Source organism: Deinococcus indicus (assembly GCF_002198095.1).
In the GTDB taxonomy this organism is placed as follows: domain Bacteria; phylum Deinococcota; class Deinococci; order Deinococcales; family Deinococcaceae; genus Deinococcus; species Deinococcus caeni.
In genome coordinates this window covers 167,621-221,300 of the sequence record NZ_NHMK01000011.1, presented here as the reverse complement: position 1 = coordinate 221,300, position 53,680 = coordinate 167,621, and the positions used below count along the sequence as shown (strand labels likewise).

The following is a 53,680-nucleotide window of genomic DNA, read 5'->3' as shown; positions in this document are numbered from 1 at the left end:
ATCAGCAAGGAAGGCGGCTACACCAACGCTGAGGACCGCGCCGCCGCCCTGGTCATCGCCTGCGAAGACGACGCCAAGTACACGGCCACGGTCGAGCGACTGGAAGCGATCGACGGCATGATCCGCGCCAACCGCGCCCAGTACGACCTGCTGCGCCGCACCCGTGAGGGCCTGCGCGTCCAGGGCGGCCTGCACATCGTCGCCCGCCTCGAAGACCTGATCAAAGACAAGGATCTCGCCGCCGCCATCGGCTCCGGATTGCTGGCCTGATGCGCACGGCGCTGCTGGTCTACGGAGTGCTGGCCATCCCCGCCCTGCTGTTCCTGTGGTCCTGCTGCGCCGTCAGCGGCCACCACACCCGACTCGAAGAGGCGGCGCAGGCCGCCAAGGAAAAGGAGAACGAATCATGCTGATCCTCCAGATCGCCGCCGCTGCCCTGCTGTTCTCGCTGATCGCCGCCGCCGCCGTCAGCCGCGCCCAGGCCCCCACTCCCGTGCCCATGCGTGACTGCAACATCCTGACCCGCCGCCTGAGCCGCGTCAGCGCCGTCCACGACAGCGACTACACCGCACAGGAACTCCGCGACCGCGCCGACGTGCACCGCCGCATCGTCCGCGAAGGCAGCGGCATCACGTTCGAGGCGCTGCGCGCGGCCCGCCTGCACCTGGAACAGGCGGAACTGCTGAGCGACCTCGCCGCGACCCAGGACCTCGCCGCCCGCATCCGCAACGGCCACACCGACGCCCTGCGCGAGCGCCGCCAGGTGCGCGTCAACATCCGGCTGGTGGGCGCATGACGCTGCTGGAAACCATGACCGGCGTGACCGCCACCAGCGCGGAGCGTGCCCTGGGCGAGCGCTACCTGCTGGGTCACCCCGCGCAGTACGTCAGCGTCAAGACGGCCACCGTGCACCTGCGCAAGCCGGGCGCCCGCCGGACCCTGTGCGGACAGACGATCAACGTGGACGGCCGCGTCGCGCCGCGCTACCACACCGACCCCGGCACCATCCTCACCTGCAACCGCTGCGGCCAGGTCGTAGAGAAAGCCGGCGACCGCTGGGCGAAAACCAAGAGGGCGAAGTGACCGGCAAGCAGTTCACTGCATACCTCAACGACGAACGCTGTGTTGAGGACGAGACTTTCGCCGCCATCCAGTTCAGCGTAGCGTCTGAACTGGGGGAGTACCTGCACGGGTGCTACAAGATCAGCCGGACCCTGGCCAACGCCTACGCTCAGGTCGCTCTGGCCGGCGTGCACCTGCTGATTCGCGTGTCGGACGAGCAACTTGTCACCCTGAGCGTCAAGGACCAGACGACCGTCAAGCTGCCCCTGCGCCACGATGTTCTGCACCCCAGCGGTCTGACCTTCAAGCAGCGTCTTGAAGCGGACGCCGCTGAGCGTGACATTGCGGAGTTCGCCGCCATGCGCCGCGCCTCGGTCGGCGCCAGGAAGCGCGCATGATCGCCGTCGAAGTCGAAGTGCGCCACAGCACCAGCGGCATCGTGCTGCTGGTCACCCGCCCGGACGGCCGCCTGCCCACGTTCCGCCAGTGCGAGGAGGCGGGCGAGGATCACGGCCTGTTCGACCCGCTGATCACCACCGCCGTGATGCAGGCCGGCACGCGCGTGGTCCGGGAGGGCTACACCGGCGAGCTGTGCAGCCACCAGTGGGGGTTCTCCGCGCACTTCGGCCGCAACCCCTACGGGACCAGCAGTACGTGCGTGAAGTGCGGCGTGAAGGTGCGTCACGAGACTCCCCAGCGTGGCACCCGGACCACCTTCACCTACGACGGCGTGTGGGAGCTGAGGGAGCACATCTGGCAGCGCTGGGTGAAGTACGGTCCGGTCCCTGGTGCCCTGCAACCGCAGGCCCATCACCAAAAGGGGGCGGCAGCCCGTGAGTGAGGACCTGCGCTACAGCCCGCACTTCATCAAGGCCGTGGCCGGAGCGGCGGACCTGATGGCGGACATCGATGCGTTCGAGGAGATCGGCTGCCGCTTCGGCCGCGTCACTGCCGCCCTGATCCGCCTGAAGCTCAAGGACCCCTACGCCGACGAACTGGAGGTCGAGGGCGCAATCTTCCGCGCCGTGGGCCTGCGGGAACGGCTGATCGTGCTGAGTCACGTCGCCAAGCCCAGCGAGACCGACCCCGCCACGCCCACCCTCCGGCCCTTCGCCGCGTTGTTGGCAGAGCACGGCCTGACGCACGCCCGGCTGGTCAGCCCCAACACCTGGACCGCGTGGGTCGAGGTCAGCCGCGACGGCCGCACGTGGCGGAAGTTGCGGTCGACCACCCCGCCCCCGCCGCCCGCGCCACCCACCACCGTGATCGACGCCGAGATGCCCCCATTGGAGGAATCCCATGAATGACCCGGCCCCCCTCGACCGCAGCGTGACCGCCCCAGACTTCAGCGCGCACCCGCTGGCCTACTACACCTGGCACCTGCTGAAGCACCCGGAGATGTACGCCGCGTTCCGCCGCTACACCGATCAGTACCGCGCGGTCGACGAATCCCGCCGCGTGAGCGCGGACATGATCTGCCACGTCCTGCGCTTCCACACCGGCCTGCGGGCCACGGATGACACCTTCGCTGTGAACAACGTCCTGACGCCCCTGTACGCCCGTCTGTACCGCCACCAGCGCCCCGGCGCGAATGTGCCCATCCGTGCCAGCCAGCTGGACGCCCTGAGCCCCGAGGAATGGGCAGCCCTGACCGCCCTGCTGCCCCAGGAGGAACCGAGATGACCGACTCCCGCACGCACACCGAGAACACCATGGTCGAGCACCTGGCGCCCGCCATGAAAGCCAAGCTGGCCCGCGCCCGCGAGAAGGGGCGCGGCGGCTGGGAGCACCCGGAGGAGTGCAGCATCGAGCACCTGTACGACTGCCTGCTGGAACACGTCGCCAAACCCAACCTGGACATGGTGGACGTGGCGAACATCGCCGGGATGATCGGCTGGCGCCTGGAACACCACCCCCAGGAGCGCCTGCGCCTGCAAACTTACCAGGCCCACCTGTGGTGCCCGGTGACCACGCCGCAGGACGCACCCGGGTACATCAACTACTCGGCCTACCGCAGCAGGCTGGGCGGGCTGACCTGGGACGGGCGTCCCATGCCGGAATGGACCGACCTCCCTCAGAACGTACGGGACGGCTGGGAGGCCGGTGGACGCATGGTCCGGCGCCACGCGTTGGTGCAGGTGCAGCAGTTCCTGGAACGTGAGCACGCCGCGATGAATCGGGGGCGCTGGTGAATTCCGCTGAAGGCTGGAGCCGCCTGTGGGCCTTCGGCGCCCCCCACTACGTGCGCGGCCGCATGACCCTGTGCGGCCTGATGACTGACAGCGGCAAGCTGACCCTGACGGACGAGCCCGATCAGAACGAGCGACCGAACGACCGGAAGTGCTGCACCCACTGCGACCGCAAGCGGACGCAGGAACTGAAGGCGGGCCGCTGATGACCTGCACAACCTGCCGCCAGCGCAAAGCCCGCCGCGCCTGCGCCTGCTGCCACCGGCCCACCTGCGCCGCCTGCGCGGAAGAGATCGGGGGCCTGACGCACTGCCCGGCCTGCGCCTCGGACGCCCGCGAGTTCATCAACGCACCTCTGGCTCTGGAGGTGGATGACCGTGCTGCCCAAGTGCCCCGCAACGAACAAGTCGTCCTACCGAGGCCAGCGTGAAGCGCTGCGCTGGGCGCGGGGCAACCAGCGCTACCGGAGTACCTTTCGCGCCTACCGCTGCCCCGCCTGTGGCCACTGGCACTTGACCACCCAACCCCGTGACCGTCTGATCCGCCTGTACCGCCTCTTCCTGCGCACGCAGCGCCACACCTGGAGCCCACGATGACCACCGCACCGCTGAACCTGCCCGCCCTGCAACTCGACTACGACGCCGGAACGTTCACGAACACCCTGACCGGCGAATTCGGCCCGGAGATCACGGCCGTCGTGCTGGCCTACCGCGAGGGCCGCATCCTGTGGCCCAGCGCCGGGGAACTGCCGCGCCTGCCGCTGTGCGTGGACGGCAGCACCTACGGCCCCTGCCCCTGCGCTTTCGCCGACTGGGGTACGGACGGCGCGGCGCCGGACTGCGCTGAGGACATCACGCTGCTGCTGTGGCAGGACGACAACGCCCAGGTCGTGACGCTGGCCGCGCGGCGCAGCATGGCCCGCGTGCTGGAACAGTTCCTGAACATGAAGGCGCTGCTGGGCGGCGTGCTCCACGACCAGGTCGTGACGCTGCGCATGACCCCCGGTGACGGTCTGCACCGCCTGACGCTGCTGCCCGGCGTGATGCTGGCCAGCGACGTGCAGGACCGGCTGGGTGCCGTGGCACAGCGCGTGATCGGGGATGAACGCGGCGCGTGGGGTGGACTGTGAGCGGCCCGCTGCTGCGCCTCGTGGACCTGAGGCGGTCCCCTGAATTCCGCCTGGCTGAGCTGCTGGCCCTTCTGCCTCACGTGAAGGACGGATACACCTCGCAACGCATCGACGTGCCGGGGAACGTCTGGAATCTGGAGGGCGCCGGGGGATACAGCGTCGAGGTGCTGCCGGAGTACCAGTGCGGATTCAGCGGGGAAGCGGACGCACCCATCCTGATCACAGTCGTGGAGCGCGTCCAGGAAACGGAGGGCGCCAGCATGAAGATGCAGACCAGGAAGAGTGTCCGCAGTTCCGTTTTCCAGCACGGGGAGAAGCAGTCGTACGCCGTGCTGGAATGGCGGGTGCAGGTCGCGCTGCCCAGCGGGAAGGGCGAGGGCGTGAACGACCACCTGGGCGTGGCCGCGCTGGTCGCGTACCTGCGGGCGTGGGGGGTGCTGGAATGAGCGGCCGCACGGGGATGCGCCGCGCCCGCGTGCTGGCGGCGATGACGCATGACGGGCAGACCGCTTACCGGATCGCCAGGACGGCGGGCTTGAAGGATGCGGCGGTCGCCGGGGTGCTTGACCAGTTGAGCCGCATCAACGTGGCGGTGCAGGACATCCACGGGCGCTGGCTGCTGTGCCGGGGCAGCCACGTGGAGAACGCCCTACACGAGGCGCGGGAACTGCTGGCGACGGCTGAGGTGGGCGCGTGACGAGGGTGGGGGGGGTGGCGACGATCGCCGCGCGGCGTGCTACCGTTCAGGCACCCGCACAACTCGGCTCCTCGCTGACTGGCACGGCCCGCAGTACTGCGAGCAGGTACCCCCTGCCGCCCGGTAGCCTGCGAGCATCCACACGTCTCCGGAAGGAACGGTAACGTGGCCGCGCTGCCGTGCGACATCTGCCAGGAGGAAACGGTGGTCATCCCATCGGGGCTGATCCTGGTGGACGCGGAGGGAGCCGTGGCGTACAGGAGGTATCGCGTATGCACGAACCCCCGCTGCGAGAGGTACAGGGTGCGCCGGGAATCGATCGAACAGTTCCTGCCAATGCCGGCCACGCCCGAGCTGGTGGACACCCTGCAACTCCGGGCGTACCTACCACCGGACGCAAGCAGCTGTCCGTCACTTTTCGAAGACTTCTGAACCAGGAACCCGAGGGGGAGGCCGCCGCGCCTCCCCCTCCTGCTATCGATTACTCAGCGCCCCCACCCATCCCGGTCCGGAAGCCCTGGCCAGTACTACTGGCGCAGGCCATGCGGACCGGCCGGTACCTCAACGCCCAGGTGGCACTGGTTGGAGCAGTCGAGTGCCGCAGTCCCGACCCCGTGACGGTGTTAACGATCGGCGGTCGCTGGCAGGTCACGCACCGGCAGTTGCGTACGGCTCGTGCGGGCCTGCCAGACGCGCAGCAGACACAACTGGTCAGTTACCTGCTGCGTGACGATGTGCTGGTGCGTGGGCTGGATCAGGACGGACGGGAGCACTACCAAGCGCACGCCCCAACGATGGATCAGGACGAAGAGGCGGCGTTCAGCGCGTTGTGGAGGGCGCTTAGAGGTGGTGGGGTTCTGGAGCGGCTGCCTAACACGCGCGAGAGCTCAGAAACAACCCCTCCCCCCCCGATGGGGGCAACTTGAAAACGTTGAAATCGGGCAACACGGGAACTCAATTTGCAACGACTCTGGAGGGAGCGCCACGCGCGCGTGGGAGGATTGACCACCATCCTGCCCATCGGAGAACAGATGCTGGAACAGACCGTCGCCCACCGCACCAAAGAACAAATCCGGTCTCAGCTGCACAGAGACGTCATGGAACTGTTCGAACGAAGCTGCATCGTGCCGCCCTACGACACGGAACTACAGGGAACACTATGGGAATACCTCACGGATGCCCTGGGCATCGTTGATCCCCTGTACGAACTCGAATAATCCATCCGTCCCGCGCCCCCGGCCCTCCCGCCGGGGGCGCATCTCTGGAGGAACCCTATGTCACCACACGAACAGCAGTACGCCCGCCGCACCGCCCGAGGCACGCTCCTGGCCCACCTGTACCGCCTTCAGGACAACGGCCTGTGCGACCCGGCCACGCCGCGCACCGCCACCCGCCTGATGCTGGAGGGCCTGGGCGCCAGCGGCATGATGCCCCCGCCCGACCTCGCCCTGAACAGCCTGCGCTGGCTGGAAGGCGCCGGGTACGTCACGGTCGAATGGGGTCTGGACGATCACACCATCTACGAGTCCGTCACGCTCACCCAGAAAGGCATCGACCTGTACGAGTCGCGGGACGCCCGCACTCGGGAGCCGGGCCTGCTGCTCCAGCCGAGGCGATAACCGTGGACTGGAACGAAGGACAGGAGTTGAGACGCCTGGAAGAGAAGATGAATGGGGTCTGCATCGCCATGGAAAGCGGCTTCAGCGGCCTGCGCAAGGACATCGGGTATCTGGGGCGGCTGTACATCCCCCTGACCGCCCTGACGGTACTGGCCGTGATCCTGGCCGTGCTGGCCCTGGCCATCGCGCTGGAGAACCGCGCCCTGCTGCTCTCGCGCATGCCAGCGGCCATCTCCGCACCTGCGCCCGCGCAGGCGGACGTACCGGCTCACGGGCCGTGAGGGGACACCATGGCTGACTACGACATCGCCGCGCTGCTGCGGCCCAGGTGCAAGGTCTGCAATTCCAGCGTGCGGGAAGGCATCGACCTGCGCCTGATGGGCAAGGAAACCGACGAAGACGGCGAGCGCTACACCTTCGACCAGATCATCGACTGGGCGGCCGCGCACGGCACGATCATCAGCAAGGCGGGCCTCAGCCGCCACCGCACCGACCACCTGATGCCGGACGTGCTGGGAGCGATCGAGGCGCAGCGCCAGGTTGAGGCGATCGCGGCCGCGACCGGGCAGACCCTGGGCATGGAACAGGCGTTCCTGAACATGCTCGTGAACAAGGCCATCCGCGCCCTGGACGGGGCAGAGCTGGACCTGACACAGAAAGGGGCCATCAACGGCGTGATCCGTGCCATTGAGGCCCTGCTTAAAGTCAAGAAAGCCGAGGTGGTGTTTAGCCGCGAGAAACTGGAAGCAGCCGACAAGGCCATTACGGCGACTGCCCAGGCGAAGGGGCTGGACCCAGAGACTCTGGCGTCTATCCGCCGGGATCTCTACGGGCTGAGCGAAGCCACGCCACTCCCGGAGATCCCATGAGTCCCATCCTGCTGCCCTACCAGCGACAGTGGGTTCAGGACCGCAGCCGCTTCAAGATCGGGCTGATGTCCCGGCAGTCAGGCAAGAGTTTCAGCACGACGTTGGAGGCGGTCGACGACAGCCTGGAACGTCAGACCACCTGGATCTACCTATCCAGGGGTGAGCGCCAGGCTCTGGAACTGGCGAACACCGCCAAGAAGCACCTGGAGGCATACCGCACAGCTGCAGAGTCGGTCGAAGGCTGGTTCAAGACGGACGATGGCGAACGCATAACGGAATACCAGTTGCGCCTCCCGAACGGCTCTCGACACATCTTCCTGCCAGCCAACCCCGACACGGCCCGTGGGTATAGCGGCAACGTGCTGCTAGATGAATTCGCGTTCCACAAGGACAGTCGGGCGATCTGGGGCGCTCTGTACCCGATCATCACACGCCGTCCCGACTACAAGATCCGGGTGATCAGCACCCCAAACGGACGGAACAACAAGTTCTACGAACTGTGGGAAGGCAAGGGGGAGCGGGCAGGAGTCAAGGCCGTGTGGAGCAGGCACAAGGTCACGATCCACGACGCGGTGGCGCAGGGGCTACCAGTTGATGCTGAGGAACTCAAAGCGGGTCTGGACGATGACGAGATGTGGACCCAGGAATATCTCTGTGAGTTCCTGGACGAGGCCACCTCCTTCCTGTCATACGCCCTGATCGCCAGCGTCGAGGATCCTCGCGCAACCCTGGACTACGACCTGAAGCAGCTGCTTCAGATGTCCGAACGGTATCTGGGAGTGGATATCGGGCGCCGCAGGGATTTGACGGTGCTGTGGCTGTTGGAGCGTGTTGGAGATGTGTACTGGACGCGGTTGATGGAGCGCATCCAAGGGGCCAGTTTCAGCCAGCAGGCTGCCCGCCTTGACGCTGTGTTGCCCCTGGTCACCAGGGCGTGCATCGACGCCACGGGCCTGGGGATGCAGTTGGCTGAACAGGCACAGGAGCGGCACGGTGGGAAGGTGGAACCAGTGACGTTCACAGGTGCCGTGAAGAATGATCTCGCCACCTCGTTCCGTCGCATGTTCGAAGACCGGACCATCCGAATTCCCGAAGAGGAGCGCCTTCGACGGTCTCTGCACAAGGTTCGGAAGGTGACCACCAGCGCGGGCAATGTCCGCTACGACGCGGAAAGTGAATCTGACGGTCACGCAGATGAATTCTGGGCGGGCGGCCTAGCTGCGCATGCGGCGGCCAGTAGAACCACCGGCATGATCATCACCCTGTAAGGAGGGCTGAATGGACACAGCACAACTGAACGCCCTGATTGCAGGGCAGATGACCGACATGGCCGCCGCGTGGACGATGGAGACGGCTGCGCGGTCGGCGATCAGCGGCAAGGGCGTGGACCGCATCGTGAACGACCTGTTCCCCGGCGTGGACTCCAAGCTGCTGGCCAGCAACCGCGACATCCCCAACTTCCTCCAGCAGGGCACCAGCCGGTACGTGCGGGCCATGACCCGTGGCGAACTGAACTGGGAGTACGAGGGTGAGGGCGACGCGCCGGACAAGGGCCACCCCGGCACGGACCTGACGGCGCGTGGTCGCAACCTGGTGCAGGACGCCACGGTGGACGCCCTGGTGTCAGGCAAGTTCGCCTTCTGGCCGCACGTGCGTGCGGACGGGAAGCGCCGCCTGACCGCGCTGTCGGGGTTCCTGTGGCCGGTGTACGAGTCCGGGGACGTGAACGAGATCGCGGCGCTGGTGCAGGTCACCAGCTACCGCCTGGGCGACAAGACGGTGTACGACGTGCGGCGCTACTCGCCGGGCCTGCTGGAGGTCTTCAGCGCCCTGGATGACTGGCAGAAGTTCATGGGGGCGCCCGCGCAGACGTTCGAGCAGCGGCACGCGCTGGACCGGCTGCCCGTGGCGTTCCGCATCGTGGGTCGTGACGCGGACCGTGAGCCGGAGGGCATCGCGCAGACCGCCCTGCCCGCGTACCGGCGGTACGTGAAGTTCGCCGTGCTGCTGGCCTTCATCGCCACGCGCGGCGGTTTCGAGGAGCGGGTCGTCAAGAGTGACTACCTCTCGAAGTTGGCGACGGATAACCCCCGGCATCCGCTCGTCCTGGACCTGAAGCGCGTGGGCGTGAACATGATCCGCCTGATGGATGCTGGCGCCACGTACGAGCGGCTGGACCCAGTCGTGCTGGGCGAGTACAGGGAGCAGGAGACGGCCGCCCGGTCGGACGTGCGGGACGCCATGAACATGCCGGACACGGGCGGCGACCTGAGCGGCGAGGCCCTGGCCGAAAAGCGCGAGGCGTACACCGAGAGCGTGGAGAGCATCGCTGGCAGCGTGGCGGACGCCCTGACCGAGGCGCATGAGCTGGGCGCGGCCCTGCCGGGCAGTGATCTGCGCCCCGGCTGGCGCGTCACGCTGGAACCACGGTTCACCCGCGACGTGGCGGTCGAGCGCAAGCAGCTGCTGGAGGAGTACAAGGCCGGACTGCCCCGCAGCGTGTGGTTCAGCGGCCTCCAGTCGCTGGGCATGTCGCAGATCACCCAGGCCCACATCGACGCTGCGCTGGAAGCAGAGGAGGCGGACACCATCCCCACTCCGCCTAGCCGGCCGTGAGCCTTGACAGCATCGTCCGGAAGTTGCGCAGCGAGGGTGACGAGCGGGAGGCCCGCGCCGTCGAACTCGTGCAGGCCCTGTACGGAGACCTGGACCTGAGTGACCTGATCGCCCTGCTGCGCGCAGCGACCGAGACAGACAGCCCCCTGGCCCGCGTGCGGTACATGGACAAGCTCATGGCCGCCTGGGATGACGCCACCGCCTACCTGGTCGAGGCGCCGCAGGGGCTGGCGACCGCTGTGCGTACGTCCCTGGAAACCGGCGTGACGGCCACCGCTGAGATGTTCGCTGCCAGTCAGGTGGTCACGGACGCCTTCAACGTGCCGGCCACGCTCCAGTTGCGGTGGATGGACGCCGCAGAAGTGCGGATGCGCGAATTCTGGGGGAACGAACCGCCCCGCTTCCGCTCGGAGATCCAGAGCGCCCTGCGCCTCGGTCTGGAACGCGGCCAGGGCATCGATCAGATCGCGGCGAACATGAAGGACCGCGTGAACGTCAGCCGGGCGCGTGCCGTGCGGATCGCGCGGCAGGAGATCGGGAACGCGGCCAGCTTCGCCATGCGCGAGAGTCAGGCGGAGGCGGGCGTCACCCGGTACATCTGGAGGTCCGCGAGTGACAGTCGCGTCCGGCCGGAGCACAAGGCGCGGGACGGCACGGAATTCGCCTGGGATTCCCCACCAGCGGATGGGCACCCAGGCGAACCGTTCCTGTGTCGCTGTATCGCTATCCCGGTGCTTACGGCTTGATGGCCTGCCAGAAGGCCGTGAGGCTGGCCTGGGCGTAATCGGGGCGCTGGCCGGTGCTGCTGGCCGTCACGGTGGCGGTCCCGTCCGCCTCGCTGCACATCCAGGTGATGGTGGTGGCCGTTCCTGTCCCTAGGGTGGTGGACCGCGCCTGGGTGACCAGCGTGGACGGCGTGCGGCCGCTCGCCTGGAACGCCTGCCAACCACCAGCGCCGCCCAGGGACGCCGGGCGGATGCTGGGCGCGGCGATCGCCACGGCGTCAAGCACCTGCGCGCATGTCGCGGCGTACACCCGCCTGTCCGTGGTGGGAGTCTCAACGGTCGCCGTGGGGGCGCAGCTGGCAAGAGCGATTACACTGGGCAGCATCCAGATCAGTTGTTTCACCCCTTCAGCCTAGCCCGGCGCAGATGTGCGTGCGGGCGGAAAATCGCACCCGTAGGATGTGATCATCCCAATCTGGGACGCCCCCCGCCAGACACCCCCGCCCCGTGCGGGGGTGTCGCGTTTGCTGCGCACCCGTTTCTCGCCTTGGATTTCCCTTAAATCCAGGCAGCAGGGGGCTGAGCGGTATCCCACTCCACAACCGCACTTCGAGGGGCCTTCACGGGCCTCTGAGTGACATCCCCCCACGGAGGTAGCAGATGACGGCACCCAACTCCGACCCCAAGCCCGGCGACAAAGCGCCGGAGACGCCCGCCCCCTCCCCCAACGCCCCCGCGTTCGTGCCCAGCCACGACGCGGAGGTGCTGCGGGAGATCGCCCGCCTCAGCAAAGAGCGTGATGACGCTGTTGCCGAGGCCGACCGTGCCAAGGCACGCGCCGCTGAACTGGAGAGCACGATGACCGAAGCCGAAAAGACCGCACTGGAAAAACGCGCCGCCGACGCTGAAGCCGAGGTGCAGCGCCTCAAGACCGAACAGGAGACCAGCACCCGCAAGGCCGCCCTGACCGACAAGGTGGCCGACGCGGACCTAGCCCTGAAGGTCCTCGACCCGGCCAAGCACCTGAACCCGGACGGCAGCGTGAAGATCGACGCGCTGCTGGCCGATCACCCCATCCTCACGCCCACTGTCACGCCCACCGTGACCAGCCCGGACGGCGGGGGCGGCACGCAGGGCGGCGGCGTCCCCGCCCTGGACACCGCGCTGGCCAGCGGCAGCATCGGGGACATCAACGCCGCGTTCGACGCGGCCCTGAAAGGAGGTAACTGATGCTCACTGTCAGCATTCCCAAGATGTGGTCCGCCCGTATCCTGATGTACCTGGAACGCAGCTTCGTCTTCGGCAGCGCCTTCACCAACCGCAACTGGGAAGGCGAAATCCGCGACGCGGGCAACAGCGTCCGCATCCTCCAGATCGGCGCGGTCACCGTCAGCGACTACACCGGCACCCTGGCCGCCGCCGAGGGGCTGTCCGACGAAGCCCTCGACCTGGTCGTGGACCAGCGCAAGGCATTCAACTTCGTGGTGGATGACGTGGACGCTCGCCAGAGCATCCTGCGCATCGTGGACGAGGGCAGCAAGAACGCCGCCCGCGCCATCAGCGACGTGCGTGACCGCTACGCGGCCAGCTTCCACAGCGCCATCGACGTGGCCAACACCGTGGGCAGCGACGCCACGCCCATCATCATCGGCTTCGGCGCGGGCGAAACGAAACCCTACGACGCCTTCCTGGACCTCACCCAGAAGCTGGACGAGTCGGACGTGCCTACCACCGACCGCCGCATCGTGCTGCCCCCGTGGTTCATCCGCGCCCTGAAGACGCAGTTCGGTGACCGCGCCAGCAGCCTGGGCGACAAGATCACTGAAGCGGGCATGGCCGGGGACATCGACGGCGTGACCGTCTACCAGAGCAACAACGTCGCCAACGTCGCCGGGGCGAAGTACAAGATCATGGCGGGCCTGCCCGTGATCACCTGGGCAGACCAGATCGTCAAGACCGAAACATACCGCCCGGAAGCGAAATTCGGCACCGGCGTCAAGGGCCTGCACGTGTACGGCGCGAAGCTCACGCACCCCAAGGCCATGGCCGTCGGCACCTTCAGCAAGGGCCAGCTCAGCAAGTAAACGCGGCCAGGGGCCGGCAGACCCACCAGGGTTCGCCGGCCGCTCCCACGTAGGAGGGCAGGATGCCTGACGACACGAAAACGAAGAGCGGGTGGTTCCGGCACCGCCGGACCGGGCAGGTGTTCGAAGCGGAGGGCTACCAGTACCAGGAAGCCCTGAAGAACAAGGACCTGGAAGAGGTGGACGCCCCCGGCGAAACCTCCGACCAGTCCCCCAGCAGCAAACTGGTTGCCCTGCGGGAGCGCCTGGCGGGCCTGGGGCTGGACTGGACGGCTGACGACTCGGAAGACGACCTGAACAAGCGCCTGGAAGCGCACACGGTGGTCCTGCGGGAACAGGCCGCCCAGCTGGGCATCAAGCCGCTGATGCCCAACTGGAAGCCCGAGACGCTGACGGACAAGATCCGCGCGGCGACCGCTGAACGCACCCTGGCCACGCCGGAGCCCTGACCGTGAGCCCGACCGCACCCACGGACGCCCTGGGCTGCCTGGCGCTGGCGCAGCGGCAGATCGGGGACGCGAGCGGCTGGACGGACCAGCAGTGGGCTGACCAGCTGGCAGACGACTCCGTGCAGCGCGGCGACCCGGCCACTTCGTACTTCCGGCCGTACCGCACAGCCCTGGCCTACCTGCTGCGCCCTGACCGCGTCCAGGCGCGGACGGAAGGCGACACCAGTGAGCAGTACGTGCAGACCACGGCCACCGCCACCCGCCTCCAGGACCTGGACGCGGAGTGGGCCTCCCGCATCCCCCCGGAGGCCACGCCGGACGCCGGCGAGTGGAGCGGGGACATCGAATGGGGCGGCTGGTAGCGTGAGCGCCCACGCCACCCTGCGGCGCCCGGAGCCGGAGGTCGTGACCCTGCTGGTCCGCACGACCACGGCAGGCCGCCTGGGCGAGGGAACCGCCACCTATGCCCCCGGCGAGACCGTCAGGGCGCGGGTGTCGCCCATCACGGCTGAGCAGGCCAACCGCGCGGGCCTGAGCAGCACCGTCACCCGTCTGCGCATCCGGTTCGTGCCCACCCGCCCCGTGGCCGTGGGGGACCGCTACCAGCTGCGCGGCCGCACGTGGGAGGCCATCAGCGTCGAAGGCCGCACGTCCTACGCCGCCGCCCTGGTCGAGGCCCGGCCGTGAGTGCGGACCTCAGTGGCGTCCGCGCCGCCGCCCTGGACGCCCTCGGGCGCGCCGTGGCCGTGAAGGCGCAGGAACTGCGAACCGAGATCGTGGAACAGCTCAGCCAGCCCGGCCGGGGCCAGACGTATGGGCGGCACACGGCCTCCGCGCCTGGCGACCCGCCCGCCGTGGACACCGGACGCCTCCGGCAGAGCATCGTCGCCCTGAAGGTCGAACGGTACCGCTGGCGCGTCGGCACCAACGTCGATTACGCCCTCGCCCTCGAATTCGGAACGCGGCACATCGCGGCCCGCCCGTTCGTGCGCCCCGCCGCTGAGAAGGTGAGGTCCCGTGGCTGACATGCTGGACACCCTCGCCCTCGCCCGAGACACCCTGCTGGCCCTGCCGGACGTGCCGCCCGTGCTGATGCGCGGGCAACCGGACCCCGGCGGCGAAGAGGTCATCGTCCTCGACCGCGTGGCGGACACCGGCGCACCTGGGTATCGCCGCGCCGCGACCGCCAAGCTCCTCCAGATCACGTGCTACGCGCCCAGCGTGCAGCGCGCACTGGAACTCACAGCCCTGGCCCGCAGCGCACTCGCTGAGGTGGGCTTCGGCTTCATTGGTTCACGCCCCGCGCCAGACGGCACCGGGGAACTCAGCGAGTACCGGAGATAACGATGACTGCACCCACCCCTGATGTCATTTACGGCGACCAGAGCCTCTTCCGCTTCATGGTGCTGACCGAGCCGACCGCCGTCCGCCCCGCCAACTTCGACGCCACTGCGCTGGAGCTGCCGGAGCTGAGCACGTCGGACATGCCGGTCACGATCGCCACCGTCGCCCGCGACACGCCCGCCATGTACGGCACGCCCGCCGCCGGCGGTGGCCCCACCAGCTGGGCGAAACCCAAGGCGGGCCAGGGCAGCTGGACGATCACCCTGACCGGCAACGTCCAGCCCACCGCACCCCAGCGGGCCGCCATGACTGCCCTGCGGGCCGCACGTGGTAAGTACGTCTGGGTGGAACGCCGCACCGACGCAGAGACGGTGAACGAGGGCGGCTGCGCCCTGGTTACCAGCACCGGCAAGCCCATCCCGGTCGAGGGAATCGTCACGTTCACGGTCGGTCTGACTGGATGGGGCCAGCACTTCGAAGACACCAGCACGGCCGTCTGAATGGAACTCATCGCCACCAGTCGCCGTGAGCGGCAGCCGGTGGCCTGCGCGTACGGCGCGTCCCTCAGTGATGACGGGACGCGCCTGCACTGCGAACTGCTGTTCGTGATGCGCGGCCAGACCACCCGAAACATCCTTTTGCGGTGCCCACAAACCAAGACCCGCCTGCGCGTGCGCCTGCCCAAGAGCTTCCTCCGGGCGAAGGGACACGCGCGGGTTTTGAACATCCCACTGGAGGTCCTGAAATGACCCGTAAGCCCCTCGTACTGGACCTGACGCAGGCCGCTGGCGTCAACACCGTGCCACTGGACATCCGCCTGACCGCTGACCGCGTGCTGCACTTCGAGATCCCGGAACGGACCGACGTCGAACGCGCCCGCATGGTGCAGCGACTCGAAACGCTGACCAGTGACGATCAGACCCGCGACGTGACTGTGGACTGGCTGATGGAGTGCGCGGCGAGCGACGTGACCCGCGAGGAGGCCCGGCAGGCTGTGCAGCGGAACACCGCGCTGTCGCAGGTGCTGGCTGTGCTGCTGAGTGGGAGGCTGCCAGACCCAAAAGTGATGGACCGCCTCATGTCCAAGATGCTGGACAGGATGGCGGGCAAGCTGGTGGAAGCGATCTAAGCGAGGAATACGCGCTGATTGCCGCGTTCTTCCCCGGCGCCGGTCCGCCGCAGCACCTGACTCCCACCCAGCGGGCTGGGTACATGAAGCAGCTGGGGCTGGTGCTGTACCTGCGGGACCGCGCCATCCTCGCCTACCACTGGAGCAAGTACCGGGACGAGGACGTGGACGCCCTGCTGAACCCGCCGGAGGAAGACGAACGCGCCAAGCGGCGCGGGCGGGGCTACCGGCGCTTCATCCGGGCCTACGGGCTGCCGGACCCGACCCGCGTGCCCGTCACGGCCGCGCAGGAGTTCCTGGTCGCACTAAAGGCCAACCGCGTGCCCGCATGGGCGCTGAACATCGCTCCGCTCGCGGAGATCAAGCAGGAGGCAGGTGAATCATGACGAGCGGAGGCGGAGCGGGTGGTCCGGCCAGCACGGTCTACATCGACGTGCAGGGCCGATTCGAGGAATTCGAACGGCGGTTACAGGAGATCGAGGCGAACGCCGGGTCTGCTGGCGAACGCACGGGCAGCCGCTTTGGCGGTGCCGTGAGCGTGGGTCTGGGCGTGGCCACTGGCGCGGCCCTGGCGCTGGGTGCGGCACTGATCGGCGCAGCGAAGAGCAGCCTCGACCTGGCGTCGGAAGCCGCTCAGAACGTGGACGAATTCCAGAGCAAGCTGGGCACGTCGCGTGAGGAAGCGGAGCGGTTGGGCGCTGTCGCTGAGCAGGTGTTTGGCGACAACTGGACCGGCTCTCTCTCGGAGGCGGGCGCGGCGGTCGCCAACGTCCGCAAGGAAATCAAGGGCCTGACCGACGAAGAGCTGCGGTCCGTCACCGGCGGGACCGTGGCGATCGCGGAGACCTTCGAGGAAGAGCAAGGGCGCGTCGCTTCTGCCGTGCAGGCCGTCATGGACGCCACCGGCGTAGGCGCCCAGGAAGCCATGGACTTCATCACGGCCGGCTTCCAGCGCGGCCTGAACTCGTCCGGGGACTTCCTGGACACCTTGATGGAATATGGGCCGCAGTTTGAGAAAACCAAACTGCCGGCCGGTGAACTGTTCAGCCTGCTGGAAACCGGCGCCCAGAAGGGTGCCCTGGGCACCGACAAGATTGCCGACGCGCTGAAGGAATTCAGCCTCACCGTCACCGACGTGAACGAGGCCAGCGCCGACACCTACGACCAGCTGGGCCTCAGCCAGGCGAAGCTGGTCAAGGACATCGACAGCGGCAAGCTCACCATCGGAGACGCCTTCAAGCTGGTCACTGAACGCCTGAAGAACGTCAAGGGCGAGGCGGAACGCACCCAGATCATCGCCACCATCTTCGGCGGTGCCGGTGAGGACCTGGCGGCAGGCATCAAGGACCTCGACCTCACCAAGACCAAGCTGGGCGAACTGAAGGGCAGCACCGACCAGCTGAACCAGCGGTACACCAGCCTGAACGACTACGTCACAGGGATGTGGCGGCAGATCCAGCTGGCCATGCTCCCGGTCGGAAAGGAACTGCTGTCCCTCGCCAACGATGCGCTGCCCTACGTGCAGAAGGCCGCCGCGTGGCTGGGCGAACGCCTGCCCGGCTGGATCAAGGCCGGTATCGACGCCGTGAAAGCCTTCGGGACCGGGGCCGTGAACACCTACAACACCGTCCGCCCGGCGATCGACACCGCAGCGGCCAGCGTCCAGAAGTTCAGCGCGTTCCTGGAACGGAACAAGGAAATCCTGATTCCCCTGGCATCCGGCATCGGCACGGTCGTGGCCGCACTCGCCATCCACCGCGTCGCCACCATCGCCGCCACCGCCATCACGACTGCCTGGACGGTCGCCACGACCGCCGCCACGGCCGCCAGCATCGCCCTGCGAGCCGCGATCGCCTTCATCACCGGCCCGGTTGGCTTGGCCGTGGCCGCGATCACCGCCCTGGTCGCCGCCGGCGTGTACCTGTACCGCAACTGGGACGAGGTGAAAGCCAAGGCGCTGGCCATCTGGAACCAGGTCAAGGAAATCGTCATGAACGCCCTGAACGGGGCCGTCACGTTCTTGCGAAACATCGACCTGAAACAGGTCGCCATCGACATGATCGTGGGCTACGTGAACGGCATCCGGGGCGCGGCTCAGTTCGTGTTGCAGGCCGTGCAGAACCTGGGCGGCGTCGTCATCAGCGGCATCAAGAAGATCCTGCGCATCCAGTCCCCGTCCCGCGTCATGGCGGAACTGGGCGAGTTCACCGGGCAGGGCTTCGCACAGGGCATCGAATCCGAGGTGCCGCGCGTGGCGAAAGCCGCGCAGGCGACCGCCGCCGCGTTCCTGGACGCCTTGAGCGACCTGAAGACCGAACAGGCCGTGGGCAAGATCGATCTGGGCGCGTACACCCGCACGCTGGAACAGGCCCGCGCGCAGCTGACGGCGAAGCTCAGCACCGTCAAGGAAGGCACGCCCGTCTACACCGAATGGCTCAAGGCCCTGGCCCTGGTCACGAAGGAACTGGACGGCGTGAAGGGCAAGACGTCCGAAACCCAGAAGGCCGCCAAGGGCGCCGCAGACGAACTCCAGCGCAACCGGGAGCAGATCGCCCAGGGCGAGGCCATGGAACGCTACGTGGCCAGTCTGCGCCGCGCCACCGACGCGCAGCTGAGCAGCGCCCTGGCCACCGCCCGCACCAGCGGCGAAATCGAGAAGTACAACGCCATCAAGAGCGAGCAGAACCGCCGCGAACAGGAGGTCGAGGCGGCCACCCGCAAGAGTGCCGACGCAGCCAAACAGCAGGCAGACCAGCTGGCCGCGAACCGCAAGCAGATCCTGGACGGCCAGGCGTGGGAGGTGTACGTCGAGGGCCTGCGCGGCTACACCGATCAGCAGCTCGCGGCCGCCCGCGCCAACGCGATCGCCGCCGGAGACGGCCAGAAATTCAACGCGGTCCTGAGTGAGCAGAAAACCCGCGCCGATGAGGCCGCGCAGGCCGTGGCCGCCCTCGCCGCCGCTGAACTCGCCGCCGCCAACAGCGCCGCACAGCGGGACCCGCAGGGCGCGGCCAGCAGCGCCTACCGGCAGTCCTACGGCGCGGGCGATGAGGGGCTGATCAAGAGCCTGGCCGCCGTCACTGGCCTCAGCGTGCAGGCCATCCGGGACGACGTGGAAGCCGCCCTGGCGGACGCCAAGAAATTCGCGCCGGACGCTGCCGCCCTGATCGAACGGACCTGGGCGGACGCCCTGGCGCACCGCCGCGCCGTCGCCACCGCAGAGAAGGCCACCATCGCGGACACCACGAAGGCAGAGCAGGACGCCTACGCGGCCCGCGTGCAGAGCGCCATCGACTCCATCCAGCGCCTCAGCGACGCCGGACTGATGGAGCTGTACACCGAAGCCGCCGCCACCCGTGACAGCCGCCTCATGGCCGCCGTCATCCTTGAAGGCGACCGCCGCGCCCAGGAGTTCAAGGCGAACCTGGAAGCGGGCGTGAAGGCCGGCGCGGACGCCCTGGCTGCCCTGGATCTCAGCAGCCTGGGCGGGCGGGACCTCGCCGCCGCCGCCGTGCCCCTGGTGGACGCACAGGCTGAGTTCGAGGCCCTGATGGACCGGCTGCTGGAACTGCGCGGCGAACTGGACACCCCCGGCGTCGCGGAGGCGTTCGTGGCATCCATTGAGGACGCCGGGCGGGCCGGACGCATCAGCGCCGCGCAGGTCGGCCTCCTCAAGGATCAGATCAAGGACCTCCAGACCCTCCCGAAAGGCCCCCTGCTGCCAGACAACCAGCAGGGCCGGGACGCCCCCGGCAGTGACCAGGGCGGGGCCTGGACCAACCTGATGGACCAGCTGAGCGACAAGACCGCAGCAGCAGACCTCGCCCAGGAACTGAAGATCCTGGATGAGGGGCAGCTCGCCGCAGCCAAGTCCGCCGCGCTGGCCACTGAGGACGCCGCCCTCTACGCCGCCGTACTGGCGGAAGAGGAACGCCGCGTCAAGGACAGCGACGCCGCCCACAAGGCGTGGACGGACAACCTGAACAAGATGGGCTTCGACACCTGGGTGAAGGGCCTGAAAGATCTGAGCGACGCGGAACTGCAGGCTGCGCTGGAGGCTGCCCGCGCCGCTGAGAACGTCACCGAATTCAACGCGATCCTGGCCGAAATTCAGGACCGCGAGATCAACGTCACGTTCAAGATCAACGGCCTGGACACCGGCGTGAAGGCGCTCGACGTGTACAAGACGGCCATCAACGGCCTGAGCGGCTTCATCCGCGACACCTTCGAATCCCTGGCCAGCGGCGCGGGCGTCACCGCCGGGAGCGTCGTCAAGAGCTTCGCCGTCATGGCCCTGGGCGTCGTGCAGCAGATTGCCACGATGATCGCCGCGCAGGCCGCCCTGGCACTCGCCACAGCCATCCTGGACGGCGCGACCCTCAACCCCCGCGTGGTCCTCACCGCCGTCGCGGCCACCGCCATCGCCGGCATCGCCGCCGGGTTCGCCGCCAGCATCAGCCGGTCCTCGGCCAGCGTGCCCAGCGGCAGCCCCTCGACTACCAGCAGCGCCCCCATCGCCCAGGAGGCCGCCACCACGGCCAGCAACAACGTCGTCATCCCCACCACGCAGGTCACGGTGGGCGGGAACGCCGACGGCTTCATCAAACTCGACCGCGCCGCCGACAAGCTCCTGGAAGCCGCAGACGTCCTCAGCAAGGGGGTGGACGTGCGCATACAGACCGAATCGCGCAGTGGGCGGTTCGTGAGCCTCGCCTACGACCTGGCCACGGGAGGTCTATGAGCTACGAACTGAAGATCTGGACCGCCAACAAAGGGCTGCTGCTGAACACCATCACCCAGGCCGCTGCCGGCGGGCTGGAGGATGGCTTCAAATGGCAGCTCACCAGCGCCGGGGACACCGTGCAGCTTGAGGGGACCGGACGGAACGATCGCCTGCGGATCGCGCCGCGCAGCGTCGTCTCCCTGAGCGTGGACAGCGAACCTGCCTTCTACGGCATAGTCCCGGACCCGCCTGCCGCCAGCAACCAGGAAACGGACACATGGCAAGTACTGGGCGGCCGCGAGGCTCTGCGCTGCACCCTGATGGACGGCGTGGTGTACCGCAACCAGGGGGTCTACACCATCGCCCGCCACATCTTCAGCCGCCTGACTCCGCCCACCCTGACCTACGACCCCACGCTGATCGGTGACGGCAGCGGCACCGACACCGGCCCGATCATCCCGCTGTACTACGCGCCCACCAGTGACCTGAGCACCGTCCTCAGTGCACTCGGCAAGGCCGCAGGTGTACCTGGCGGCGTCGATGTACGGGGCCGGATCTTCCTCGGACGCCCGGCCGCACCTCCCCGTGTCATCGCCTACGCGGGCCAGCCGTGGCGCCAGCTGCGCGTCCAGGGACGGGAGGCCGTGACGGAGGCGGTGCTGCGGGCCGTCAGTGCCCCCAGCCTGCCCAGCGGTGCCAAGCTGCGCAACAACTACCTCCCGCGCACCGTCACGGTCGCTGCGCAACACGCTCAGCACAGCCTGTACCTCGCATCGAAGAGCGTGGAGCCGCCAGACGGTGTCAGCGTCGTCACTGGGCTGTACGTGACACCCATGACCGGGTCTCAGCATCCCAGCAACCCGGCTCCCATCACCAACGCAGGCAACATGGTCGACGGCGACCCGGACACCTACGCAGAGGTGCCCATCGGGTTTGGGAACCTGATTTTCATGGAAGCTCCGGCCAGCCGCGTGATCGGGTATCGGCTGACATACAGCCTCCCGGACTACAAGCGCCTCGCCGACTTCGATGTGGGCACCTACACCCGGCGCGGAGATTTCGATACGACCCTCTACCTGCCGAACACCGACTCCCGGCAGACCGTTGTGGTCATCATCCCGCCCGGCGCGGACACGACGGGCAACACCTGGTACACCAACGCAACAGTCGAAACTTCGGTGTACTCCACGCCGCCCAGCCCGCCCGTAGTGATGCGCATTTACGACTTCCAGCTGCTGAGCGTTGATGACGTCACCGCCCAGCGCGTGGCCGAAACGTTCCTGCAAGTCCCGTTCACCACGCCCGCAGAGATCACCCTGCCCGGCCTGCTCTCACCCAGTCCGCAGGTCACGGTTACCGGCTCGCCCGACGGTGACGTGACGGGCGACACGGCCCTGTGGGAGTACACCCATCAATCCGACGAACTGCGCAGCACCCGCATCCGCCTGGGCAGTGACGGGCAGAGCGACGTGGGCCGCGCCATCAAGTTCGCGCTCAAGGGGGCCTGATGGCCGGAGAGAACCGTTACGTCCTGCGTAAGCCGGACAACAGCACCTACACCCTCCCGGCAGATGCCAAGGTCGCGCAGGGCGACGGCGAGACACTCCAGTACCGCCTGATCCGCGCGGTGGAATCCGACGAGTGGGAGGAGGCCGGCGACGGCCGCGCGGTCCCCACGCCGCTGGTACTGGTGTGCACGATCGAGGCCAGCACCGAAGCCGCCGCGAGTGCGGAAGCCACAGCCCTGTGGGAGTTTGCGAAAGCCTCCCGGCGACTGGAACGCGACGGCCGCGTATACCGCCCGTACCGCGTCCCGCTCAGCTTCGTGACCGTCCACCAGGCCGGCGATCAACACACCTGCACCCTCACGCTGCTGCCCAGTGGTAGCCGGTGGCTGTCCATCGCAGACGACACCCCCCGCCTCTTCTAGGAGACCCCATGGATGACCTGACCAAGAGCCTGATCCGCGACATCATCCGCGAGGAACTGTCCGCCCAGCTGCCCAGCCTGCTGCGCGAGATCGCGCGCGGCGCCACCGGCCCACAGGGCGACCCCGGACCGACAGGTCCCCAGGGACCCCAGGGAGAACCAGGGGAATCCGGCCCGCCCGGACCCGCGGCGAACCTCGAACCCCTCGAAGTGCAGATGCAGCTCTGGATGGACGCCGCCGAAGCGCGCCTGACCAACTTCGTGAACGCCACCGACACGCGTATCAGCAGCCTGCTGGCCGCCATTCAGATCAAGGGAGGTGCACAGTGAAAGCCAAATTGATCGGCATGAGCGCCTACCAGGGCACCCCCACGTCCGGCACCCTGCGCATCTACCGCGCAGGGCGCTACGAAGACGGCCAGGGGAACGCCGCCGTTCGACTCGAAGAATTCAAGTGGCGGGCCGGCACTGCTGGAGCACGCGGCAGCTGGGGAGACCCGTTCAACCCCGCCGTTGACGCCTACACCGTCGTGAGCGCCGCCGGTGAGCCTGCACCTGTCGAGGGGCTGTTCGAAGAGGTCTTCGTCTACGCCGACGGAAGCGAACGCCGCAGCCTGTACCGCAAGAACCTGATCGCCACGAACCTCGCGGGCACGGAGTTCGACTACACGGAGCCGCAGGGCGTCACGACCTACTCCGGGAGCGAACCGCTGACCTTCCAGGCCGCGCGTGACCTGCTGACCGAAGGAACCACGAAGCTCGCTGAGATGGAACAGGCGCTGGCCGATAACGCGCAGACGCAGGCAGAGATGGGCCTCACTGCCGTACCCAATGAGGCAGCGCTGACCGGGAAAACGGTAGGCGGTTACCGGGTAATCAGCACGAATGAACGTGTGTACTGGAGCGGCACTGCCATCACGGCCCGCGCCCCTCTCGCTGCCGCTGACGCCCTCGCCGCCCGCGTCTACCGCGTCCCCCTCATCCCTGGCGGCACCGCCGCGCAGAACGCCGCGATTGCCAGCGCCGTCCACGCCGCCGCGCCGGACGGGAGCCGCATCGAGTACCCCCGCGACGGGCTCACCTACGACATCGGCTCCGTTGACCACATCCCCGGCAAAACGCTCGTCGTCGACCTCACCGGCACGCGCCTCATCTGGCATTCCGAAGGCCCGCTGGGACGCCCGTTCCTGCACATGGCCGGAACGCAGGGTGCCAGCCTGACCCTGACCGCCTGCACTGAGGGGAGCCGCACCGTGACCCTCGCCACCGCTGGAGATGCTGCTGCGCTCAGCGTGGGCATGTGGGTGCGCCTGGGCGACAAATACACCACCTGGGCGTGGGATAACCCGGACGGCACCGTTCCCGCCGGACGGGCCGGAGTGGGCAGCAGCAGTTACACCGACCGCTACGAGTGGACGCAGATCACGGCCATCAGCGGCGCGACCATTACGCTCGCCAAACCGATTGAGTGGAGTTACAGCGTCACGCCCTACCTGATCCCCTCGCCCACCCCGCTCAACTCCCCGCAGGTGATCGGCGGGGCGGGCACCCTGATCCGTGAGGTTGATCCGGGCGGCGGGGCGCGGGTGGGGCCGCTGGTGGGCACGCAGGCCCCGCACATCATCCACATCGAGCGGGCCGTGACGCCGCGCGTAGAGGGCATCACGCTGGACGGCTGGCAGATGCACGCCGTGTGCATCCACGAGAGCTATGACCCATTTGTGGCACAGATCAACGGCACGCGGCCATTCAGGCCGCAATTTGGCGGCATGGGCTACCTCGTGCGTCTGGACCGCGTGACGCGGGGGCACGTGTGGAAGAGCACGAGCCTGGGCGTGCGCCACCATGTGGATTACGTGCAGTGCTACGACAGTGGCAGCAGCGAAAACACCGCGCAGGACAACGCCAATACCGCCTACCTGCTGCACGGTCTGGGCAGCAAACGCTGCTACAGTACCGACGACGCCGCAACCGGCGTGGTGGGCTGGGGCGCGGGCAACACAGCGTTCTCGGCTGATTACGGGTACAAGATCACCCGGCCCAAATACACCGGCACCGGCCTGCCCTACGTGTTCATTGCGACCGCAGAGGACATGGAGGTCATTGACCCGGAGTTCACGACCTCCCAGCGCGGGGGGCTGATGGCAGACGGCGCACAGCGGCTCATCCTGCGCGGCGGCACCGTGGACACCCGACGCAGCACCGACCAGTTCGGCGGTGCGGGCCTGCTGGTGCGGAACAAATACCTGCTGGCGAGCACGTACCCCCTGCCGCCCGGCGACGTGACTGTCGAGGGCACGAAATTCCTGAACACTGACGGGTACGGCAACGGCATGCTGATCGGCAGCGCGGGCCGCGTGAGTGTCCGCAACGTGGAATTCACGGGCGGGAACTACCAACTGCAACTCAACGACACCGCGCCCAGCGAGGTCGAAGTGATCGGCACGATTCACAAGGGCGGGTACTTCGCGCCGTACTACAGCACCGTTGAACCCACGGGACGGCACCTCGTAGACGGTTTGAAGGAGTTGGGCACGCCCAGCGTCAGCAGCGTCAAAATCGTGCTCAACGCCCGCACGACCATCCGGGGGAGCAGGCTCACGCAGGCGCTCTCCACCCCGAGCGGCATGAGCGTCACGCAGGCGCTGGACGCGGGCGCGGTCATCACAGACAACACCCCCAACACCAACGACCGTATCCCTGCCAATGCATCCTGGCTGGCGCAATTCCTGTCCGGGATTCAGGTCAAACTCGCCGGACTCGTGATGAGCCGAGCGGCGGGCAGCAACACGGATCTGACGTTCCAGATTGACGGATTGGCCCGGTGGATTGTCCGGCACGGGTCGGGCGGCGATCTGGAGATCATGCGGCGCAGCGCAGCGGGCGGCGTGCTGGACAGTCCGATCTACCTGCCGTGGGCGTCCGGGGCCATCGTGCTCAACGCGGCGTGGGATAAACCCATCAACGCGGGTGGCACGCGCCTGTGGACGGACGCGGCTGGGCGTCTGCGGATCAAAAATCTGGCCGCACCCACGTCAGACACAGATGGGCGCGTGGTGGGGCTCAAAAAACTGACGGGCACCACGAGCGGCACCATCGGCACGACGATCACGGTGGCGCACGGGCTGGGCTACGCGCCCACAGACGTGATGGTGAGCAGCAGGGGCGCAGGGGCGGTGTACTACACGGCGGTAGACGCCACGAACGTCACGGTGGCAGCGACGGCAGCGAGTATCCCGTTCGACCTGTACGTCGGCTGATCCCACACATTCAAACTCAGCAAAAACGAGAAACGGGCCGCAGATGCGGCCCGTTATCGGTTCGAACTCAGGACGCCGCAACCACCGCCCCCGCCGCCCCTTCGTCGTCATCCCACGTCGCCAGCGCGTCCGTCAGCTTCCGGTTGTTCAATTTGGCGTACGCCTCGGTCGTGCCCACACTGCTGTGGCGCAGGTGTCTGGCCACCACGAAGATGTCCCCGCACTGGTCCAGCAGCATCGTCGCCGATGCGTGTCGGAGGCCGTGAACCTGCCTCTTGGCGTACTGGACGTCCGCGTGGTGGCACAACGCCCGCAGCACCAGGCGCACCGTCTTCGGGTTCTGCCACGGCAGGACATGTCCGCTCCGGTCCCCGGCCGGCACCTGCTCCAGCGCGGCCGTCAGTGGCTGCGACAGGTGCACGGTCGCCGTCTTTCGCCCTTTCCCCGTGATCACCATGGTTCGCTTCAGGAGGTTGACGTGCTCCCACCGCAGACTGGTCAGCTCCGCCATTCTCAGCGCCCCGTGCGCTCCCAGCAGCACCAGGCGCGTTTCGTCCGGATCGGCGATCGCCAGCAGCGCGTCGATGTCCTCGCGGCTGTACGCCTCCCGCTTGGTCCAGCGTTCCTCGCGGTCCTGCGCCCTGGGGGTGTCGGCGAACGGGTCCGCGTGCAGGACGCCCGCCCAGCGCAGGGCGCGGTACAGCGCACGTGCGGCGCTGCGCCTGGCGTTGATGGTGCCCGGCTTCACCCCGGCCCGCTCGAGCGCCCGGATGTACCCGATCGTCAGGTCGGTGTCGTGCTCGCACAGCCGCTTCCACCCGAGGGGCAACGCGTAGGCGAGGTAGGCGCGGACGCCTGTGGCGTAGGCGCGCATCGTGTGCAGGCTGGTGTGCGCCCCGCCACGCCCGTAGGACAGCAGGTTGTGCATGGTCAGGCTGACCAGGGTGGGCACGTCCCGGCGTTTCAGCGCCTGGCGCACGATCTTCTCGCGCTTCTCTCGCGTCAGGCTGTCCCAGTAGTCATGGGGCATGGACGCCACTGGCGTGGTGCTAGTCTCTTTCATGCTGTACCTCCGACAAGGTGCAGAGGCCCTGGGCGCTGGAACGCCGCGAGGGCCGCTGTTCGTTTAGTCTACCCGATAAGTCTTAGTGAAAAATATGTTCAGGCCGTAGGAGGTCCCCGTGGCCCTTGATCCGACGCTCGACACCTACGCCCTGGCTGTGGTCGCTGCCGCCGGTGTGGTGGCCGCCGGCATGCACGCCACAGCCCTCGCAGGCAGCGGCAAGCCCTGGCCCGCCCGGCGCGTCCTGACCGCCAACCTCATCAGCACCGCCGTCGTGGGCATGGCCGTGGCGGAGGGTGCGCGGCATGTCCCGCTCTCGCTGGACCTTGTGCCGGTCCTCCTGGTCGCCGCGATCGCCGGCCACACCCTCGGGCCGCGTGGCCCCGGCTGGCTGTTCCTGGTGATCCTCTCCGCCATCAAGCGCCTGCCGGGCGTGCCGGACGATCTCCCGCCGCCGCCCACCGACCCACAACCGCCTGAGTTGTCCGGCACCAAGGAGCCCGCCGATGCTTGAACTTGCCCAGGCTTGGAACGCCGCCTACAACGGCCCCATCATCACGGACCCCGTGCTGGGGTACATCGTCACCAGCGTCCTGCGCGTCCTGCTGGCGTGGTCCGCCCTCGTCATGCTGGCCGCCCTGCAACGGTACCTGCGCGTGGCCTTCCCCCCGCCCCACACGCCCAGCAACGTCGCGTACTGGCTGCGCTGGTGGCTGTGGCTGCGCCTGCGGGAGTTCCCGGACCTGAAGGTCGGTGCGGCCCTCAGTGCTCTGCTCCTGGTGCTGCAAGTCCCCGCCGGTGTGGGCGGCGCCCTGGCCGGCGCGTCACCGTATCTCCTCCTGGTGTACCCGGCGTTCACAGTGCTGCTGATCGGTCTCGCCCGCTTCGTGAATACTCTTACCACGCGTCTTCGCCCCCTTTCCTAATCCACTCACTACCCCACGCACCCGCGCCGCAGGCCGGGTGCGTTTTTCACGCCCTGGAGGCCCCCGAGATGACGAAGTACCGCGAAAAGATCATCGTGCTGGACCCTGGCCACGGCAGTACGCGTGGCGTGCTGGGCTACGACCCTGGCTGCGTACACGGCGACCGCACCGAAGCGGACGCCAACCTCGAAATGGCCGTCACGCTGAAGTTCCTGCTGGTAGGGCGCGGATTCCGCGTGGTCCTCACCCATGACGGGAACGACGGACCCAAGCCGGATCTCTCCTGGCGTACGCGCATGGCCGCCGGGCTAGGCGCGGCTGCGCTGATCAGCCTGCACTGGGACATGGTCTTCAAGCCGTCCCGTCACCGCAGCGGCGTCTATCACGCCCCTGGTGAGCCCAGTCGGCGCCTCGCGCAGCTCATCGCGCCCACCCTCAAGCAGGGCGCGGCCAGCTGGTGCGAACCCAGCAGCCACAGCCGGTTCAAGGGCCTGTACATCGACGCGTTCCCGGACAGTCGACCCGCCGTGATGATCGAGTTCGACAGCCTCATGCACGCGCCCCCCACGGGTACCGCCGGGAAGGCCGCCCGCATCGCCATGCTCACGCCAATCGCTGACGCGATCGCCCGCGCCCTGTAGGTCCGCCCGCGCTCCGGCGCGTTCCAATCCGCCCAGGCCCACCACGGTGGGCCGTTCCCGTCTCTGGAGAACACGATGAAAAAGCAGCTTCTGACCCTTCTGACCGGCACCCTCGCCCTCGGGGCCGCCACTTCCACCCAGACCGCCGCGCTGGACGCCTGGGCTGATCACTACCTGCCGGATCTGCTGCGCCAGGGACAGGCCATCCTGCGCGGCAACGTCACCTACGACAGCCTGGGCAAGCTCGCGGAGTCCGCCGTGAAGGCCGCTCAGGAGCTTCAGGGAATCTTCGCGGGCACCAGCCGCGCCAAGATCGCCCAGGCAGTGTTCGTGGTGGCCGCCCGCGCCGCCCTGCCGGACGGGATCGAACGCTGGGTGCTGCCCTTCCTGGAAGGTGAGGCGCTGGCCGCCCTGATCGAGTCCGCGTTCCTGCGCGTGTTCCCGGCCCCCGTCGTGGATGCTGACGACGTGGCGCCCGGCGGTGTGCAGTGATGCGGCGCGCTCTCGCGCTGGCGTGCCTGCTGACGCTGGCCGCGTGCGCACCAGCGGCCGTTCCGAGCGTGGGAGGTGGCGCGGTGGCCGTTGTGGATCCCAGCGACGGCGGCCGCGCGTTCCTGTCCGCCACGTGGGGCGAGTACTCCAAGGTGGCGTTCTACGCGGGCAGCCTGGACGCCTACGACCTGGTGCTGCGCGTGAGCGGCGACGGCCTGCGCATCAACACGCCGGAGTACTGCCGCGTCGACGTGCGGGACATCCTCTGCACCGTGCCCCAGCTGCCCGCAGGCCGAAACTTCGTGCTTCCCATGCGCGGCAGCCGCCTGAGCGCCGTCGCCACGTACAAGCGCGCCAGCGGCAGCACGCACCGTGCGCAGGTGCGCCAGTGACAGCACCAAGCGTCGGCCGGATCGTGCATTACGTGGCGTACGGCACCCCAGGCGGCGAGTACAAGCCAGAGCATCGGGCGGCCATCATCACCCAGGTGGGAGAGGGCGGCGCGGTCGGACTCTGCGTCCTCAACCCCACAGGGCAGTTCTTCAACACAGCGGTGCAGGAAGATCAGAGTGGCCAGAAGCCGGGCACCTGGCACTGGCCTGAGCGCGAATAGGCACGGACAACTTGCGCCGAAGGCAGACGCCCCCGCAGATTTGCGGGGGCGTTATAGACTCTCGAAACCGAAGATCAGAGCAGTTGCTCACCGGAGTGTATGAAAAGAATTATCTGTCAATCTGGAAAGAAATACGTGTCAACGGCAGTGACACTTAATTTGTTCGAACTTTGACAGTTAATTTTTCGCGTGACAAAAAGGGGGGAGCGCCCCGCAGGACACTCCCCCTCCTTCCGGACGCCGGTTTACTCGGCGGCTTCCGCGCTGCTCTCTTCGGTGCTGGCCTCTTCGGCGGCGGCTTCGGTCTGACCGCCCGCCAGCTGCGCAATGGCCTGCTGCAGCGCCTTCTCGCGCGTCAGGCTGATGTAGTACGAGTTGATGCCGTTCGGCCCGAGCTGCTTGCTCAGGTCGGCGGGGCTCAGGCCGTTCGCCTGCGCCAGGGCCGTCATGGTCTGGTTGAACTCGGCGTCGCTGACCTGAACGTTCAGGTCCTCGGCCAGTTTCTCCAGGGCCAGGTCACGCTTCACGCGGGTCTCGGCGTTCTTGCCGAGGTCCGCCATGAACTCGTCGAGCTTGCCCTGCTCCTTCATGAAGGCCTCGTACTCGCCCCACTTGACGCCCTGGCGGCCCAGGTCGTCCTGGATCTCGGCCTGCATCGCCTCACGGCGGCGGTCCAGCAACGCCTGGGGAATGTCGGCCGTCATGCCGGCGACGAGGTGATCGATGAACTCCTCGCGGCGGGCGGCCTCGCCTTCCTGGGTGGCGCGGCGCTCCAGCTCGGCCTTCAGGTCGGTGCGCAGGCGCTCCAGGGACTCGAAGTTCAGGCTCTTGGCGAACTCGTCGTCCAGTTCCTGCAGCTTCTTGGTCTTCACGTCCACGATCTTCACCGTGACGGTGTGCTCGGCGTGCTCGTGGTCGCCGTGCTGGTGGGCGGGCACGGTGATCTCGACGGTGTCACCCTTGTTCTTGCCCAGCAGCGCGTCGCGCACGTGCGCCTCGGCGACGTCCAGGTACACGGGGTACGTGCCGCCGTCCTCGCCCTGCTCCTCGATGGTCACCTGATCGCTGGCCTCGATGGCGCGGTCGGCGTCGTCGAAGGTCGCGTTGCGTTCCTGCAGGTCGCTCAGGGTGCGGTCCAGCACCTCGTCGGTGATCTCGGGCGCGGCGGCGCTGAGGCTCAGGCCGCTCCAGTCCGCGAGGGTCACTTCGGGGTAGGTCTCGCCCTTGACGGTGAACTCGAAGGCCTGGCCGCTCTTGAGGGGCTGGGGGTCGATGTTGGCGTCCACGAGGCTGAGCTTCAGTTCGCGGGCAGCCTGGGAGTAGTGGGTTTCCAGCAGGCGGTCACGCACTTCCTGCTCGACGTAACCCTTCCCGACGCGGCCCTCGATGACCTTGCGGGGCGCCTTGCCGGGGCGGAACCCGGGGACGCGCACGTCGCGCGCCAGTCCGGCCCACACCTGGTCGTATGCGCGGTTCACTTCGGCGGCCGGCACCGACACCTTGAATTCCACCTTGTTGCCTTCTCTGCTGATCAGCTCTGCCATTGGGTCTCCCGTCTGCGTGTCCGGACCTGCGCCCCACAGTGGGGCGGCGGTCAGGGACGCGTTCCTCTGTTGATTCTGCCGTGCCGCTCGCGTCCCCACCGGGGGCGCGCGACATGCCGCCAAGCATCATAGTGCATTTGGCCCGCAGTGGGCCGCGCCTGCCCCGCTGCAAGTGACGGCCGGCTCCCCCCCGTCAGGGAAGAAGCCGGCCGCCTTGTGTGGTGCGAGGAAAGGGACTTGAACCCTCACTCCCTACGGGAACCAGATCCTAAGTCTGGTGCGTCTACCAGTTCCGCCATCCCCGCGCACCGCCGTGCAAAAAAAGAGTTCCGGCCCGCTGCATCGCTGCTGTGGGCCGGAAGGTGTGGGGTGGATTAGGGGACTTGAACCCCCGGCCTCCGCTTCCACAGAGCGGCGCTCTAACCAACTGAGCTAAACCCACCGTATCTCTGCCCACGTCCTGTCAGGCCCACACAGCTTAAGGGCGCGGGGGCGGCCTGTCAATCCCGCCCCCGCGCCGCGCTGCTCAGGGCAGGGTCTTCAGGTAGGCGTGCAGGGCGTCCAGTTGCGCCTGGGTGGGGGCCGAGCCGTCCAGGCCCACGGCCGCGAAGCGGGGCATCACGGCGCCCAGCTGGCGGCCGTCGGGGGTCCGGCCCTCCAGAACGGCCCGCGTGAAGTCGGCGCCGCGCCAGCCGGCCGAGGCGCGCAGGGCCGGGCCGAGGGCGCCGGCGGCGTCCGGGCCGTGACAGCCGGCGCAACTGGCGGCGTACAGGGCGCGCCCGTCCGGTGGGCTGCCGGCGGCGGCCGTGACGACCGCGCCTCCGCCGGTGCCGGCCAGCCGACCTCCGGTCTGGTACGCGGCGGTGCCGAGGGCGGCGGCCATCGCCAGGACGGCGGCGAAGGCCGCGACCTGCCGGCGGGTGAACCAGCGGTCCTCGGGAGCGGGCCTGGGACCGGCCGGGGGGCCGGGGTGGGCGCCGCTCACCAGAGCCTCTGGCCGGGAATGAACTGGTAGTTTGCGAGCATGGGGGCGATCACCGGGCCGTACACCAGAATCACCAGCACCAGCGCGGCGAAGGTCAGGGCCAGCAGCGGTTCGGTGCGGCGCACCAGCAGGCTGGCCTCCCGCAGGGTCGGCCCGGCGGGACTGATGGCCTCGCTGGTGGGGATGGGGGTGCTTTCCGGGTCGTCCTGGCGCGGCGAGAGCAGCGTGCGGATCAGGACGGTGTAGAAGAGGATGGCCGCGACGAACAGCACCCCGCCGCTGAGGGCGGTCAGGAGTTTCGGCAGGGCGATGTTCATGCCGTCGTACGCCGCCTGCTGCGCCGAGGCGCTCACCTGCGCGCGCCGGGGCACGCCGGCCAGTCCCTGCCAGTGCATGCCGAGCGCGAACAGCATCATGCCGCCGAACCACCACCACACCGACGCCAGCGCCAGCCGCGGGGAGAACAGGCGCTTGCCGGTCAGGTGCGGCACCAGCCAGAACATCACGCCCATGAAGGTCAGGGTGGTCGCGGTGCCCACCGTGATGTGAAAGTGACCGGGAATCCAGGCGGTGTTGTGCACGACCGGCGCGAAGGCCATGGAGGCGTTCACGATGCCGCCCGCCCCGCCGAAGATGAACGACACCATGGCGAGCACCTGCGCGGTCATGCCGGCGTTCCTCCACGGCAGGCGGCGCACCCAGCCGATCAGGCCCCGGCCTCCCTGGGCGCGGGCGGCGTCCTCGAGGGACGCGGCGGCACTGAAGGCGGTCAGGAGGCTGGGCACGGCCACCAGGAACGTCAGGAACATGTGGATGACCTTCCAGCTGTTCTGCACGTTCGGGTCGGCGTACTGGTGGTGCAGGCCCACGGGCACGCTGAACACCAGGAACATCGCGAAGGCCAGCCGCGTCAGGCCCTCGCTGGCCATGCGGCCGCCCGCCTGCCGGGGCAGGAACGCGTACCACGAGATGTACGCCGGCAGCAGCCAGAAGTACACGATGGGATGCCCGGTCCACCAGAACAGCGTGCGGGCCAGCAGCGGGTCCACGCCGCGCGTCAGGCCCAGCGACCAGGGAATCAGCATGAACACGACCTCGGCGACCAGTCCCAGCGCCGCCACGATCCACATCAGCCACGTGGCGACGCTCATGTACGTCACGACCGGCGTCACGCGGCCCGGATGGGCGCGTTTCCAGGCCAGCCACAGCCACACGACCTGCCCGGCGACCAGCAGGCTCGCGGCGACCATGACGGCCGCGCCGATGTAGAACACGGGGCTGCCCTCCAGCGGCGGGTAGAAGGTGTACAGCACGGTCGCGTCGTTCATCAGGAGTGGGACGGCGGCCGTGAGCAGTCCGGCGGTCATGGTCAGGTACGTGAACCACGCAAAGCGCATGTTGGGCCGCACGTTCAGGTCGCGGGCCGGCAGGTACAGCATCCAGCCGCTGATGAAGAACTGCGTGAACACCAGCGCGTTCAGGACGCCGTGCAGCGTCAGGCCCTGGTAGTAGGACCTGATCAGCACCTTCAGCAGGGGGTAGTCGTACACGTTGATGCCGCCGTAGTTCAGGGCCTGCAGCGGCCCCAGCAGCACGCCGATCATCAGGGCCAGGAAGGCCGTGACCGCGTAGTACTGCGTCAGTTTCTTCAGGCTGGTCAGGGTGGCGCTGTCCAGGCCGGGCAGCGCCGGGCTGGAGGCCGGTCGGGATGGAAGGGCGGTGGTCACGGAGTCTCCCTGGGCGCTTCGACGATGAAGCGGGTGATCATGTTGTGATGCCCGGCGCCGCAGTACTCGTTGCAGATGACGTGCTGCTCGCCGGGATGGCGGAAGGTGACGGTCAGCGAGGCGACGTGGCCGGGCAGGATCTCCACGTTCACGTTCGTGCCGGTCACCTGGAAGCCGTGCACGACGTCGGTGGCGGTCACGTGCAGCGTGACGGGCACGCCCGCCGGGACGCGCAGCGCCGCCGGCTGGAACGTGAAGCCCCCGGCCACGAGGTAGGCGTCCAGGGTGCCCCGGTCGTTCAGGACCGGCTGCCCGGCGCGGTCCACCACCAGACCCGGCTTCGCGAAGGGCGTGGCGGCCAGTCGCGCGGGGTCCACGCGGCCCTTCACGATCGGCCCTTCGTGCGCGTGGCCGGTCCCGGCGCCCAGGAGCGGGTACGTGCCGCTGATCAGGCTGGCGATCACGCCTGCGAACAGCAGGACCGTCATGACGACCGCGACGCCCAGCCACGCCGTCTCGTAGCGTTCCAGGGTGTGGTGGTCCAGGCGGGGGGCGGGGTCGGCGCCGCTCACGCGCGCCCCTGCAACACGCCCAGCACCAGCATCCACAGGCCCAGGACGCTCAGCAGCAGCGTGAGGATCACGACCAGCGTGCCGCGCGGGGCGGCGCCGCGCTCCTCGGGGGGCGGGGCGCTCACCGCGCGCCCTCCGGAGCGGCGGCCAGCGCGGCGGCCGGGCTGGTCGCCGCGTAGTCCCGCAGGACGTCGCTGACGGTCACGACGCCCACCACGCGCCCCGTCACGTCGACCACCGGGAGAGCGCCCACTCGGTGCCGGAGCATGGTGTACGCCGCGTCGCGGGCGTCCGCTTCGGGGGTGGTGGTCAGGACCGAGCGGCGCATCACGTCGGCGACCGTCACGGCGGCCAGACGCGTGGTGGCCTCCCAGGGCGACAGGCTGGACACGCGGCTGGGCATCGCCTCGCGCAGATCGCGGTCGGTGACGATGCCGGCCAGCGTGTCGCCCGCCAGGACCGGCAGGCGCCGCACGCCCCGCGAGCGCATCAGGTGCGCGGCGTCCAGCAGCGACAGGGAAGGAACGGCCGTGATCACGGGGGTACTCATCAGATCAAGAACTCTCACTCGGAAACCTCCATGCCTGGAGGGTCCGGTGAGGGCATTACCGACCCGTTACCGGCGCATGACCGGCGCGCGATACGGATTCTGTCCGTCGCGCTGTTCCTCTGCCTGCCGTTTCTCTGCCTGCTGTTCCCATGCGGCGCCGCTGGCCGGGTTGCGTCCGCCCGGCAGCCGTATCAGTCTCGGGCGCCGGCCGGGCGGAACGGGGCGTCCACGCAGGGCAGCTCGCCGCCCTTCAGGCGCTCGGCGAGGGCCACGGTGTCCGCCATGGGCGTGTCGCCGATCTCGCTGGCCAGGAACGCCCGGTACCGCCGGTAGTGTTCGGTCGCGGCGTAACGGTCCCTGGTCATGGCGAGGCAGGCCATCAGCCGCTGGTGGTGGTCCTCGCCGATCAGGGGGTCGGCCGCGGCGGCCCGCACGAGTTCCTGCGCGGCCAGTGGGCACTCGTGCGCGTCGCAGTGCAGCCGCGCCAGGGTCAGGTGGGCCTCCACGACGGCCGCGCGGTGCGCCTGCCTCGCCTCCTGCACCCACTCGCCGTTCAGGTGCGGCAGGTACTCGCCGTCCGCGCTGGCCAGGGCGCGGCGCAGCAGTTCCTCGCGCTCACGCGGGGGGCCGGCCTGCCGCGCGCCGCGCAGCGCGTCGTGCAGGGTGGCGGTGTCGCTGGCGGCCAGCAGGTCCGGGTGCAGCGCGTAACGGCCGCCGCTCTCGGTGACGGCGTCCGCGCGGCCCAGCGCGTGCCGCAGGCGGTGCAGCGTCACCCGGAAACGGTTCAGGGCGGCGGGCGTGTCCTCCAGGTCCCACAGGTCGCGCAGCAGGTCGTGGCGGTAGCGGCCGTCCGGGTGGGCGTGCAGGTACCACAGCAGCTCGGCGGCGCTGCGGGCGGTCCACACGACGGCCGCGCCGTTCACGAGCACTTCCGCCTGCCCCAGCGTACGCAGCAGCCAGGTGGGTGCGGGAACAGGATCGGCGTGGGACTCGGGCGCGCTCATACGACCTCCGGGGCAGAAATAGACTGTAAGTATTCTGACAGGTTCCGGCGCTCCGGCCTGTGATCTGCGCCGCACCCCACCCGCCCGGAGCGGTAGTGTGGGAGCACATGAATTTCAATCTGCCAGAGGACCTGCGCGAGGTGCAGGCGACCGTCCGTGATTTCATGCTGTCGCGCGTGGAACCCCGCGCGCACGAGATCGAGGAGAGCAACAGCGTGCCCCCGGAACTGCTGCGCGAGGCGGCCTCCCTGGGCCTGTTCGGCCTGAGCATCCCCGAGGAGTACGGCGGGGTGGGCCTGGGCGCCCTGGGCCGCTGCGCCGCGTACGAGGCGCTCGGCATGGGCCACATGGGCTTCGGCGGCGTGATCAGCGCGCACGCCAGCATCGGCACCAGCGGCCTCGTGAAACTGGGCACCCCTGAGCAGAAGGCCCGCTTCCTGCCGCGCATGGCGACCGGCGAGTGCGTCGCGGGCTTCGCCATCACGGAACCCAGTTCGGGCAGCGACGCCGCGAACATCCGCACCCGCGCCGAGAAACGCGGCGACGTGTACGTCCTGAACGGCACCAAGCACTACATCAGCAACGCGCCCATCGCGGGCCTGCTGACCGTCATCGCCGTCACCGACCCCGCCCAGGGCACCAGGGGCATGAGCGCCTTCCTGGTCGAACCGCAGACCACGCCCGGCGTGAGCATCGGCAAGATCGACGAGAAGATGGGCCAGAAGGGCGCCCTGAGCGCCGAGGTCATCTTCCAGGACGCCGAGATCCCGGCCGCGAACCTGCTGGGCCCCGAACACCTGGGCTACCGCGAGGCGCTGGGCATCCTCACGAACGGCCGCGTCGGCATCGCCGCGCGCAGCACCGGCGCCATGCAGCGCCTGCTGGACCTCTCGGTGGCGCACGCCAAGGCCCGCGAGCAGTTCGGGAAGCCCATCGCGCAGTTCCAGGCCGTGCAGTTCATGCTGGCCGAGATGGAAATCGCCGTGCAGACCAGCCGCGTGCTGTGGCAGAAAGTCGCGTGGATGGTCGACGAGGGCCAGGACGTGCGCCGCATGGCCAGTGTCGCCAAGTACCACGCCACCGAGGCGCTCTCGCAGGTGGCCGACCGGGCCGTGCAGGTCGCGGGCGGCATGGGCTACATGAAAGACAGCCCCGTCGAACGCTACTACCGCGACCAGCGCCTGCTGCGCATCTACGAGGGCACCAGCGAGATCCAGAAGATCATCATCGCGGGCGACCTGCTGCGCTGATCAGCCCCCTCGCCACCAGCGCAGGAAGGCGGGCAGGCGTTCGCGCCACGCAGGTTCGTCGTGCCAGTGGCCTGCGCCGACGCTGAAGCGCGCCTCGCGGACCTGCGGGGCGAGCTGTGCGGTGAGGTCGCGGGTGCAGGTCACGAGGTCCCGTGAGGCGGTCAGGGTGCCCCCCTCGTGGTCGCCCATGTCCACCCACACGCGCGCGTGCGGGTCACCGCGCCCGGTCATCCAGCGCAGGAAGGCGTGATCGGCGGGCCACACGGCGGGACTGAACACGCCCAGCGTGCCGTACGTGCCGGGGTCGCGCAGGCCGGCGTAGGCGGTGATCAGGCCGCCGAAACTGGAGCCGGCCAGCGCGGTGTCCTGCGCGGGCACGGGGCCGAAGCGGGCGTGCAGGTGCGGCAGCAGGGTGCCTTTGAGCCAGTCGGCGTACTCGTCCGCGCCGCTGTCATGGCCGTTCAGTTCGAAGGGGAACGGCACGTAGCGGCGGTTGCGGCCGTGGTTCACGGGCAGCGCGGCGATGCGCACCGGGTGGCCGGCGTCTGCGAGGGCCTGCGCGGCCCCGGCGGCGTCCCAGCTCTCCCCGGCGAAGGTGGGGGCCTCGTCGAAGGCGTTCTGGCCGTCGTGCAGGATCAGCAGCGGCAGTGGGCCGTCGTGCCCGGCGGGCCACCACAGGCGCACGGGTTGTTCTCCCCAGGGGGCCTCCAGCGCGGTTTCCTCGCGCGGTGGGGCGCTGCGGGCGGGGCGGCCACGGCCCTCGCTGGCGTCCTGCCACCCGGCGACGTGCAGGTCGAGGATGGCGTCGCCGGTCACGACGTGCCGGTGGGGGGCGGCGCGGCCTCCCCAGGGGTCGCCTTCCTCGGTGACGGTGCCGTCCGGGTGGCGGGCGCGGACCTTGACGCTCAGCAGGGTGCCGTGCGGGTGTTCGCTGGTCAGTTCTCCGGCGGAGTCGAAGATCCAGCCGGCGGGGTCGCTGCTCCAGGCGCGGTGGTCGCCGGTCAGGAACAGCGCGCAGCCGGTGGGGAGGGGCGGACGGTGGGATATGCGCCAGCGCAGGCGTGCCATGGAGCGCAGCATAACGGCACCCGGCGCGTGGGCCCCGTCCGCGCGGGTGGGGTGCCTCCCGGTGTGTCCGGTGGCCGGAGGGGGGGCGCCTGTGTGAACGCCTCGTCAGGTTCCCGTGAGGGTTGTGTCAGGCTTGCGGGCGTAGGATTTCAGCGTGAAGCACAGGGAATAGGCCGTTCGGCGGAGGGGCGCGGCGCGCTTGCCGCAACCCCCCTAACTTGATATAGTGGCACTCAAGTTTCTTGGTATCGAGCAAGCCAGGAACCCCGCATCTCAGCCAGACCCGACCGGGCCAAAGGAGTTCCGCATGCCCACCGAAACCCACACCCTGCCCAGCAACGTCCCCGTCTGCCCCGTCCGTGGCAGCGTCATCTACCCCACCATGGTCCAGCACATTGACGCCAGCCGCGCCATCTCCATCGGCGCGATCGAGGCGGCCATGGCCAGCGACAAGGTCATCCTGATCGTCTCGCAGAAGGACAAGGACATCGACGATCCCAAGGGCAGCGACCTGTACGACGTCGGCACCGCCTGCAACGTCCTGCGTGTCCGCAAGAACCCGGACGGCACCGTGCAGATGCTCGTGTCCGCCGTGGCCCGCGTGCGCGCCAGCAACTACACGCGCGGCGACCACCTGAGCGCCGACATCACGCTGCTGACCCCCGAACAGGGTGACCCGGTCGAACTGCAGGCCCTGAGCCGCGAACTGCGCGACCGCTTCGACACCATCGCCTCGGGCGGCAAGATCACGGCCGAGAACGTGCAGAGCATCGGCAACAAGGAAGACATCGGCGAGATGGCCGACCACATCGCCTTCAACCTGGACTTCAAGCTGGAGGACAAGCAGGCGCTGCTGGAACTGCCCAGCCTGACCGCCCGCATCCGCAAACTGCTGACCCTGCTCGACACCGAGAAGGAAGTGCAGGAAGTGCAGGCCAAGATCCGCGCGCAGGTGAAAGAAGAGATCGACAAGAACCAGCGCGAGTACTACCTGCGCGAGCAGATGAAGGTCATCCAGAAGGAACTCCAGGGCGGCGAGGACGGCGAGGACGGCGACGAGGCCGAACAGTTCCGCGCCAAGATCGAGGCGCTGAACCTGAAGGCCGAGGTCAAGAAGGAAATCGACCGCGAGGTCAACCGACTGGCCCGCATGCACCCCGACGCCGCCGAGGCCAGCGTGATCCGCACCTACCTGACCTGGATCACCGAACTGCCCTGGAACGACCGCAGCGAGGACCAGCTGGACGTGGCCGCCGCCGCCGCCATCCTGGACGACGACCACTACGGCCTGGAAAAGGTCAAGGACCGCGTGCTGGAATTCCTGGCGGTGCGCCGCCTGCGCAAGGAACGCGCCGCGCGCGGCGAACTGAGCGCCGAGGACGTCAACAAGGGACCCATCCTGGTGTTCACCGGCCCTCCCGGCGTCGGCAAGACCTCCATCGCGCAGAGCATCGCCAAGGCGCTGGGCCGCAAGTACGTGCGCATCGCCCTGGGCGGCGCGCGTGACGAGAGCGACATCCGCGGTCACCGCCGCACGTACATCGGCGCGATGCCCGGCCGCCTGATCCAGGGCATCCGCACCGCCGGCACCAAGAACCCCGTGATCCTGCTCGACGAGGTCGACAAGCTCGGCAGTGGCTACCAGGGCGACCCCAGCGCCGCACTGCTGGAAGTGCTGGACCCCGCGCAGAACCAGCACTTCACCGACCACTACATGGGCGTGCCCTTCGACCTGAGCGAGGTCATGTTCATCGCCACCGCCAACTACCCCGAGCAGATCCCCCCGGCCCTGATGGACCGCATGGAAGTCATCGACTTCTCCAGCTACATCGAGCAGGAGAAACTGGAGATCGCCAAACGCTACCTGCTGCCCCGCCAGCTGACCCAGAACGGCCTGAAAGCCAACCAGATCGCGTTCACGGACGCCGCACTGGAGAAACTGATCAGCCACTACACCCGCGAAGCCGGCGTGCGCAACCTGGAACGCGAGATCGGCACGGTCGCCCGCAAGGTCGCCCGCCGCATCGCCACCGGCGAGGTCAAACGCGTGAAGGTCACCGACAAGGAACTCGACCGGTACCTGGGGCAGGCCCGCCACACCCCGGAAACCGAGGGCAAGGAGGACACCGTGGGCGTCAGCACCGGCATGTTCTACACCCCGGTCGGCGGCGACATCCTGTTCGTGGAGACCAGCATCAGCCCCGGCAAGGGTCTGGTCCTGACCGGGCAGCTCGGTGACGTGATGAAGGAATCGGCCCGCGCCGCCCTGACGTACATCAAGGCGAACGCCGAACGCTTCCACATCGACAAGGCCCGCATCGACGACAGCGAGATCCACATTCACGTCCCGGCCGGCGCGATCCCCAAGGAAGGCCCCAGCGCCGGGGGCGCCATGGTCACCAGCCTCATCAGCGCCCTGACCGGCATTCCCGCCCGCCACGACGTCGCCATGACCGGCGAGATGACCCTGACCGGCCGCTACCTGCCCATCGGCGGCCTGAAAGAGAAGGTGCTGGGTGCCCGCCGCGCCGGCATCAAGCACATCATCATGCCCAGGGCGAACGAGAGCGACCTGCGCGACATCCCGGTGCACCTGCGCAGCAGCATGCGCTTCCACCCCTGCGAGACGGTCGATCAGGTGCTCGACGTGGCCCTCGTGGGCGGCCTGAAGGCCCTCGAAACGCCCCGCGACGGCAGCGCTCCCACCGCGCCCGCACCGGCCAAGCGCAAGAGCGCCCGCCGCAGCCCTGACGCCCGCGCCTGACCCTCCGCATCCCCTCCCCTGCCCCCACCCGCCCTCCCCGGCGCGGTGGGGGTTGTCCTGTTCCGGGCGGCGCCCCGGCACCGCGCGGTATCCTGCCGGGTGATGAGCGGTCCACTGACTTTTCTCGTGGCGAGCCCGCACCTGCGCGGCGGGATCTTCGAACAGGCCGTGATCCTGCTGCTGGAACACGACACGAAAGGCGCGATGGGACTGATCGTGAACGCCCCCATGACCCAGAGTGTCACTGACCTGCTGCCCGACACGCCGGGACAGCCCGACCCTGCCTGGCTGGGCGGCCCGGTGGACCCGACGCTGGGGTGGTGCCTGTACCCGCAACCCGTAGGCCTGGACGGCGAGATGCGCCTGACGCCGGACCTGAACGTCTCCAGCAGCCTGGACGTGCTGCGGGCTGTGATGGCGTCGGGGCAGCGGTTCATGCTGGTGCTCGGGTACGCCGGGTGGGGCGCGGGCCAGCTGACCGAGGAAGCCCGCGAGGGCAGCTGGGTGTGGGTGGAGCAGGACACCCCGGCGCTGCTGTGGGACGTGCCCGCCGGGGAACGCTGGCAGGCGGCACTGGACCGGCTGGGCGTGACGCCGGACACCATCATGCCGGGCGGCGCGCAGGCCTGAACGGCAGCCAGTGGCGCCCCCGCCGCGCCGGGTGTCTGGACAGGTGCGGGCCACTCGCCCGGAGGACTTGCGCGGCATGGGGGTGCGTGCTACTATCCCTCTCGCGCCGGAAACGGCCCGCCACAGGTATTCGGCAGTAGCTCAGTGGCAGAGCATCCGACTGTTAATCGGACGGTCGTTGGTTCGACCCCAACCTGCCGAGCCAGACAGAACCCCCACTCCGGTGGGGGTTTTTCATGTCTGGCCCAGGCAGTCACGCTCAGAGCAGGCGGCCCTGTTCCGGGCCGGGGTCGGGGGTCTGTACGGGCACGCCGTGGGCGTTCAGGGCCTCGCGCAGCTGGGGGATGTTGTGCAGCGCGTGCCCCTTGGTGGTGTTCTCGAACAGCACGTACAGTTCGCTCAGGTCCGGGGCGGCCAGGGCGATCTTCTGCGCCCATTCGTCCATCTCGGCGCGGCTGTAGCGGTAGTCGTGGCGTTCGGCGGCGCTCTGCCCTTCCCACCAGCTGCCGGCGTTGCGGCCGTGCAGGCGCAGGTAGCCCACGTCGCCCGTGACGTGCAGTTGCGGTTCGGGCAGGCCGCCGGCGGGCGGGTAGTCGGGACTGACCCAGATCAGGCCGCGCTCGGCCATGCCCTCGCGGACTTCGGGCAGGTCCCAGCCCTCGTGGCGCATCTCGACGGCCAGTTCGTGCCCGGCGAAGCGTTCGGTCAGCTGCCCCAGGTAGCGGCGGTTGGCGGGCGTGCGGTGAAACGAGAACGGGAACTGCGCGAGGTAGGGCCCCATGACGCCCGCCTCGCGCAGCGGTTCGGGGCTCTGGAGCATGCGGTCGAAGTCGGCGTCGGTGGGGGCGCGGTCGTGCGTGAAGACCCGGTGGAGTTTCACGGTGAACCGCACCCGGCCGCCGCTCCGGCGGGCCATGCCCGCGAAGGCTTTCAGGCCGGGAATGGCGTAGAAGGAGCTGTTCAGTTCGGCGGCGTCGAAGTGCTGGGCGTACGTGGCGAGGTAGTCGTCCTTGCGGACTCCCTCGTAGATCAGGCCGGGTGCCGTCCAGTCGTCGTTGCTGTAGCCGCCGCAGCCGATGTACACGCGCATGCCTGCCAGGGTAGCGGCCAGCGGGGCGCGGTGGGGAGCGGCAGGTCTTGCGCCGTTCTTGAGGGTCGCCCCGGCGGCGGGGACCGGTTCAGCCGTTGAGGCTGGGGGGGCGGTTCAGGGTGGTCCAGAAGGCCTGGATGGTCTGCATGGCGTCCCGGAACTGCGTGAAGTCCATGGGTTTGATGACGTAGGCGCTCGCGCCGTGCGCGTAGGATTCGCTGATGTCGCGCCCCTCGCCGCTGGTGGTGAGCATGACGACCGGAATGCCGCGCAGGCCGGGGTCGGCGCGGATCACGTCGAGGACCGCGATGCCGTCCATGTGGGGCATCTTCAGGTCGAGCAGGATCAGGTCGGGCAGGGTGCCGGTCGTCCGGGCGACGCGCAGCCATTCGATCGCTTCGGGCCCGCCGGACGCGACACTGACCTCGTGGCCGGGACTGCCGGCGGGTGCGTCGGCCAGGGCGGTCAGGGCGAGTTCCACGTCGTTCGGGTTGTCGTCGATGATCAGAATCCTGCGGATGTTCACGGTTCCCCCAGGGGTGGCTGCCGTCGTGCTTGCGGTGACGTCCGGCGGCCTCGTGCCGCTGGTGACCATCAGCTTAGCAGGTTGCATGAGGGCTTTCTAAAGTCGGTTTAATATTGTTGGATGTCACGGCGGGACCGGACGGCCATCCGCACGGGCCTCGTATGACGCGGTCACGGTCGGACTGCGCCGTGACCGCGTAGACTTGCCCCCATGTTGACCAAGCGCATCATTCCCTGCCTGGACGTGCAGAACGGCCGCGTGGTGAAGAACGTCCGGTTTTTCGAGGACCACCGCGACGCCGGGGACCCGCTGGTGCTGGCCCAGGCGTACGAGGCGCAGCAGGCCGACGAACTGGTGTTCTACGACATCACCGCCACGTTTGAAGGCCGCAGCCTGATGCTGGACGTCGCCGCCAGGGTCGCCGAACAGGTCATGATGCCCCTGACCGTCGGGGGCGGCGTGAACGCCCTGAGTGATTTCCGGCAGCTGCTGCTGGCCGGCGCGGACAAGATCAGCGTGAACAGCGGCGCATTGACCCGCCCCGACCTGATCCGCGAGGCCAGCGACCACCACGGCGCGCAGTGCGTGATGCTGAGCATCGACGCCAAACGCCGCCCCGGCGGCGGCTGGAACGTGTACCGCGCCGGCGGCCGCGTGGACACCGGCCTGGACCTGATCGAGTGGGCGGTGCGCGGCCAGACGCTCGGCGCGGGCGAGATCTGCCTGAACATCATGGACGCCGACGGCACCCGCGCCGGCTTCGACCTTGAGGCGACCCGCACCGTGGCCCGCGCGCTGGACATTCCCGTGATCGCGTCCGGCGGCGCCGGGAAACTCGAGGATTTCCGGGACGTGCTGCGCGGCGGTGAGGACGGCGGCTGGGCCGACGCGGCGCTCGCGGCCAGCGTCTTCCATTTCGGAGAGCTGACCGTCCCGCAGGTCAAGACGTACCTGAAGGGCGAGGGGCTGCCCGTGCGGCCCGACTGGCACGACACGCACCGCCCCTGAACCCGCCCCCACCCCACCCTGGCCTCCGGAGGGCCGTGACATGACACCCCCCATCTCCCTGGATTCCCTGAACTTCGACGCCCAGACCGGCCTGATCCCGGTCGTGACGCAGGACGCCCGCAGCGGCGCCGTCCTGATGCAGGCCTGGGCTGACCGCGCCGCCGTGGCCCGCACCCTGGACACCCGCGAGGCCACCTACTACAGCCGCTCCCGGCAGGAGCAGTGGGTCAAGGGCGCCACCAGCGGCCACACCCAGCGGATCGTGGACGTGCAGACCGACTGCGACGCCGACAGCCTGCTGTACCGCGTCGAGCAGACCGGCCCCGCCTGCCACACCGGCGCGTACTCCTGCTACCACCAGCCCCTGCTGACCGGCGACGCCCCCCAGGCCGGACTGGACGGCACGCTGGACCGCGTGTACGCCACCATCACCGAGCGGCTGGCCACCCTGCCCGAGAACAGCTACGTGGCCCGCCTGCACGCCGGCGGCCTGGACCGCGTGCTGAAGAAGATCAGCGAGGAAAGCGGCGAGGTCCTGCTGGCCGCGAAGAACGCCGACCGCGCCGAACTGGCCACCGAGGTCGCCGACCTGCTGTTCCACACCCTGTTCGCCATGGCCGAGGTCGGCGTCTCTCCCGCCGACGTGGCCGCCGTCCTGCACGCACGCGAAGGGAAGACCGGCCTGAAAGGCCCCAAAGAAGTGGGATAAGGGGCCTGTGGATTGTGGGGTTGAGTGTTCCCACGTCCCACACGTCCATCAGAACAGCGTGGGTTGGAGCGCTTCCTCGGGCACCTGGGGGAGCGCCTCGACTTTCACGTATTCCAGGCCGGACGCCTGCGCGACCTTCAGGGCCGGCACGGTGATGTCCGGGGCGGCCAGGACGCCGCGCACGGGGCCGGGCACCTGTTCGCGCACGGCCTGCACGTAGCGGGCCAGCTGATGCACCGCCTCGTGCCCGGCCTTGCCGCGCTTGAGTTCCACCACCACGAACCGCCCCTGGCTGTCGCGGGCGTACAGGTCGATCCCACCCACCCCCACCAGCAGTTCGCGGTTCAGGACCGTCAGGCCCGGTTCGATCAGCTCGGGCGTGCGGGCCAGCGCCGCCTGCATCTGCGCCTCGCTGCCCTGAAGCAGGAACAGCGCCTCGTCACCCAGTTGCAGCGCCGTGACCTGCGCGCAGCCGATCACGCGGACCCGCACGACCTCGGCCGGGCTGCGCCTCTCGGCGTGCAGGACCACGCAGCCGCCGTCCAGTTCGGCCGACAGGTGATCGGTGCGCGGCTGCCAGTTCACGGGTTTCACGCCCCTGGGCCCGTGAACCTGCAACGACCCGTCCGGCTTGAGCAGCAGCAGGCGGTCCCCGGCCTCGGCCATGCTGGTCGCGCGGCCCGCGTACAGCACCTCGACCTCACCAGCCAGGTGCAGGGTCACGCGGGCGTGCAGGTGAGCGCGCAGGAACGCCAGCAGGGCTTCGGGGGTGGGGTGGGTCAGGGACTCGATCAGCATGGGCGGGCTGAGCAGCATAGCGCGGCGCGCCGCAGCCGGGCAGGCCGCCCGTCCCGCCACCCGGCGCCCGTTCATGACAGTTCGGCCAAGTTCGCGTGAACGTGACCCGTGATCCAGTCGGGCACTCCCCGCATATACGCTTACCAGAGCGTCACTGCCGTTCTGTCCGTCCGATCAACCACCGCCCAGGTCCGCGCGGCGCCCCCGCCCGTACCCCCCCTTCCCGGAGGAACCACCATGAAGAAAGTTGCCCTGCTGACCCTGATCTCGACCGTCGCCCTCGCCTCCTGCAACATGAACCGCACGCCCGCCGCGCCGACCGGCCAGCTCGCCTACGGCCTGAGCAGCGACGGCAAACAGCTCGTGACCTTTGGCATGGATAACGCCGACGCCAGCTACGTGAAGCAGAGCATCACGGGCCTGGGCACGGACACCCTGGTGGATCTGGACGTGCGCAACACCGACGGGATGCTGTACGGCATGACCGCCAGCGGCAAGATCTACAAGATCAGCACCGAGAATGGTGCGGCCACGCAGGACAGCACCATCGCGCTTGCAGGCGCCATGGTCGTTGCTGCCGACTTCAACCCGGTGGCCAACCGTCTGCGTGTGGTCGGCACGAACGACACGAACTTCCGCCATACGCTGGCCAGCACCAACACCACTCCTGACGGCACGTTCGCTCCCTACCCCACGGGCGACCTCAATGCCGGCAAGAGCCCCAACCTCGTGGCCGCTGCTTACACCAACTCGTTCAACGACACCGGCAAGGCTGCCCCCGCCACGACGGCCCTGTTCACCCTTGACGCCGACCTTGACATTCTGGTCGCCCACCCCGCCATCGGGGCACCCCAGTTCAACACCCTTCAGACCGTTGGCGCCCTTGGCGTGAATGTCATGGTGGGCACGACCGGCTTCGACATCGCCGGTGCCAACAGCGCGTACCTGAGCAGCGTGTCGAACAACGATACGAACCTGTACACCGTGGACCTGTCCAGCGGGAAGGCCACCATGAAGGGCAAGCTGAGCGGCGTCAAGCTCAGCTCCCTGGCCCTGAAACTCGCCGCGCAGTAATCCAGCGGCGTAGCTGGTTCCGCCGGTCGCCCCTGCCCTGTGTGGTGGGGGCGTCCGGCGTTGTGCGGGCCGGGCGGGGCGGCGCACAATGGCGGGCGTGACCCGACCCGCCTTGCCTGCCGATTTGAACGACAAGGCCCGCTGGCGGGCGTGGGCTCGGGAGGTGCGGGCCGCCCTGCCGGACGTGTCGGATGGGGTGGCGGGGCAGGCGCGGACGCTGCTGCGTGCGGTGGGGGCGCGGCGGGTGCTGGCGTACCGGGCGTTGCCGGGAGAGCCGGACGTGTCGGCGTTGCATGGCGAGTTCGAGTTGCTGGCTCCCCGCGCCCGCTTCCGCCCCGAGCCGAGGCTCACGTTGCATCCCTGGGCGACGGCGACGGAGGTCAGTCGTTTCGGGGCGCTGCAACCGCCGCAGGACGCGCCGCAGGTGCCGCTGGACACCGTGGACGCGATCCTGCTGCCGGGGCTGGCGTTCGACCGGTCGGGCGTGCGGCTGGGGTACGGGGGCGGGTTCTACGACCGGCTGCTGCCCGCATTCCGGGGCGTGACGGTGGGCGTTATCCAGGGCGCGCTGATCGTGCCGCGCCTGCCAGCCGACCCGCACGACTGCCCGGTGGCGTGGCTGCTGAGCGAGGCGGGTGCGTGCGCGGTGGGCGGGGTGGTCAGTCCACCCTGAGTTCCGGGGTGGGGTCGGCGGCGCGGTGCGTGGCGATGGCGCGGGCGACCACGTCCGGTGCGACCGCTCCTTTCGGCGCGCGGCCCACCTGCGCCCACAGGGCGGTGTCCACGGCGGGCGGCAGGACCAGCGTGACCCCCACGCCCCGGTGCTCCAGGCGGGCGATCTCGGCAGCGCGGGCCAGGGCGGCCTTGCTGGCGGCGTACTGGCTGAAGCCGCGCGCCGTGACCAGTTCGGGCCGCGCGCCGATCAGGTACACGCGCCCGCCCGCGTTCAGGCGGCCCAGCCCGTGCTTGAGCACCCACAGCGCCCCGAAGTAGTTGGCGTTCCACACGGCGCGGACATGGCCGGGGTCGGCGTCCTTCAGCGGTTCCGGCAGGGCGGCGCCCGCCGCGTACACCAGCGTGTCCAGCGGCGGCACGCCCTCCAGCAGCGCCCGGACGTGACTCTCGTAGCCCACGTCGGCGGCGTGGTGGGCGGCGCCCAGTTCGGCGGCCAGGGCGGTCAGGGTCGCCTCGTTCCGCCCGCTGAGGGTCAGGGTGTCGCCCTGCGCGGCCAGGACGCGGGCCGTGGCCGCACCGATCCCGCCGGTCGCTCCGATGATCAGGGTGTTCATGACGGCAGTGAACCGCACCCTGCCCACCGTGTCGGTACGGGCGCGTACAGGTCCACCGCTGTTCATACGGACTCCGATTGAATGGGTTGGAAAGCCCGTTCAATCCGAGCGAAGCGAGTGGGAGAGAAACGGGTTCCGGACGTGGAGCTGGCAATCCGGTGAAGTCCCGGATTGTCGGCGAAACAAACGGAACCCGTATCAGTCGCAGGACACGGCGCTGTGCGGGTCGCGGGCCAGCGCCACCACGCGCCGCACCTGATCCGGCAGGTTGCGGGGCAAACTCAGGGGTGGCAGGGCGTCCACGGGAAAGAAGGCGCTGTCCAGCGTCTCCAGGTTCTCCGCGTGGGCCGCGCCTCCGGCGCCGGTCAGGTCGCACTGCACGAACAGCTTGTACACCGCCCACAGGTCCGGCGGGTGCGGGTGCTGCGCCTTGTCCATCACGGCCAGCAGGCGCGCGGCGCGTACCGTGCGCCCAGTTTCCTCGAACACCTCGCGCACGGCGATCTGGGTGGGGCTCTCGCCGGGGTCGGCCCACCCGCCGGGGAGGCTCCAGGCGCCGTCGCTGCGCTCGCGGGTCAGCAGGACCTCGCCCGCCGCGTTCAGCACGACCGCACGCACGTCCACCTTCGGCGTCAGGTAGCCCTCCTCTGCCCGCAGCAGTCCAGTGACGGTGGCGGGCGCTTGCCCGGTCTGCTCGGCCAGCAGTTCGGCGGTCAGGTCCCGCAGGCGCGCGAAGCGGGTCAGGTCGAAAGGATCGCGGGAGTAGGTCAGGCCCTCCTGCGCGATGGCCTGGAGTTCCCGGAGCTGCGCGAGGGTCGGCATGCCCGCCACTCTACGTGGCGGCCGCGCCGCCCAGCGGCCAGCTCTGCACGGGCCGGTAGGCGCCGCCGGGTCCGGGTTTGCGCATCCACACGAGTTCGGTGGCGGTGAAGGTGGGCGGGTGTGGGAACGCCTGCCGCGCGGCGTCCAGCAGGGCGTCCAGGGTCACGTCCCGCCGCCCGATGGTCAGCGTGAGGTGCGGAGTCATGTGCGGCCCCTCGTACCCGAAGCGGCGCGCGGGGCGCAGGGCATCCAGCAGCGCGAGGTGCAGCTGCACGGCGCCAGGGCTGCGGGCGGGCAGGTACAGGGCGCTGCCGTTCGGGAACACGCGCGGCGCGAGCAGTTCGGCCGGGACGGGCGGGGTCGCCGCCGCGACCGCCGGGATCAGCTCCAGCCAGCGCAGGTCGTCGTCCAGACCGCTGCGGGCCTTCACGGTGACGTGCGGGACCGCCGCCGCGTCGCGCACGCCGTGGGCCTCGCGGAACGCCACGACGCGGGCCTCGATGTCCGGCGGGGGCCGCAGCGCCAGCAAATGCGAGGGAGTCACGGGGCGGGCCTCCGGGAGGCAGGGGACGGGCTGGCTGCCCGAGTGGACCGGGCCGGTTTTTCACCCTGTGGAACGCTCTTTTTTCCGGTCGTCATGCTCCAGCGTACACCCGGCAGGCGTCCAGCCGGCTTGGACGCACCGGGGGCTGCTCGGCTACAGTTTCAGGTGTGAACCAGTCCCCCACCGAGCCGCTGAAGCGGACGCCCCTGCATGCCGCGCACCTGCGCGCCGGAGCCCGAATGGTGCCCTTCGGCGGGTGGGACATGCCCGTACAGTACGCGGGCGTGAAAGCCGAACACGACGCCGTGCGCAACGCGGCGGGCGTGTTCGACGTGTCCCACATGGGCGAATTCCGCGTGCAGGGGCCGGGCGCACTGGCCTTCCTGCAACACGTCACCACCAACGACGTCAGCAAACTGAAACCCGGCCGCGCGCAGTACAACTGGCTGCCCGGCGTCTCGGGCGGGCTGGTGGACGACATCTACATCTACATGGTCGCGCCAGACGAGTACCTGACGGTCGTGAACGCCAGCAACATCGCCAAGGACTGGGCGCACCTGCAACGCCATGCCGAGGGGTTCGACGTCACCCTGACCGACGAGAGCGACCGCTGGGGCCTGCTCGCCGTGCAGGGCCCCCAGACCGAGAGCCTGCTGCAACCCCACACCGACACCGACCTGAGCAGCAAGAAGAAGAACGCTTTCTTCCCCGCCAGACTGTTCGGCTTCGACGTGATGCTGGCCCGCACCGGGTACACCGGCGAGGACGGCTTCGAGGTGTTCACGGACGCCAGCGAGGCCGAAACGATCTGGGACAAACTCCTGGCCATCGGCCTGACGCCCGCCGGACTGGGCGCCCGCGACACCCTGCGCCTCGAAGCGGGCTTCCCGCTGTACGGGCACGAATTCAGCGACACCATTCACCCGCTGAGCAGCACGTACAGCTGGGTAGTGAAGGAGAAGACCCACGTCGGCCACGAGCACATCCGCACGGCCCCCACCCAGACCCTGATCGGCCTGAAACTGGACCGCGTGCCGGTGCGCGAGGGCTACCCCGTCAAGGTCGGCGGCGAGGTCGTCGGCCACGTCACCAGCGGCACGAGCAGCCCCACCTTCGGGCACCCCATCGCCATGGCCCTCGTGAACGCCCAGCACGCCGGAGCCGACGTGTTCGACGTCGAGGTGCGCGGCAAGGACCACCCCGCCACCCGCGTCGCGCTGCCCTTCTACAAACGCTGACCCGCCCCCCACGTAGGCGCGCACACACCCCCCACCCCCGAAACCCGGAGAATACGACCATGACGAACACCCCCACCGAACTGAAGTACGCCGCCTCGCACGAATGGCTCGCCGCTGACGGCACCGTCGGCATCACCGACTTCGCGCAGGACCAGCTGGGCGACGTCGTGTACGTCGAACTGCCCGAAGTGGGCCGCGTCGTGACCGCCGGCGAGACCGTCGCCGTCGTCGAGAGTGTCAAGACCGCCAGCGACATCTACGCCCCGGCCAGTGGCACCATCGTGGCCGTGAACGACGCCCTGAGCGGCACGCCCGAACTGGTGAACAGCGGCCCCTACGAGGGCGGCTGGCTGTTCAAACTCGACGTGACCGGCGAGGGCGACCTGATGGACGCCGCCGCGTACGAAGCCGCGAACAACTGACCTTGACGGGTGACCGGGAGCGCCACTCGGTGGCCCCCTCACCCCCAGCCCCTCTCCCACAGGGGGAGAGGGGGGTTCAACATTCTTTTTCTCCCTCTCCCCCTGTGGGAGAGGGCCGGGGTGAGGGGGCGTGTGACCCGCTTCACCGCCCCACCCCCAGGAGTACTCCATGACCCGTTCCCTGACTGATCTGCTTCAGACCGCTGATTTCCTCGACCGTCACGTCGGCCCGACCGAGGCCGAACAGGCCGCCATGCTCGCGGAGCTGGGCGTGGGTAGCCTGGATGAGCTGAGCGACACGACCCTGCCCGAGAGCATCCGCTTTGAGGGGGACCTGAACGTGGGCGGCCCGGTCACGGAAGCGCAGGCGCTGGCCGACCTGAAGGCGGTCGCGACGAAGAACCGGGTGTTCCGCAGTTACATCGGCATGGGGTACAGCGGGACGCACACGCCGGGCGTGATCCTGCGGAACATGCTGGAGAACCCCGGCTGGTACACGGCGTACACGCCGTACCAGGCGGAGATCAGCCAGGGTCGTCTGGAGATGCTGCTGAACTTCCAGCAGGCGATCATGGACCTGACCGCCATGCCCGTCTGCAACGCGTCGCTGCTGGACGAGGCGACCGCCGCCGCCGAGGCCATGACGTTGGCCAAGCGGGCCGGCAAGAGCAAGGGCAACACGCTGTACGTCGCGCAGGACGTGCACCCGCAGACCATCGACGTGATCCGCACCCGCGCGGAGTACTTCGGGTTCGAGATCGTCACCGGACCCGCCGACGCCGAACTGCCCGAGGGCACCTTCGCGGCGCTCGTGCAGACGCCCGGCACGTACGGCGACCTGCACGACCTCTCCCCCATCGCCGAGCGTGTGCACGCCAGCGGCGGGCTGCTGATCGCCGCGACCGACCTGCTCGCCAGCGCCCTCGTGAAACCCGTGGGCGAGATGGGCGCGGACATCGTCATCGGCAGCGCGCAGCGCTTCGGCGTGCCGATGGGCTTCGGCGGGCCGCACGCGGCGTTCCTGGCGTGCCGCAGCGACTTCCAGCGCTCCATGCCCGGCCGCGTGATCGGCGTGAGCAAGGACGTCAAGGGCCGCCCCGCGCTGCGGATGGCGATGCAGACGCGCGAGCAGCACATCCGCCGCGAGAAGGCCACCAGCAACATCTGCACCGCGCAGGCGCTGCTGGCGAACATGGCCGCCGCGTACGCCGTCTACCACGGCCCCGAAGGCATCCGCACGATTGCCGAGCGTGTACAGCGGATGACGGGGATTCTGGCCGCCGCGCTGGGTGACGCGGGCCTGAACGTCAGCCGCCGCTTCTTCGACACCGTCACCTTCGACGGGGACAGCGCCGCCATCCGCGCCCGCGCCGAGGGCAAGGGCATCAACCTCCGCTACGAGGAAGGCCGCGTCAGCGTCAGCCTGGACGAGACGGTCACCGTGGCCGACCTTGCCGACATCATCGAGGTCATCACGGGCAGTGCCGCCGACGTGCTGGCGCTGGACGCGCAGGCCGTGGACGGCATTCCTGCCGACCTGAAGCGCACCAGTGACTACCTCTCGCACCCGGTGTTCAACACGCATCACAGCGAGCACGGCATGCTGCGGTACCTGAAGTCCCTGGAGAACAAGGATTACAGCCTGACGCACGGCATGATCCCGCTGGGCAGCTGCACCATGAAACTGAACGCCACCACGGAAATGATTCCCGTGACGTGGCCCGAGTTCGGGGGGCTGCACCCCTTCGCGCCCGCCGACCAGACCGAGGGGTACGCGGAGATGCTGGCGGAACTGGAGGCGTGGCTGGCGGACATCACCGGGTACGACGCCGTGAGCCTCCAGCCGAACAGCGGCGCGCAGGGCGAGTACGCGGGCCTGCTGGTCATCCGCAAGTACCACGAGAGCCGCGGCGAGGCGCACCGGAACATCTGCCTGATTCCCGCATCCGCGCACGGCACGAACCCCGCGAGTGCGGCCATGATGGGCATGCAGGTCGTCGTCGTGAAGACCGACGCGGACGGCAACATCGACATGGACGACCTGAAAGCCCAGGCGGAGAAGCACAGCGAGAACCTGGGCGCGCTGATGATCACGTACCCCAGCACGCACGGCGTGTACGAGGAAAGGGTCATGGAAGCGTGCGAGCTGATCCACCAGCACGGCGGGCAGGTGTACCTGGACGGCGCGAACATGAACGCCCAGGTCGGCCTGACCAAACCCGGCCTGATCGGCAGTGACGTCAGCCACCTGAACCTGCACAAGACCTTCGCCATCCCCCACGGCGGCGGCGGCCCCGGCATGGGCCCCATCGGCGTCAAGGCGCACCTCGCCCCGTTCCTCCCCAACCACGCCGTGCGCCCCACCAGCGAGAGCAGCACGGGGGCCGTCAGCGCCGCGCCGTACGGCAGCGCCAGCATCCTCCCCATCAGCTACCTGTACATCCGCCTGCTCGGCGCGCGCGGCCTGAAAGTCGCCACGCAGGTCGCCCTGCTGAACGCCAACTACA

General features: G+C 68.9%; 69 protein-coding genes and 3 tRNA genes (2 of these 72 cut by a window edge). 53 read left to right on the top strand and 19 right to left on the bottom strand.

Translation table 11 applies throughout. The features are described from left to right. The 13 genes from CBQ26_RS09260 to CBQ26_RS09205 all read left to right on the top strand — a co-directional run. Positions 1-270 carry the 3' portion of a hypothetical protein gene (locus CBQ26_RS09260; protein WP_172418004.1) on the top strand. The gene continues 147 nt to the left of window position 1, outside the view, so only the last 270 of its 417 coding nucleotides appear in the window; its start codon lies off the left edge, out of view; it ends in the stop codon at positions 268-270. Further along, positions 270-413 (top strand): hypothetical protein, encoded by a 144-nt coding sequence (locus tag CBQ26_RS21850; protein ID WP_172418003.1) that lies wholly within the window; start codon positions 270-272, stop codon positions 411-413. The genes CBQ26_RS09260 and CBQ26_RS21850 overlap by 1 nt, the downstream gene beginning before the upstream one ends. Continuing rightward, positions 407-796 (top strand): hypothetical protein, encoded by a 390-nt coding sequence (locus CBQ26_RS09255; protein ID WP_088248340.1) that lies wholly within the window; start codon positions 407-409, stop codon positions 794-796. The genes CBQ26_RS21850 and CBQ26_RS09255 overlap by 7 nt, the downstream gene beginning before the upstream one ends. Beyond that, complete coding sequence (locus CBQ26_RS09250) at positions 793-1,083, top strand: hypothetical protein (protein WP_088248339.1); 291 nt, start codon at positions 793-795, stop codon at positions 1,081-1,083. The genes CBQ26_RS09255 and CBQ26_RS09250 overlap by 4 nt, the downstream gene beginning before the upstream one ends. Further along, entirely contained in the window at positions 1,080-1,460 is a 381-nt protein-coding gene (locus CBQ26_RS09245; RefSeq protein WP_088248338.1) for a hypothetical protein, read from the top strand. Before CBQ26_RS09250 ends, CBQ26_RS09245 begins: the two co-directional genes overlap by 4 nt. Continuing rightward, the gene (locus CBQ26_RS09240) at positions 1,457-1,903 is read left to right on the top strand and encodes a hypothetical protein (RefSeq protein WP_088248337.1); all 447 of its coding nucleotides are present in this window, start codon (positions 1,457-1,459) and stop codon (positions 1,901-1,903) included. Before CBQ26_RS09245 ends, CBQ26_RS09240 begins: the two co-directional genes overlap by 4 nt. Continuing rightward, entirely contained in the window at positions 1,896-2,369 is a 474-nt protein-coding gene (locus tag CBQ26_RS09235; protein WP_088248336.1) for a hypothetical protein, read from the top strand. The genes CBQ26_RS09240 and CBQ26_RS09235 overlap by 8 nt, the downstream gene beginning before the upstream one ends. Continuing rightward, on the top strand, positions 2,362-2,745 hold the full coding sequence (locus CBQ26_RS09230) for a hypothetical protein (RefSeq protein WP_088248335.1): 384 nt from the start codon (positions 2,362-2,364) through the stop codon (positions 2,743-2,745). The genes CBQ26_RS09235 and CBQ26_RS09230 overlap by 8 nt, the downstream gene beginning before the upstream one ends. Further along, positions 2,742-3,254 (top strand): hypothetical protein, encoded by a 513-nt coding sequence (locus CBQ26_RS09225; protein WP_088248334.1) that lies wholly within the window; start codon positions 2,742-2,744, stop codon positions 3,252-3,254. Before CBQ26_RS09230 ends, CBQ26_RS09225 begins: the two co-directional genes overlap by 4 nt. Further along, positions 3,251-3,457 (top strand): hypothetical protein, encoded by a 207-nt coding sequence (locus CBQ26_RS09220; protein ID WP_088248333.1) that lies wholly within the window; start codon positions 3,251-3,253, stop codon positions 3,455-3,457. The genes CBQ26_RS09225 and CBQ26_RS09220 overlap by 4 nt, the downstream gene beginning before the upstream one ends. A 386-nt stretch (positions 3,458-3,843) precedes the next feature. Next, positions 3,844-4,380 carry a hypothetical protein gene (locus tag CBQ26_RS09215; protein WP_088248332.1) on the top strand — a complete coding sequence of 179 codons (537 nt, stop codon included), beginning with the start codon at positions 3,844-3,846 and terminating at the stop codon, positions 4,378-4,380. After that, positions 4,377-4,826: a hypothetical protein gene (locus CBQ26_RS09210; protein ID WP_088248331.1), complete on the top strand. Its 450-nt coding sequence runs from the start codon at positions 4,377-4,379 to the stop codon at positions 4,824-4,826. The genes CBQ26_RS09215 and CBQ26_RS09210 overlap by 4 nt, the downstream gene beginning before the upstream one ends. Beyond that, complete coding sequence (locus tag CBQ26_RS09205) at positions 4,823-5,077, top strand: hypothetical protein (RefSeq protein ID WP_143342040.1); 255 nt, start codon at positions 4,823-4,825, stop codon at positions 5,075-5,077. The genes CBQ26_RS09210 and CBQ26_RS09205 overlap by 4 nt, the downstream gene beginning before the upstream one ends. Positions 5,078-5,700: 623 nt before the next feature. Here the strand turns inward: CBQ26_RS09205 and CBQ26_RS21845 are convergent. Beyond that, entirely contained in the window at positions 5,701-5,862 is a 162-nt protein-coding gene (locus CBQ26_RS21845; RefSeq protein WP_172418002.1) for a hypothetical protein, read from the bottom strand. 216 nt (positions 5,863-6,078) lie between these two features. On the opposite strand from CBQ26_RS21845, the gene CBQ26_RS09195 reads away from it, so the two are divergent. Genes CBQ26_RS09195 through CBQ26_RS09160 form a run of 7 tightly spaced genes read left to right on the top strand, consistent with a single transcriptional unit; the run spans position 6,079 to position 10,927 of the window. Further along, positions 6,079-6,294, top strand: coding sequence for a hypothetical protein (locus tag CBQ26_RS09195; RefSeq protein WP_143342039.1), 216 nt, complete (start codon positions 6,079-6,081; stop codon positions 6,292-6,294). A gap of 57 nt (positions 6,295-6,351) precedes the next feature. Continuing rightward, on the top strand, positions 6,352-6,696 hold the full coding sequence (locus tag CBQ26_RS09190; RefSeq protein WP_088248327.1) for a hypothetical protein: 345 nt from the start codon (positions 6,352-6,354) through the stop codon (positions 6,694-6,696). 47 nt (positions 6,697-6,743) lie between these two features. Then, entirely contained in the window at positions 6,744-6,977 is a 234-nt protein-coding gene (locus tag CBQ26_RS09185) for a hypothetical protein (protein ID WP_143342038.1), read from the top strand. Between the two features lie 9 nt (positions 6,978-6,986). Further along, positions 6,987-7,565: a phage protein Gp27 family protein gene (locus CBQ26_RS09180; protein WP_088248325.1), complete on the top strand. Its 579-nt coding sequence runs from the start codon at positions 6,987-6,989 to the stop codon at positions 7,563-7,565. Next, positions 7,562-8,833, top strand: a complete 1,272-nt coding sequence (locus CBQ26_RS09175) for a terminase large subunit domain-containing protein (RefSeq protein WP_088248324.1) — start codon at positions 7,562-7,564, stop codon at positions 8,831-8,833. The genes CBQ26_RS09180 and CBQ26_RS09175 overlap by 4 nt, the downstream gene beginning before the upstream one ends. A gap of 10 nt (positions 8,834-8,843) precedes the next feature. Then, complete coding sequence (locus tag CBQ26_RS09165; RefSeq protein ID WP_172418001.1) at positions 8,844-10,181, top strand: hypothetical protein; 1,338 nt, start codon at positions 8,844-8,846, stop codon at positions 10,179-10,181. After that, positions 10,178-10,927: a minor capsid protein gene (locus CBQ26_RS09160; RefSeq protein WP_088248323.1), complete on the top strand. Its 750-nt coding sequence runs from the start codon at positions 10,178-10,180 to the stop codon at positions 10,925-10,927. Before CBQ26_RS09165 ends, CBQ26_RS09160 begins: the two co-directional genes overlap by 4 nt. Here the strand turns inward: CBQ26_RS09160 and CBQ26_RS09155 are convergent. After that, positions 10,917-11,309, bottom strand: a complete 393-nt coding sequence (locus tag CBQ26_RS09155; protein ID WP_088248322.1) for a hypothetical protein — start codon at positions 11,307-11,309, stop codon at positions 10,917-10,919. The two genes, CBQ26_RS09160 and CBQ26_RS09155, sit on opposite strands and share 11 nt — an antisense overlap. 257 nt (positions 11,310-11,566) lie before the next feature. On the opposite strand from CBQ26_RS09155, the gene CBQ26_RS09150 reads away from it, so the two are divergent. The 16 genes from CBQ26_RS09150 (at position 11,567) to CBQ26_RS09075 (ending at position 25,824) form a co-directional block, all read left to right on the top strand. After that, the gene (locus tag CBQ26_RS09150; RefSeq protein ID WP_088248321.1) at positions 11,567-12,136 is read left to right on the top strand and encodes a hypothetical protein; all 570 of its coding nucleotides are present in this window, start codon (positions 11,567-11,569) and stop codon (positions 12,134-12,136) included. After that, complete coding sequence (locus tag CBQ26_RS09145) at positions 12,136-12,990, top strand: P22 coat protein - protein 5 domain protein (RefSeq protein ID WP_088248320.1); 855 nt, start codon at positions 12,136-12,138, stop codon at positions 12,988-12,990. The genes CBQ26_RS09150 and CBQ26_RS09145 overlap by 1 nt, the downstream gene beginning before the upstream one ends. Positions 12,991-13,052: 62 nt before the next feature. Continuing rightward, positions 13,053-13,439 (top strand): hypothetical protein, encoded by a 387-nt coding sequence (locus CBQ26_RS09140; protein ID WP_088248319.1) that lies wholly within the window; start codon positions 13,053-13,055, stop codon positions 13,437-13,439. A 2-nt stretch (positions 13,440-13,441) separates the two neighbouring features. Continuing rightward, a complete protein-coding gene (locus CBQ26_RS09135; RefSeq protein ID WP_088248318.1) occupies positions 13,442-13,801 on the top strand; it encodes a hypothetical protein in 360 nt (119 codons plus the stop codon). A gap of 1 nt (position 13,802) precedes the next feature. Beyond that, a complete protein-coding gene (locus CBQ26_RS09130; RefSeq protein WP_088248317.1) occupies positions 13,803-14,126 on the top strand; it encodes a head-tail adaptor protein in 324 nt (107 codons plus the stop codon). Further along, positions 14,123-14,464: an HK97 gp10 family phage protein gene (locus tag CBQ26_RS09125; RefSeq protein ID WP_172418000.1), complete on the top strand. Its 342-nt coding sequence runs from the start codon at positions 14,123-14,125 to the stop codon at positions 14,462-14,464. Before CBQ26_RS09130 ends, CBQ26_RS09125 begins: the two co-directional genes overlap by 4 nt. Continuing rightward, positions 14,457-14,783 carry a hypothetical protein gene (locus tag CBQ26_RS09120; protein ID WP_143342036.1) on the top strand — a complete coding sequence of 109 codons (327 nt, stop codon included), beginning with the start codon at positions 14,457-14,459 and terminating at the stop codon, positions 14,781-14,783. Before CBQ26_RS09125 ends, CBQ26_RS09120 begins: the two co-directional genes overlap by 8 nt. 2 nt (positions 14,784-14,785) lie before the next feature. After that, entirely contained in the window at positions 14,786-15,283 is a 498-nt protein-coding gene (locus CBQ26_RS09115) for a hypothetical protein (RefSeq protein ID WP_088248314.1), read from the top strand. Continuing rightward, entirely contained in the window at positions 15,284-15,532 is a 249-nt protein-coding gene (locus tag CBQ26_RS09110) for a hypothetical protein (RefSeq protein ID WP_088248313.1), read from the top strand. Continuing rightward, positions 15,529-15,912 carry a hypothetical protein gene (locus CBQ26_RS09105; RefSeq protein WP_088248312.1) on the top strand — a complete coding sequence of 128 codons (384 nt, stop codon included), beginning with the start codon at positions 15,529-15,531 and terminating at the stop codon, positions 15,910-15,912. Before CBQ26_RS09110 ends, CBQ26_RS09105 begins: the two co-directional genes overlap by 4 nt. Before the next feature lie 83 nt (positions 15,913-15,995). After that, positions 15,996-16,298 carry a hypothetical protein gene (locus CBQ26_RS09100; protein WP_088248311.1) on the top strand — a complete coding sequence of 101 codons (303 nt, stop codon included), beginning with the start codon at positions 15,996-15,998 and terminating at the stop codon, positions 16,296-16,298. Continuing rightward, positions 16,295-20,653 carry a phage tail tape measure protein gene (locus CBQ26_RS09095; RefSeq protein WP_088248310.1) on the top strand — a complete coding sequence of 1,453 codons (4,359 nt, stop codon included), beginning with the start codon at positions 16,295-16,297 and terminating at the stop codon, positions 20,651-20,653. Before CBQ26_RS09100 ends, CBQ26_RS09095 begins: the two co-directional genes overlap by 4 nt. Continuing rightward, entirely contained in the window at positions 20,650-22,143 is a 1,494-nt protein-coding gene (locus CBQ26_RS09090; protein WP_088248309.1) for a hypothetical protein, read from the top strand. The genes CBQ26_RS09095 and CBQ26_RS09090 overlap by 4 nt, the downstream gene beginning before the upstream one ends. Further along, positions 22,143-22,565, top strand: a complete 423-nt coding sequence (locus CBQ26_RS09085) for a hypothetical protein (RefSeq protein WP_088248308.1) — start codon at positions 22,143-22,145, stop codon at positions 22,563-22,565. Before CBQ26_RS09090 ends, CBQ26_RS09085 begins: the two co-directional genes overlap by 1 nt. 8 nt (positions 22,566-22,573) lie before the next feature. Continuing rightward, the gene (locus CBQ26_RS09080; RefSeq protein ID WP_088248307.1) at positions 22,574-22,894 is read left to right on the top strand and encodes a collagen-like protein; all 321 of its coding nucleotides are present in this window, start codon (positions 22,574-22,576) and stop codon (positions 22,892-22,894) included. Continuing rightward, a complete protein-coding gene (locus CBQ26_RS09075) occupies positions 22,891-25,824 on the top strand; it encodes a hypothetical protein (protein ID WP_088248306.1) in 2,934 nt (977 codons plus the stop codon). The genes CBQ26_RS09080 and CBQ26_RS09075 overlap by 4 nt, the downstream gene beginning before the upstream one ends. Positions 25,825-25,891: 67 nt before the next feature. Here CBQ26_RS09075 and CBQ26_RS09070 read toward each other — a convergent pair whose 3' ends face one another. Further along, the gene (locus CBQ26_RS09070; RefSeq protein ID WP_088248305.1) at positions 25,892-26,887 is read right to left on the bottom strand and encodes a tyrosine-type recombinase/integrase; all 996 of its coding nucleotides are present in this window, start codon (positions 26,885-26,887) and stop codon (positions 25,892-25,894) included. A 118-nt stretch (positions 26,888-27,005) separates the two neighbouring features. Between CBQ26_RS09070 and CBQ26_RS09065 the strand changes: the two genes are divergently transcribed. The 6 genes from CBQ26_RS09065 (at position 27,006) to CBQ26_RS09040 (ending at position 29,559) form a co-directional block, all read left to right on the top strand. Continuing rightward, the gene (locus CBQ26_RS09065; protein ID WP_088248304.1) at positions 27,006-27,401 is read left to right on the top strand and encodes a hypothetical protein; all 396 of its coding nucleotides are present in this window, start codon (positions 27,006-27,008) and stop codon (positions 27,399-27,401) included. Continuing rightward, complete coding sequence (locus CBQ26_RS09060; protein WP_088248303.1) at positions 27,394-27,813, top strand: hypothetical protein; 420 nt, start codon at positions 27,394-27,396, stop codon at positions 27,811-27,813. Before CBQ26_RS09065 ends, CBQ26_RS09060 begins: the two co-directional genes overlap by 8 nt. A gap of 68 nt (positions 27,814-27,881) precedes the next feature. Continuing rightward, positions 27,882-28,454: an N-acetylmuramoyl-L-alanine amidase family protein gene (locus tag CBQ26_RS09055; protein WP_088248302.1), complete on the top strand. Its 573-nt coding sequence runs from the start codon at positions 27,882-27,884 to the stop codon at positions 28,452-28,454. Between the two features lie 75 nt (positions 28,455-28,529). Next, positions 28,530-28,946 carry a hypothetical protein gene (locus CBQ26_RS09050; RefSeq protein ID WP_088248301.1) on the top strand — a complete coding sequence of 139 codons (417 nt, stop codon included), beginning with the start codon at positions 28,530-28,532 and terminating at the stop codon, positions 28,944-28,946. Next, positions 28,946-29,338, top strand: coding sequence for a hypothetical protein (locus CBQ26_RS09045; RefSeq protein WP_088248300.1), 393 nt, complete (start codon positions 28,946-28,948; stop codon positions 29,336-29,338). Before CBQ26_RS09050 ends, CBQ26_RS09045 begins: the two co-directional genes overlap by 1 nt. Further along, positions 29,335-29,559, top strand: a complete 225-nt coding sequence (locus CBQ26_RS09040) for a hypothetical protein (protein ID WP_088248299.1) — start codon at positions 29,335-29,337, stop codon at positions 29,557-29,559. Before CBQ26_RS09045 ends, CBQ26_RS09040 begins: the two co-directional genes overlap by 4 nt. A 245-nt stretch (positions 29,560-29,804) precedes the next feature. On the opposite strand, the gene tig is transcribed toward CBQ26_RS09040, so the two are convergent. The 9 genes from tig to CBQ26_RS09000 form a co-directional block, all read right to left on the bottom strand. After that, a complete protein-coding gene (tig, locus tag CBQ26_RS09035; protein WP_088248298.1) occupies positions 29,805-31,103 on the bottom strand; it encodes a trigger factor in 1,299 nt (432 codons plus the stop codon). 219 nt (positions 31,104-31,322) lie between these two features. Next, a tRNA-Leu gene (locus CBQ26_RS09030) sits at positions 31,323-31,408 on the bottom strand. Positions 31,409-31,468: 60 nt separating this feature from the next. Beyond that, positions 31,469-31,545, bottom strand: a tRNA-His gene (locus tag CBQ26_RS09025). 84 nt (positions 31,546-31,629) lie between these two features. Continuing rightward, the gene (locus CBQ26_RS09020) at positions 31,630-32,088 is read right to left on the bottom strand and encodes a c-type cytochrome (protein WP_088248297.1); all 459 of its coding nucleotides are present in this window, start codon (positions 32,086-32,088) and stop codon (positions 31,630-31,632) included. After that, entirely contained in the window at positions 32,085-33,815 is a 1,731-nt protein-coding gene (locus tag CBQ26_RS09015) for a b(o/a)3-type cytochrome-c oxidase subunit 1 (RefSeq protein WP_088248296.1), read from the bottom strand. The genes CBQ26_RS09020 and CBQ26_RS09015 overlap by 4 nt, the downstream gene beginning before the upstream one ends. After that, positions 33,812-34,387: a cytochrome C oxidase subunit II gene (locus CBQ26_RS09010; RefSeq protein ID WP_229844063.1), complete on the bottom strand. Its 576-nt coding sequence runs from the start codon at positions 34,385-34,387 to the stop codon at positions 33,812-33,814. The genes CBQ26_RS09015 and CBQ26_RS09010 overlap by 4 nt, the downstream gene beginning before the upstream one ends. Next, complete coding sequence (locus CBQ26_RS22815; protein ID WP_268248298.1) at positions 34,384-34,512, bottom strand: hypothetical protein; 129 nt, start codon at positions 34,510-34,512, stop codon at positions 34,384-34,386. The genes CBQ26_RS09010 and CBQ26_RS22815 overlap by 4 nt, the downstream gene beginning before the upstream one ends. Continuing rightward, entirely contained in the window at positions 34,509-34,937 is a 429-nt protein-coding gene (locus CBQ26_RS09005; protein WP_088248295.1) for a CBS domain-containing protein, read from the bottom strand. The genes CBQ26_RS22815 and CBQ26_RS09005 overlap by 4 nt, the downstream gene beginning before the upstream one ends. 191 nt (positions 34,938-35,128) lie before the next feature. Further along, entirely contained in the window at positions 35,129-35,941 is an 813-nt protein-coding gene (locus CBQ26_RS09000) for an AfsR/SARP family transcriptional regulator (protein WP_088248294.1), read from the bottom strand. Between the two features lie 107 nt (positions 35,942-36,048). Here CBQ26_RS09000 and CBQ26_RS08995 point away from each other — a divergent pair, with 107 nt between their 5' ends. Further along, entirely contained in the window at positions 36,049-37,191 is a 1,143-nt protein-coding gene (locus tag CBQ26_RS08995) for an acyl-CoA dehydrogenase family protein (protein WP_088248293.1), read from the top strand. Here the strand turns inward: CBQ26_RS08995 and CBQ26_RS08990 are convergent, their stop codons facing one another. Next, positions 37,192-38,259, bottom strand: a complete 1,068-nt coding sequence (locus tag CBQ26_RS08990; RefSeq protein ID WP_088248292.1) for an alpha/beta hydrolase — start codon at positions 38,257-38,259, stop codon at positions 37,192-37,194. A gap of 307 nt (positions 38,260-38,566) precedes the next feature. On the opposite strand from CBQ26_RS08990, the gene lon reads away from it, so the two are divergent. The 3 genes from lon (at position 38,567) to CBQ26_RS08975 (ending at position 41,858) form a co-directional block, all read left to right on the top strand. Next, complete coding sequence (gene lon, locus CBQ26_RS08985) at positions 38,567-41,023, top strand: endopeptidase La (protein ID WP_088248291.1); 2,457 nt, start codon at positions 38,567-38,569, stop codon at positions 41,021-41,023. A gap of 102 nt (positions 41,024-41,125) precedes the next feature. Next, the gene (locus CBQ26_RS08980) at positions 41,126-41,653 is read left to right on the top strand and encodes a YqgE/AlgH family protein (protein WP_088248290.1); all 528 of its coding nucleotides are present in this window, start codon (positions 41,126-41,128) and stop codon (positions 41,651-41,653) included. 130 nt (positions 41,654-41,783) lie between these two features. Then, positions 41,784-41,858, top strand: a tRNA-Asn gene (locus CBQ26_RS08975). A gap of 54 nt (positions 41,859-41,912) precedes the next feature. Here the strand turns inward: CBQ26_RS08975 and CBQ26_RS08970 are convergent. Further along, entirely contained in the window at positions 41,913-42,743 is an 831-nt protein-coding gene (locus CBQ26_RS08970; RefSeq protein WP_088248289.1) for a DUF72 domain-containing protein, read from the bottom strand. An 88-nt stretch (positions 42,744-42,831) separates the two neighbouring features. Continuing rightward, complete coding sequence (locus CBQ26_RS08965) at positions 42,832-43,269, bottom strand: response regulator (RefSeq protein WP_055363722.1); 438 nt, start codon at positions 43,267-43,269, stop codon at positions 42,832-42,834. A 210-nt stretch (positions 43,270-43,479) separates the two neighbouring features. Between CBQ26_RS08965 and hisF the strand changes: the two genes are divergently transcribed. Together hisF and hisIE are read left to right on the top strand one after the other, a co-directional pair. Beyond that, complete coding sequence (gene hisF / locus CBQ26_RS08960) at positions 43,480-44,277, top strand: imidazole glycerol phosphate synthase subunit HisF (RefSeq protein ID WP_088248288.1); 798 nt, start codon at positions 43,480-43,482, stop codon at positions 44,275-44,277. Positions 44,278-44,317: 40 nt separating this feature from the next. Beyond that, complete coding sequence (gene hisIE, locus CBQ26_RS08955) at positions 44,318-44,986, top strand: bifunctional phosphoribosyl-AMP cyclohydrolase/phosphoribosyl-ATP diphosphatase HisIE (RefSeq protein ID WP_088248287.1); 669 nt, start codon at positions 44,318-44,320, stop codon at positions 44,984-44,986. Between the two features lie 48 nt (positions 44,987-45,034). On the opposite strand, the gene nucS is transcribed toward hisIE, so the two are convergent. Further along, positions 45,035-45,784: an endonuclease NucS gene (gene nucS / locus CBQ26_RS08950; RefSeq protein ID WP_088248286.1), complete on the bottom strand. Its 750-nt coding sequence runs from the start codon at positions 45,782-45,784 to the stop codon at positions 45,035-45,037. 237 nt (positions 45,785-46,021) lie between these two features. On the opposite strand from nucS, the gene CBQ26_RS08945 reads away from it, so the two are divergent. Beyond that, entirely contained in the window at positions 46,022-46,858 is an 837-nt protein-coding gene (locus tag CBQ26_RS08945; RefSeq protein WP_088248285.1) for a DUF4394 domain-containing protein, read from the top strand. A gap of 97 nt (positions 46,859-46,955) precedes the next feature. Then, positions 46,956-47,531: a 5-formyltetrahydrofolate cyclo-ligase gene (locus CBQ26_RS08940; RefSeq protein ID WP_244898009.1), complete on the top strand. Its 576-nt coding sequence runs from the start codon at positions 46,956-46,958 to the stop codon at positions 47,529-47,531. Here the strand turns inward: CBQ26_RS08940 and CBQ26_RS08935 are convergent. The 3 genes from CBQ26_RS08935 to CBQ26_RS08925 all read right to left on the bottom strand — a co-directional run bounded on the left by CBQ26_RS08935 (position 47,518) and on the right by CBQ26_RS08925 (position 49,513). After that, entirely contained in the window at positions 47,518-48,147 is a 630-nt protein-coding gene (locus CBQ26_RS08935) for an SDR family NAD(P)-dependent oxidoreductase (protein WP_088248283.1), read from the bottom strand. The two genes, CBQ26_RS08940 and CBQ26_RS08935, sit on opposite strands and share 14 nt — an antisense overlap. 198 nt (positions 48,148-48,345) lie before the next feature. After that, positions 48,346-48,969: an NUDIX hydrolase gene (locus CBQ26_RS08930; RefSeq protein ID WP_088248282.1), complete on the bottom strand. Its 624-nt coding sequence runs from the start codon at positions 48,967-48,969 to the stop codon at positions 48,346-48,348. A gap of 10 nt (positions 48,970-48,979) precedes the next feature. Further along, positions 48,980-49,513 (bottom strand): 2'-5' RNA ligase family protein, encoded by a 534-nt coding sequence (locus CBQ26_RS08925; RefSeq protein ID WP_088248281.1) that lies wholly within the window; start codon positions 49,511-49,513, stop codon positions 48,980-48,982. A gap of 167 nt (positions 49,514-49,680) precedes the next feature. On the opposite strand from CBQ26_RS08925, the gene gcvT reads away from it, so the two are divergent. From gcvT to gcvP, 3 genes are all read left to right on the top strand, one after another. Beyond that, positions 49,681-50,751, top strand: coding sequence for a glycine cleavage system aminomethyltransferase GcvT (gene gcvT / locus CBQ26_RS08920; protein WP_088248280.1), 1,071 nt, complete (start codon positions 49,681-49,683; stop codon positions 50,749-50,751). 59 nt (positions 50,752-50,810) lie between these two features. After that, a complete protein-coding gene (gene gcvH / locus CBQ26_RS08915; protein WP_088248279.1) occupies positions 50,811-51,173 on the top strand; it encodes a glycine cleavage system protein GcvH in 363 nt (120 codons plus the stop codon). A 169-nt stretch (positions 51,174-51,342) separates the two neighbouring features. Continuing rightward, on the top strand, positions 51,343-53,680 hold the 5' portion of the coding sequence (gcvP, locus tag CBQ26_RS08910) for an aminomethyl-transferring glycine dehydrogenase (RefSeq protein ID WP_088248278.1). It continues 515 nt past the right edge of the window; only the first 2,338 of its 2,853 coding nucleotides appear in the window; it begins with the start codon at positions 51,343-51,345; its stop codon lies off the right edge, out of view.

Bases quoted from the DNA above. Each gene is read 5' to 3' on its own strand.
- CBQ26_RS09090 (WP_088248309.1), top strand. From the start codon at position 20,650: ATGAGCTACGAACTGAAGATCTGGACCGCCAACAAAGGGCTGCTGCTG.
- CBQ26_RS09185 (WP_143342038.1), top strand. From the start codon at position 6,744: ATGAATGGGGTCTGCATCGCCATGGAAAGCGGCTTCAGCGGCCTGCGC.
- lon (WP_088248291.1), top strand. From the start codon at position 38,567: ATGCCCACCGAAACCCACACCCTGCCCAGCAACGTCCCCGTCTGCCCC.
- hisIE (WP_088248287.1), top strand. From the start codon at position 44,318: ATGACACCCCCCATCTCCCTGGATTCCCTGAACTTCGACGCCCAGACC.
- CBQ26_RS09070 (WP_088248305.1), bottom strand. From the start codon at position 26,887: ATGAAAGAGACTAGCACCACGCCAGTGGCGTCCATGCCCCATGACTAC.
- CBQ26_RS09140 (WP_088248319.1), top strand. From the start codon at position 13,053: ATGCCTGACGACACGAAAACGAAGAGCGGGTGGTTCCGGCACCGCCGG.
- nucS (WP_088248286.1), bottom strand. From the start codon at position 45,784: ATGCTGATCGAGTCCCTGACCCACCCCACCCCCGAAGCCCTGCTGGCG.
- CBQ26_RS09145 (WP_088248320.1), top strand. From the start codon at position 12,136: ATGCTCACTGTCAGCATTCCCAAGATGTGGTCCGCCCGTATCCTGATG.
- CBQ26_RS09115 (WP_088248314.1), top strand. From the start codon at position 14,786: ATGACTGCACCCACCCCTGATGTCATTTACGGCGACCAGAGCCTCTTC.
- CBQ26_RS09150 (WP_088248321.1), top strand. From the start codon at position 11,567: ATGACGGCACCCAACTCCGACCCCAAGCCCGGCGACAAAGCGCCGGAG.
- CBQ26_RS09205 (WP_143342040.1), top strand. From the start codon at position 4,823: ATGAGCGGCCGCACGGGGATGCGCCGCGCCCGCGTGCTGGCGGCGATG.
- CBQ26_RS09190 (WP_088248327.1), top strand. From the start codon at position 6,352: ATGTCACCACACGAACAGCAGTACGCCCGCCGCACCGCCCGAGGCACG.
- CBQ26_RS08930 (WP_088248282.1), bottom strand. From the start codon at position 48,969: ATGCCGACCCTCGCGCAGCTCCGGGAACTCCAGGCCATCGCGCAGGAG.
- CBQ26_RS08945 (WP_088248285.1), top strand. From the start codon at position 46,022: ATGAAGAAAGTTGCCCTGCTGACCCTGATCTCGACCGTCGCCCTCGCC.
- tig (WP_088248298.1), bottom strand. From the start codon at position 31,103: ATGGCAGAGCTGATCAGCAGAGAAGGCAACAAGGTGGAATTCAAGGTG.
- CBQ26_RS09250 (WP_088248339.1), top strand. From the start codon at position 793: ATGACGCTGCTGGAAACCATGACCGGCGTGACCGCCACCAGCGCGGAG.
- CBQ26_RS09110 (WP_088248313.1), top strand. From the start codon at position 15,284: ATGGAACTCATCGCCACCAGTCGCCGTGAGCGGCAGCCGGTGGCCTGC.
- CBQ26_RS09045 (WP_088248300.1), top strand. From the start codon at position 28,946: ATGCGGCGCGCTCTCGCGCTGGCGTGCCTGCTGACGCTGGCCGCGTGC.
- CBQ26_RS08980 (WP_088248290.1), top strand. From the start codon at position 41,126: ATGAGCGGTCCACTGACTTTTCTCGTGGCGAGCCCGCACCTGCGCGGC.
- CBQ26_RS09255 (WP_088248340.1), top strand. From the start codon at position 407: ATGCTGATCCTCCAGATCGCCGCCGCTGCCCTGCTGTTCTCGCTGATC.
- CBQ26_RS09095 (WP_088248310.1), top strand. From the start codon at position 16,295: ATGACGAGCGGAGGCGGAGCGGGTGGTCCGGCCAGCACGGTCTACATC.
- CBQ26_RS09175 (WP_088248324.1), top strand. From the start codon at position 7,562: ATGAGTCCCATCCTGCTGCCCTACCAGCGACAGTGGGTTCAGGACCGC.
- CBQ26_RS09080 (WP_088248307.1), top strand. From the start codon at position 22,574: ATGGATGACCTGACCAAGAGCCTGATCCGCGACATCATCCGCGAGGAA.
- CBQ26_RS09055 (WP_088248302.1), top strand. From the start codon at position 27,882: ATGACGAAGTACCGCGAAAAGATCATCGTGCTGGACCCTGGCCACGGC.
- CBQ26_RS21850 (WP_172418003.1), top strand. From the start codon at position 270: ATGCGCACGGCGCTGCTGGTCTACGGAGTGCTGGCCATCCCCGCCCTG.
- CBQ26_RS09060 (WP_088248303.1), top strand. From the start codon at position 27,394: ATGCTTGAACTTGCCCAGGCTTGGAACGCCGCCTACAACGGCCCCATC.
- CBQ26_RS09005 (WP_088248295.1), bottom strand. From the start codon at position 34,937: ATGAGTACCCCCGTGATCACGGCCGTTCCTTCCCTGTCGCTGCTGGAC.
- hisF (WP_088248288.1), top strand. From the start codon at position 43,480: ATGTTGACCAAGCGCATCATTCCCTGCCTGGACGTGCAGAACGGCCGC.
- CBQ26_RS09105 (WP_088248312.1), top strand. From the start codon at position 15,529: ATGACCCGTAAGCCCCTCGTACTGGACCTGACGCAGGCCGCTGGCGTC.
- CBQ26_RS08995 (WP_088248293.1), top strand. From the start codon at position 36,049: ATGAATTTCAATCTGCCAGAGGACCTGCGCGAGGTGCAGGCGACCGTC.
- CBQ26_RS09100 (WP_088248311.1), top strand. From the start codon at position 15,996: ATGAAGCAGCTGGGGCTGGTGCTGTACCTGCGGGACCGCGCCATCCTC.
- CBQ26_RS09215 (WP_088248332.1), top strand. From the start codon at position 3,844: ATGACCACCGCACCGCTGAACCTGCCCGCCCTGCAACTCGACTACGAC.
- CBQ26_RS08970 (WP_088248289.1), bottom strand. From the start codon at position 42,743: ATGCGCGTGTACATCGGCTGCGGCGGCTACAGCAACGACGACTGGACG.
- CBQ26_RS09180 (WP_088248325.1), top strand. From the start codon at position 6,987: ATGGCTGACTACGACATCGCCGCGCTGCTGCGGCCCAGGTGCAAGGTC.
- CBQ26_RS08935 (WP_088248283.1), bottom strand. From the start codon at position 48,147: ATGAACACCCTGATCATCGGAGCGACCGGCGGGATCGGTGCGGCCACG.
- CBQ26_RS09225 (WP_088248334.1), top strand. From the start codon at position 2,742: ATGACCGACTCCCGCACGCACACCGAGAACACCATGGTCGAGCACCTG.
- CBQ26_RS09165 (WP_172418001.1), top strand. From the start codon at position 8,844: ATGGACACAGCACAACTGAACGCCCTGATTGCAGGGCAGATGACCGAC.
- CBQ26_RS09050 (WP_088248301.1), top strand. From the start codon at position 28,530: ATGAAAAAGCAGCTTCTGACCCTTCTGACCGGCACCCTCGCCCTCGGG.
- CBQ26_RS09230 (WP_088248335.1), top strand. From the start codon at position 2,362: ATGAATGACCCGGCCCCCCTCGACCGCAGCGTGACCGCCCCAGACTTC.
- CBQ26_RS09000 (WP_088248294.1), bottom strand. From the start codon at position 35,941: ATGAGCGCGCCCGAGTCCCACGCCGATCCTGTTCCCGCACCCACCTGG.
- CBQ26_RS09085 (WP_088248308.1), top strand. From the start codon at position 22,143: ATGGCCGGAGAGAACCGTTACGTCCTGCGTAAGCCGGACAACAGCACC.
- CBQ26_RS09240 (WP_088248337.1), top strand. From the start codon at position 1,457: ATGATCGCCGTCGAAGTCGAAGTGCGCCACAGCACCAGCGGCATCGTG.
- CBQ26_RS08990 (WP_088248292.1), bottom strand. From the start codon at position 38,259: ATGGCACGCCTGCGCTGGCGCATATCCCACCGTCCGCCCCTCCCCACC.
- gcvH (WP_088248279.1), top strand. From the start codon at position 50,811: ATGACGAACACCCCCACCGAACTGAAGTACGCCGCCTCGCACGAATGG.